General features: G+C 42.1%; 40 protein-coding genes, 1 other RNA gene and 1 pseudogene (1 of these 42 running past the window's edge). 15 read left to right on the top strand and 27 right to left on the bottom strand.

Features of this window, described 5'->3' with window-relative positions; all coding sequences use genetic code 11:
• The first annotated feature begins 336 nt into the window (after positions 1-336).
• Positions 337-3,159, top strand: coding sequence for a heavy metal translocating P-type ATPase (locus Q0895_RS07775; RefSeq protein ID WP_299187705.1), 2,823 nt, complete (start codon positions 337-339; stop codon positions 3,157-3,159).
• A 146-nt stretch (positions 3,160-3,305) separates the two neighbouring features.
• Here Q0895_RS07775 and Q0895_RS07780 read toward each other — a convergent pair whose 3' ends face one another.
• Positions 3,306-4,025, bottom strand: coding sequence for a Bax inhibitor-1/YccA family protein (locus Q0895_RS07780; RefSeq protein WP_299187377.1), 720 nt, complete (start codon positions 4,023-4,025; stop codon positions 3,306-3,308).
• Between the two features lie 321 nt (positions 4,026-4,346).
• On the opposite strand from Q0895_RS07780, the gene Q0895_RS07785 reads away from it, so the two are divergent.
• Positions 4,347-5,351, top strand: coding sequence for an NAD(+) kinase (locus Q0895_RS07785; protein ID WP_299187380.1), 1,005 nt, complete (start codon positions 4,347-4,349; stop codon positions 5,349-5,351).
• Positions 5,352-5,385: 34 nt separating this feature from the next.
• Positions 5,386-5,697, top strand: coding sequence for a DUF1315 family protein (locus Q0895_RS07790; RefSeq protein WP_299187383.1), 312 nt, complete (start codon positions 5,386-5,388; stop codon positions 5,695-5,697).
• A gap of 118 nt (positions 5,698-5,815) precedes the next feature.
• On the opposite strand, the gene Q0895_RS07795 is transcribed toward Q0895_RS07790, so the two are convergent.
• From Q0895_RS07795 to Q0895_RS07815, 5 genes and pseudogenes are all read right to left on the bottom strand, one after another.
• Positions 5,816-6,190 (bottom strand): HopJ type III effector protein, encoded by a 375-nt coding sequence (locus Q0895_RS07795; protein WP_299187386.1) that lies wholly within the window; start codon positions 6,188-6,190, stop codon positions 5,816-5,818.
• A 105-nt stretch (positions 6,191-6,295) separates the two neighbouring features.
• Positions 6,296-6,463 (bottom strand): annotated as a pseudogene (gene csrA, locus Q0895_RS07800) (carbon storage regulator CsrA); the annotation flags it as partial.
• 432 nt (positions 6,464-6,895) lie between these two features.
• Complete coding sequence (locus Q0895_RS07805; protein ID WP_299187389.1) at positions 6,896-8,182, bottom strand: aspartate kinase; 1,287 nt, start codon at positions 8,180-8,182, stop codon at positions 6,896-6,898.
• A 294-nt stretch (positions 8,183-8,476) separates the two neighbouring features.
• Entirely contained in the window at positions 8,477-11,149 is a 2,673-nt protein-coding gene (alaS, locus tag Q0895_RS07810; protein WP_299187392.1) for an alanine--tRNA ligase, read from the bottom strand.
• 178 nt (positions 11,150-11,327) lie between these two features.
• Complete coding sequence (locus tag Q0895_RS07815; protein WP_299187395.1) at positions 11,328-12,950, bottom strand: DUF389 domain-containing protein; 1,623 nt, start codon at positions 12,948-12,950, stop codon at positions 11,328-11,330.
• Positions 12,951-13,298: 348 nt separating this feature from the next.
• Between Q0895_RS07815 and Q0895_RS07820 the strand changes: the two genes are divergently transcribed.
• Positions 13,299-13,511: a hypothetical protein gene (locus Q0895_RS07820; RefSeq protein ID WP_299187397.1), complete on the top strand. Its 213-nt coding sequence runs from the start codon at positions 13,299-13,301 to the stop codon at positions 13,509-13,511.
• A 103-nt stretch (positions 13,512-13,614) separates the two neighbouring features.
• Here the strand turns inward: Q0895_RS07820 and Q0895_RS07825 are convergent, their stop codons facing one another.
• Positions 13,615-15,033: a L,D-transpeptidase family protein gene (locus Q0895_RS07825; RefSeq protein WP_299187399.1), complete on the bottom strand. Its 1,419-nt coding sequence runs from the start codon at positions 15,031-15,033 to the stop codon at positions 13,615-13,617.
• A gap of 429 nt (positions 15,034-15,462) precedes the next feature.
• Here Q0895_RS07825 and prmB point away from each other — a divergent pair, with 429 nt between their 5' ends.
• From prmB to Q0895_RS07845, 4 genes are all read left to right on the top strand, one after another.
• Positions 15,463-16,647, top strand: a complete 1,185-nt coding sequence (gene prmB, locus Q0895_RS07830) for a 50S ribosomal protein L3 N(5)-glutamine methyltransferase (RefSeq protein ID WP_299187402.1) — start codon at positions 15,463-15,465, stop codon at positions 16,645-16,647.
• Between the two features lie 66 nt (positions 16,648-16,713).
• The gene (aroC, locus tag Q0895_RS07835) at positions 16,714-17,817 is read left to right on the top strand and encodes a chorismate synthase (protein ID WP_299187404.1); all 1,104 of its coding nucleotides are present in this window, start codon (positions 16,714-16,716) and stop codon (positions 17,815-17,817) included.
• 179 nt (positions 17,818-17,996) lie between these two features.
• A complete protein-coding gene (locus tag Q0895_RS07840; protein ID WP_299187408.1) occupies positions 17,997-18,668 on the top strand; it encodes a dienelactone hydrolase family protein in 672 nt (223 codons plus the stop codon).
• 271 nt (positions 18,669-18,939) lie between these two features.
• Positions 18,940-19,377, top strand: a complete 438-nt coding sequence (locus Q0895_RS07845) for a hypothetical protein (protein ID WP_299187411.1) — start codon at positions 18,940-18,942, stop codon at positions 19,375-19,377.
• Positions 19,378-19,450: 73 nt separating this feature from the next.
• Here Q0895_RS07845 and ssrA read toward each other — a convergent pair.
• The 7 genes from ssrA to ppsA form a co-directional block, all read right to left on the bottom strand.
• Positions 19,451-19,809: a transfer-messenger RNA gene (ssrA, locus tag Q0895_RS07850) on the bottom strand.
• 179 nt (positions 19,810-19,988) lie between these two features.
• Positions 19,989-21,278, bottom strand: a complete 1,290-nt coding sequence (locus Q0895_RS07855; protein ID WP_299187414.1) for a questin oxidase family protein — start codon at positions 21,276-21,278, stop codon at positions 19,989-19,991.
• A gap of 99 nt (positions 21,279-21,377) precedes the next feature.
• The gene (rplI, locus tag Q0895_RS07860; protein ID WP_058368566.1) at positions 21,378-21,890 is read right to left on the bottom strand and encodes a 50S ribosomal protein L9; all 513 of its coding nucleotides are present in this window, start codon (positions 21,888-21,890) and stop codon (positions 21,378-21,380) included.
• 25 nt (positions 21,891-21,915) lie between these two features.
• Positions 21,916-22,143 carry a 30S ribosomal protein S18 gene (gene rpsR / locus Q0895_RS07865; RefSeq protein ID WP_058368567.1) on the bottom strand — a complete coding sequence of 76 codons (228 nt, stop codon included), beginning with the start codon at positions 22,141-22,143 and terminating at the stop codon, positions 21,916-21,918.
• Positions 22,144-22,159: 16 nt separating this feature from the next.
• On the bottom strand, positions 22,160-22,558 hold the full coding sequence (gene rpsF, locus Q0895_RS07870; protein WP_058368568.1) for a 30S ribosomal protein S6: 399 nt from the start codon (positions 22,556-22,558) through the stop codon (positions 22,160-22,162).
• A gap of 230 nt (positions 22,559-22,788) precedes the next feature.
• The gene (locus Q0895_RS07875) at positions 22,789-23,766 is read right to left on the bottom strand and encodes an RDD family protein (protein WP_299187423.1); all 978 of its coding nucleotides are present in this window, start codon (positions 23,764-23,766) and stop codon (positions 22,789-22,791) included.
• A 126-nt stretch (positions 23,767-23,892) separates the two neighbouring features.
• On the bottom strand, positions 23,893-26,277 hold the full coding sequence (gene ppsA / locus Q0895_RS07880) for a phosphoenolpyruvate synthase (RefSeq protein ID WP_299187426.1): 2,385 nt from the start codon (positions 26,275-26,277) through the stop codon (positions 23,893-23,895).
• Between the two features lie 590 nt (positions 26,278-26,867).
• Between ppsA and Q0895_RS07885 the strand changes: the two genes are divergently transcribed.
• The 3 genes from Q0895_RS07885 to sthA all read left to right on the top strand — a co-directional run bounded on the left by Q0895_RS07885 (position 26,868) and on the right by sthA (position 29,993).
• On the top strand, positions 26,868-27,731 hold the full coding sequence (locus tag Q0895_RS07885) for a pyruvate, water dikinase regulatory protein (protein WP_143505638.1): 864 nt from the start codon (positions 26,868-26,870) through the stop codon (positions 27,729-27,731).
• 94 nt (positions 27,732-27,825) lie between these two features.
• On the top strand, positions 27,826-28,236 hold the full coding sequence (locus Q0895_RS07890) for a DUF4377 domain-containing protein (RefSeq protein WP_058368571.1): 411 nt from the start codon (positions 27,826-27,828) through the stop codon (positions 28,234-28,236).
• Between the two features lie 107 nt (positions 28,237-28,343).
• Positions 28,344-29,993, top strand: coding sequence for a Si-specific NAD(P)(+) transhydrogenase (sthA, locus tag Q0895_RS07895; RefSeq protein WP_058368572.1), 1,650 nt, complete (start codon positions 28,344-28,346; stop codon positions 29,991-29,993).
• A 138-nt stretch (positions 29,994-30,131) separates the two neighbouring features.
• On the opposite strand, the gene Q0895_RS07900 is transcribed toward sthA, so the two are convergent.
• The 5 genes from Q0895_RS07900 to Q0895_RS07920 form a co-directional block, all read right to left on the bottom strand.
• A complete protein-coding gene (locus tag Q0895_RS07900) occupies positions 30,132-31,337 on the bottom strand; it encodes an ABC transporter permease (protein ID WP_299187435.1) in 1,206 nt (401 codons plus the stop codon).
• Entirely contained in the window at positions 31,337-32,605 is a 1,269-nt protein-coding gene (locus tag Q0895_RS07905; protein WP_299187438.1) for an ABC transporter permease, read from the bottom strand. The genes Q0895_RS07900 and Q0895_RS07905 overlap by 1 nt, the downstream gene beginning before the upstream one ends.
• Before the next feature lie 3 nt (positions 32,606-32,608).
• Entirely contained in the window at positions 32,609-33,763 is a 1,155-nt protein-coding gene (locus Q0895_RS07910; protein ID WP_299187440.1) for an efflux RND transporter periplasmic adaptor subunit, read from the bottom strand.
• A gap of 41 nt (positions 33,764-33,804) precedes the next feature.
• Positions 33,805-34,686: a YihY/virulence factor BrkB family protein gene (locus Q0895_RS07915; protein WP_299187442.1), complete on the bottom strand. Its 882-nt coding sequence runs from the start codon at positions 34,684-34,686 to the stop codon at positions 33,805-33,807.
• 206 nt (positions 34,687-34,892) lie between these two features.
• On the bottom strand, positions 34,893-36,512 hold the full coding sequence (locus Q0895_RS07920) for a TolC family protein (protein WP_299187444.1): 1,620 nt from the start codon (positions 36,510-36,512) through the stop codon (positions 34,893-34,895).
• Between the two features lie 394 nt (positions 36,513-36,906).
• On the opposite strand from Q0895_RS07920, the gene glpK reads away from it, so the two are divergent.
• The 4 genes from glpK (at position 36,907) to Q0895_RS07940 (ending at position 41,711) form a co-directional block, all read left to right on the top strand.
• Positions 36,907-38,487: a glycerol kinase GlpK gene (gene glpK / locus Q0895_RS07925; protein ID WP_299187446.1), complete on the top strand. Its 1,581-nt coding sequence runs from the start codon at positions 36,907-36,909 to the stop codon at positions 38,485-38,487.
• 460 nt (positions 38,488-38,947) lie between these two features.
• Complete coding sequence (locus Q0895_RS07930) at positions 38,948-39,418, top strand: hypothetical protein (protein ID WP_299187708.1); 471 nt, start codon at positions 38,948-38,950, stop codon at positions 39,416-39,418.
• Between the two features lie 351 nt (positions 39,419-39,769).
• A complete protein-coding gene (locus Q0895_RS07935) occupies positions 39,770-40,798 on the top strand; it encodes an endonuclease/exonuclease/phosphatase family protein (protein WP_299187447.1) in 1,029 nt (342 codons plus the stop codon).
• 220 nt (positions 40,799-41,018) lie between these two features.
• On the top strand, positions 41,019-41,711 hold the full coding sequence (locus Q0895_RS07940) for a TetR/AcrR family transcriptional regulator (RefSeq protein WP_058368580.1): 693 nt from the start codon (positions 41,019-41,021) through the stop codon (positions 41,709-41,711).
• Between the two features lie 127 nt (positions 41,712-41,838).
• Here the strand turns inward: Q0895_RS07940 and Q0895_RS07945 are convergent, their stop codons facing one another.
• The 8 genes from Q0895_RS07945 to Q0895_RS07980 form a co-directional block, all read right to left on the bottom strand.
• A complete protein-coding gene (locus tag Q0895_RS07945) occupies positions 41,839-42,768 on the bottom strand; it encodes a hypothetical protein (protein ID WP_299187449.1) in 930 nt (309 codons plus the stop codon).
• Positions 42,769-42,882: 114 nt separating this feature from the next.
• Positions 42,883-48,198 carry a hypothetical protein gene (locus Q0895_RS07950; protein WP_299187451.1) on the bottom strand — a complete coding sequence of 1,772 codons (5,316 nt, stop codon included), beginning with the start codon at positions 48,196-48,198 and terminating at the stop codon, positions 42,883-42,885.
• 146 nt (positions 48,199-48,344) lie between these two features.
• Positions 48,345-50,453: a hypothetical protein gene (locus Q0895_RS07955; RefSeq protein WP_299187453.1), complete on the bottom strand. Its 2,109-nt coding sequence runs from the start codon at positions 50,451-50,453 to the stop codon at positions 48,345-48,347.
• 47 nt (positions 50,454-50,500) lie between these two features.
• Positions 50,501-50,965, bottom strand: a complete 465-nt coding sequence (locus Q0895_RS07960; RefSeq protein WP_299187455.1) for a hypothetical protein — start codon at positions 50,963-50,965, stop codon at positions 50,501-50,503.
• A gap of 243 nt (positions 50,966-51,208) precedes the next feature.
• Complete coding sequence (locus tag Q0895_RS07965) at positions 51,209-53,284, bottom strand: hypothetical protein (protein ID WP_299187457.1); 2,076 nt, start codon at positions 53,282-53,284, stop codon at positions 51,209-51,211.
• Between the two features lie 383 nt (positions 53,285-53,667).
• Positions 53,668-55,704, bottom strand: coding sequence for a hypothetical protein (locus Q0895_RS07970; protein WP_299187463.1), 2,037 nt, complete (start codon positions 55,702-55,704; stop codon positions 53,668-53,670).
• A 43-nt stretch (positions 55,705-55,747) separates the two neighbouring features.
• The gene (locus Q0895_RS07975; protein ID WP_299187465.1) at positions 55,748-56,212 is read right to left on the bottom strand and encodes a hypothetical protein; all 465 of its coding nucleotides are present in this window, start codon (positions 56,210-56,212) and stop codon (positions 55,748-55,750) included.
• Between the two features lie 379 nt (positions 56,213-56,591).
• Positions 56,592-57,671, bottom strand: the 3' portion of a protein-coding gene (locus Q0895_RS07980) for a hypothetical protein (RefSeq protein ID WP_299187467.1). It continues 954 nt past the right edge of the window; 1,080 of the gene's 2,034 nt are visible here — the last part of the coding sequence; its start codon lies off the right edge, out of view; its stop codon occupies positions 56,592-56,594.

Consider the following 57,671-nt stretch of genomic DNA (forward strand, 5'->3'; position numbering starts at 1 on the left):
GTACTTTTTTACTTAGTTTACAACGGGTTATCTTCATAAAAGTAGTCTAGCATAGTGCTTATCTACTACAGCCCCAAAAACTTTGTATCTAACGAATGGGTTTTAATACTGCATTAACTTATATATGACTGGTTATAAGGTTTTAATTTGTTTAATGAGTGCCATATAGGATAACAGTCTATACGTCCAAAAATGGTATTTTTTGTATGGATTGTCTGCTGTTATTTTATCAATAGTTGCTGGGTTATTGTTAAGCTTAAATTTAGTCTAAATCAAGCAATATTTATGCAACACAATATCTATGAAGCAGTATGTCTAAAGGAAGTAAGCACGGTTATGTCTAGTGTCTCATCATCAATACCTGCAATCACATCTCATGAAGACAGCTCTATCACTGAAGGCTTGGTATTGCCGCTTGCAGGTCACTGTTTTCATTGCGGTGATCCAGTACCGCAGCCACCGTTTCATGCTGAGATATTAGGTGAGTCACGTGAAATGTGTTGTATGGGCTGTCAACTGGCTTCTCAAAGCATCGTAGAAGCTGGACTTGAACAGTACTACCTTGACCGCTCAGAGATTAACCGGACAGCCAGTCTACCTACTCAATTAACTCGCCTTGAAGCCTATGATAATGATGAAATCAAGTCGCAGTTTGTCTATGCACAAGATGGTATGTCCGTTGCGGAGTTGTCTGTCAACAATCTACGCTGTGCAGCATGTACCTGGTTGATCGAATCGCGTTTAGATGAGTTAGACGGTATTCGTAAATGTCAGGTGAACTTGACCAATCAGCGCATGCGAGTGATTTGGGATGAAAGCAAGCTACCTATTAGTCGCATCTTAGCTGTCATCAATGAGATCGGCTATGAAGCAAAACCTTATCGGCAAGATACCCATGAGGCTATGCTGGCACGTCACAATAATCAGATGCTACTAAGGCTTGGTATTGCGGCATTGGGTTCCATGCAGGCGATGATGTATGCCGTAGCGATTTATTTTGGTGAATATAGCGATATGCTGATATTCCAGCGCGACTTTTTACGCTGGGTGTCTTTATTTGTTAGTACGCCTGTGTTTTTTTATGCAGGTATACCGTTTTTTACCTCGGCTTGGTCAGCGATTCGTGCACGCCAAGTCAATATGGATGTGCCAGTCAGTATTGCCTTGATTGTTACTTTCTTTACTAGTCTCTATGCCACGGTTACCGGTCAAGGAGAGACGTATTATGACTCGGTCAGTATGTTTATTTTCTTCTTATTGGCAGGGCGTTATATAGAGCATAATGCACGTCTAAAAGCGGCGACTATGGCAAATGACCTAGTCGTCGTCGAGCCGGTGTTGGTACAAAAAGTCGCTGAAGACAAGGACGCCGCTGCACAGATATTACAACAATTTGATCAAAACACTCCGATACAAGATGGCGTCAATAATTCTGAGAATGCTGCCCACTTCGGAGACGCGAGCGGTATGAGCAGTGCTAATAGCGCAGCAGATGCTGACGACACATCAAACACCATCGCGGATTTTACCCAAAACATGGATACCAGTCTACAGCAGCTGACAGTGCGCATCGCGCAAGCGTGGCAAACACAGCGCGCAAGCGTGGCATACGACAAAGAAGACAAACAGATGGTCACCGCGCATAGCTTACAAGTGGGCGATATCATCATGGTTGAGGCGGGTTCCGAGATTATCAGTGATGGTATTTTGCTAAGTCCAACTGCTACGGTTTCTCAGAGCCTATTAACGGGTGAGAGCAATTTGATTGCCAAAACTCAAGGTGACTATATTGTTGGCGGCGCTCAAAACGACAGTCAGCCGTTTGAGATGTTGATTACTGCACTGCCAGCAGACAGTCAAATAGGCTTGATTGATAGACTAATGAACCGTGCTATGAGTGAGAAGCCAAAGCTGGCTCAGCAGGCGGATAAGCTGGCACGTTGGTTCGTTGCGCGCATTTTAGTACTGTCGGCGTTGGTGTTTATCGGCTGGTATATCGTTGATCCAAGCCAAGCGATTTGGGCAACGGTCGCTGTGTTAGTGGCGACTTGTCCTTGCGCACTGTCTTTGGCCACGCCCATTGCTTTGACGGTTTCGACCAATCGCTTGGCAAGCTATGGGTTTTTGACGACTCGTGGACATACGCTGCAGACGCTTGCCGAGATTACCCATGTAGCCTTTGATAAAACGGGCACGCTCACTTATGGTAAGCCAAACTTATTGAATATTGAGCTGTTAGATTCTGTAAGCCAAAATAAAACTTATGATTTAAAGCTAACTGAGCAAAAAGATGATGTATTAGCAATCGCTGCAGCTTTAGAAGTAGGCAGCCGTCATCCTATTGCTCATGCATTGCTAACAGCGGCTCATCAGTTACACTTACCGCCTGCGCAAGGTTTGCAGCATTATCCAGCGGGCGGGGTGGAGGCGACTATTGAGGGCGTCTTATACCGTATTGGGCATATAGATTTTGCGTTAGATAGAGCCAACGATGTTTCTGATACGCATATAAGCTCCATGAATGATTCCATCATTGATTTGGACGCTCATCGTGCCAGCTCTGCAGTGGTGCTATCGTATCAAGCAAACGATAGTAGTACGTGGCAGTCGCTGGCATGTTTTTACTTCAATGATAAGATACGTGATAATGCCAGAGTGATGCTCGATACGCTAAAGGATTTGGGTATCGAATCCGTTATGTTGACAGGCGACCCAAGCTCGCAAGCGCTCGTAATGGCTAAAGATTTGGGAATGCAATCTGCTTACAACGGCTTATCGCCAACTGATAAAGTCAACCACTTACAAAAACTGCAAGCTGAAGGTGCCGTCGTTTTAATGGTCGGCGATGGTATCAATGATGCACCTGTATTGGCAGCAGCAGACGTATCTACCTCGATTGCTGGGGCCGCAGATTTGGCTCAAGTATCTAGTGACAGTATTATATTGAATGGTCAAATTGAAGCGATTACTGCTGCTAAGCGTATCGCTGATAAAGCCGAACGTATTATTAAACAAAACTTTCGCTGGGCCCTCACTTATAACGGTATGGTATTAATACCAGCGGCTTTAGGCTATGTTCCGCCTTGGCTTGCTGCTATCGGTATGTCACTAAGCTCATTATTAGTGGTGTTAAATGCGCTGCGTTTAAAACGGGCTTAACCTATATTTGCATATTGCTAATCTGTCTGTTCGTATTTGTCGTTATAATTCAAGTTTTAACAAGCCATCAGCTTTATCCATAAAAAAACCGCCTTTAATAAAAGGCGGTTTTTTTTAGCACAATTTTAATGAAATATCACTTCTGATTAGTCTTGCAGATAACTTAGCAGACGTAGGAACTCGATATACATCCATACTAAAGTAGCTACGATGCCGACACTAAATATCCATTCGTAGTCTTCAGAAACGCCAGCAGCAACACCGCGCTCAATGTTATCGAAATCCAATAATAGACTAAATGAGGCGATAACAACAACAAACAAGCTAAAGCCAATAGCAATCATGCCGCCATCAAATAAAAATGGTAAGCTTGAGCCAAACAACACAAAGCCCCACTGTACAACGTATAAAATCATAATCGCAAAAACTGCTGACATCATGATAGAGCGAAACTTATCCGTGACCTTCACTAGACCCGAGCGATATAAGCCCAACATAACCGCAGCTGTAACAAAGGTTGCACATAATGCAGTTAACGGTACGCTTGGATACATGCTCATAAATATCATTGAGATGCCGCCCAAGAACAAACCTTCTAGTAAGGCATAAGGAATGGCTAGAGTCTTAGCCATATGAGGCTTAAAGATCATAAAAAATGCTAAGCCGACGCCTGCAAACATACTAACGATTGCAGTCATATAAATAAAGCTACTAGATAAACCAGCAGCAATGGCATAGAAGAAAAAGCCTAAACCAGAGAGTGCCGACAAGCCCAATAGCATTGTTGTCTTTTGTACCACACCTTTGACGGTCATCGACTTACCGCCGACCGCAAGTTCTGCGCGACTGACAATAGGATTGGCCATACATGTATCCTTAATAAAAAATATAAATAAAATAATACAGATGTCAGCTACTTTAGCAAAACCGTTATTATTGTCAACTATGTTTGCGTGACACCATTTGCGCATTAGCTATAGAGGTTTTATGTGATTATCAAATCACTTATTGGCTAATATAGACGTACTATTTAGTAGCCAAAAGAAAACACCTAAAGAATGCGTACGATAGTTATTATATGGGGTCGATTATGACAGTTAACAACGATAATTGATAAAACATGCTAGTTTAAACGCTCATTTATCGCTATCATTGCTCTGTACTTTACAGTTATACCGAGTCGTTTTATGGAAAACTCAGCGCAGTCAGAAAGATTGCCGCATTTACATGAATCAGAGCTGTTTCATGCTATAAAAAACCCTGCTTTTAGACGTATTGGTCTGATGGGCCGTGCCGGAAAACGTAGCGTGACCCAAAGTCTTGTTCAAATCGCGCAAACCATCAATGATATGGGTTTGACGTTAATTATGGATGTACAAACTGCCAACTTGCCCACCCTTGATCTGACTGAAGTAGAAAAGGTCAAAATCGTCAAGCGTAGTCTGATAGGCGAGATTTGCGACTTGGTCATCGTCGTCGGCGGTGATGGTTCTATTTTACATGCTGCCGAAGCACTGGCGCGTTATCGCGTACCTGTGTTAGGGGTCAATCGTGGTCGACTTGGGTTTTTGGCTGATGTAAAGCCTGATGAAGCTGCCTTTAAACTACGTCAAGTGTTGATGGGTGACTATCAGCTTGATCATCGGTTTTTATTGACCATGGAGATAAGAGAAGGACGTGACATCCTTCATGAGGACATGGCGCTTAATGATATCGTGTTGCATGCAGGTAAATCGGTACATATGATTGACTTCCAAATGAAAATTGATGGTCAGGATGTTTATCGTCAGCACAGCGATGGTTTGATTGCTGCAACGCCTACAGGATCGACCGCCTATGCATTGTCGGGTGGCGGCCCGATTATTCATCCAAGTATGGATGCAATATGTCTAGTGCCTATGCATCCACATACGCTATCGAGCAGACCGATCGTGGTCAGTGGTAATAGTGAGGTTTGTATACGTATTCATGAAGACAATCGTACGCAGCCAATGGTCAGCGCCGATGGCAAACCCAGCGTGCCACTAGAGCAGGAGCAACGGCTGTATATTCGTAAGCATCCAGATAAGCTGACACTATTGCACCCGCCAGGCTTTGATTTTTATGAAGCCTGCCGTACTAAGCTACACTGGAACGTCCACGCTGAAGAATTTAGCCTTGATAGTGATGATGATATTATAGATGATGAGTAAGCATAACTAAAAATAATAGTAGAGAGTAGATATAATGGATAAACAAACAATCTTAGCAAGTCTAACGCCAGAGTTGGTTGATAAGTTTCGCGTTGCTATCGAGCTGGGTAAATGGGCTGATGGCACTAAGTTAAGCGCTGAACAGCGTGCTACTTGCATGCAGGCCGTAATGATTTGGGAGCATGAACATCTGGCTCCTTCTGAGCGTACTGGATTTATTCATAAACCCATAAAAGACGATGGTTCAACCGTTGGGGCTGAATGTGATGTGGAACATGAGCATCATTATCCTAATATGCCTAATCCTAAAGGTGCAATTCAGCCCGTCAAGTTTCGTGATAAATAACTTAATAATTAAATAGTATTGAGCGAGATAAGTTTGAACAATCTTAATCAACTGAACATAGAAAAGCCACGCTATCATAATAGTGTGGCTTCTTTTTATTGACTAAATACTATATAGCTTATAGTGCAGTAGTATCTACGTTTGGACGCAACGTTAGCGGATTTGTTTCCATTAGAAAACCTTGCCAGCCCCAATGTAAAAAATTACGAATGTTTGCATGGTCTGTACCATTTGGCGTAGCTTTTACCTTTTCGTAATGCTCACCGAAAAGCTTTAGGGTGTCTAATTGATCTAAGCCATGATGTTTAGCAAAGCCAAAAATTTTTGCACTACCTTCGTTTTCACCGGCGGCATTATGCAACAAGCCATTTACAAATGGCACTGGCGCATAGCGATAAAAATCATCAATAAAGCTGATAACATCATTGAAACCAATGGCTTTTTTGTTCAAACCATTAAGCAAAGCCGATACGTCTGATTGGCGGATACTCATAAGTAAATGACCTCAAAGCAGGTTAAATTAGCGATTAAAGTAGTCTTCGTCATCGAATGAAGGCGCAAAATTGCCTTGTTCAAGATGCTGCATCTGTGACTGTACTGTACGCTCTTGTTGGATACGCTGATAAATCTCTTCACGATGTACCGCAATATCTTTAGGCGCATTGACACCTATACGTACCTGATTGCCTTTGACGCCTAGAACAGTAACACTCACTTCATCACCGATCATTAACGTCTCGCCCACGCGGCGTGTCAAAATTAGCATGCGTCACACTCCTTATGTCGCATTAAAAAATTATTACTCATTACATTACATCTCAATTACAGATCATCACTGTATCGTTATAACATAAATCTTACTTACGATAACCATAAGGTAATACATGTACCTTATGCTATAGGTAAAGTGTTACACAATAAGTGATGATGATAGGTAGGTTCATTTAGCCCAAATGAGCCCCCATTATAGGTGGCATAATAGATACTGTCACGGGTTTTCATAAAACTATTGGGTAAATTCTAACGTTGACAACAATAAAATTATAAAAGGGGTGTAAAAAGTCTTTATTGAAGCAAATAATTACCAAAAGTAATCAATGGCTATTTAACTAAAAACCGTTAAAACAGCCTCGCAGTTTTAACGGTCTTAATGATGATCGAAGCTTATATAATCAAAGCTTAGTGTTTTATATTGTTTTTACAACCCAGCAATTTTGCTATCGCCGTCTTCACGGTCCAGACCAAATGCAGTATGTAATGATTTAACTGCTTTTTCCAAATGCTGATCTTGAATCAAAACAGAAACTTTAATTTCGCTAGTCGATATCATTTGGATATTGATGTTGTTTTCAGCAAGAGTTTGGAACATCAAGCTAGCAACACCTGCATGCGAGCGCATACCCACGCCTACTAAAGAAACTTTGACAACTTCGCTATTGCCTAGAATCTCTTTTGCACCAATCTCATCTTTAACCTCGTTGTTTAGCACCTTCATAGTTTTGTCTAAGTCAGTGCGATTGACGGTAAAGGTAAAGTCTGTTGTGCCTTGATCCGAAAGATTTTGTACAATCATATCGATCTCAATGTTAGCGCGACCAATCGGGCTTAAGATAGCAGAGGCAATACCAGGATGATCAGGTACACCGCGCACTACAATTTTTGCTTCGTCTCGGTTGAATGCGATACCTGAGATGATTGCCTGTTCCATGTTGTCTCCTTCATCTATCGTAATTAGGGTGCCGACATTGTCTTGAAATTCTTGATCAAAGCTACCGTCGGTATTTTCATCAAAGCTAGAGAGTACACGTAAAGGCACCCCATACTTACCAGCGAATTCTACTGAACGAATCTGCAAAATCTTGGAGCCAAGACTTGCCATTTCGAGCATTTCCTCAAAAGTGATTTTCTCAAGTTTTTTAGCTTTTGAAGTCACACGTGGGTCAGTGGTATAGACACCATCAACATCCGTATAAATTTGGCATTCATCCGCGCCCAAAGCAGCTGCAATCGCAACACCAGTAGTGTCAGAGCCGCCGCGACCTAGGGTAGTAGCGTTACCATACTCGTCGGTACCTTGAAAGCCTGCCACAATAACGATATTACCAGCGTCTAGTTGTTCACGTATGTTTTTATCATCAATGCTTTCGATACGTGCTTTGTTGTGCGCGTTATCTGTTTTGATCGCTACTTGATGGCCGGTGAACGAGCGAGCTCCAACACCAAGCTCTTTAATAGCCATAGCTAGTAGTGAGATTGACACTTGCTCACCAGTTGAGACCATTTGATCGTATTCACGAGGATCTGGTTGGCTGCTAATTTGACGAGCCAGATCAATCAAACGGTTGGTTTCACCGCTCATGGCTGAAACCACAACGACCACTTGATGACCGTTATCATGCCAACGTTTGACGCGTTTTGCGACATTTTTGATACGGTCGATACTGCCCATCGACGTACCACCATACTTTTGGACTATTAAAGCCATAAAATTTACCTATTATTCGACAATGGCTGTCTATAAGTTGCTAGCGTTAACCTACAATGAGTCTATTTATTCCTATTGCTCGAGGTAGATACTAATAACGATAAAGCCGGATGATAAAAACTGCTGTGCTGTCTATTTTTTTGATGGCAGACTGGTTTAAGAGCTGACCGCCATACTTTATACCACACTAGCACGCTGATTTTAAGTCGTAACAGCCATTAGATACATGGCGATTGGTTATAATGGTTATAACCAATCAGATAATTTACAAAAATCTGAGCATATCGCCTATCTTTAGCTAAGTTGTGACTCAATCCACGCTGGTAGAGCTTTGATGATTAAACCTGTGTTATCAGCTTTGGGTGCGCCGCCTTGTGCATAATCAGGCTTACCACCGCCTTTACCTCCTAACTCACTAGCAAGATGACGAACGATGTCACCAGCTTTAATACGAGCAGTGACTGACTTGGCTACACTGGCCGCCAACGCTAGTTGACCATCTTTATCACCCACTAAGACGATCACGCTGTCTGGTAGTTTGGACTTGATGTCATCCATTAAAGGGCGAATCGACTTGCCGTCAATACCCTCAACAGTACTAATCAATACTGGTGTACCTGCAATCGTCTGCACATCGTCTAATAAGCTCGCTGCTTGAGCACTGGCCATTTTTTGTTGTAGACGCTCTAGTTGTTTTTCTAAGTCGCGCTGTTTGTCTGCCATGGTCTGTACACGCTGAGCTACTTCAGGACGTTTGACCTTGAGCTGAGATGCTAAAGTGCTCAGCTGTTGATCATTTTGCTGGATATATTTTATCGCGCCCATGCCAGTAACAGCTTCAATCCGGCGAATACCTGCAGCAATACCAGACTCACTAATAATTTTGAAGGCACCGATATCACCGGTACGCTGTACATGAATGCCGCCGCACAGCTCAATAGAGAAGGGCTGACGCTGTCCGTCAACGACACTTTCAGTGCCCATTGTTAAGACCCGAACGTCACTGCCATACTTTTCACCAAATAGCGCTACTGCGCCTTTTTGCATGGCTTCATCGATGGACATATTCTCGATACAAGCAGGCACGTTAGCTTGTATTTGTTCATTAACTAAGCGTTCTACGCGCATGATTTCAGCGCTGCTGACGGGCTTGTCATAAGCAAAGTCAAAACGTAGCACATCACTTGATACCAGTGAGCCTTTTTGTATAACTTCATCGCCCAACACTACTTTTAATGCTGCATGCAATAGGTGAGTGGCAGAATGGTTTTTGGCACTAGCGGCACGAACATCAGAAAGTACTTGTGCGTCCGCCGTTTGCTGCACACTGACGCGGCCCATATTTACGACACCGTAGTGAATGATAGCTTGTCCAGACTTTTTAGTATCTTGTACTTCAAACACGCCTGTTGTTGTACGAATCTCACCAAGCTCGCCAACTTGTCCGCCACCTTCAGCATAAAACGGTGTGCGATCAATGATGACGACACCTTCTGCTCCTTCATCTAAATGTTCAGTAGACTTACCGTCTTGGTATAAAGCAATAACATTGACGTTGTTTTCTTCTAGTTGCTCATAACCTATAAATTCAGTAGGGCTTTCAACTTGAATAACACTGCTATAATCAACGTCGAACTTGCCAGCATCGCGTGCACGCGTGCGCTGTGCTTGCATATGCTCATCGAACTCAGCTTCATCGATCACAATACCACGCTCTCGAGTGATGTCAGCAGTCAAATCAAGCGGGAAACCATAAGTGTCATAAAGCTTGAAAGCGGCTTCACCAGAGAGGATATCACCGTCTTGTAAGTCGGTAAGTTCGCTGGCAAGCAAACGTAAACCTTGCGCTAGTGTCTTGGCAAATTGAGTTTCTTCTTTTTTGATGGCATTTTCAATCATGCTCTGCTTGTCTTTTAGTTCAGGGTAGGCCGCTCCCATTTCAGCCACAAGCGGCGCAACCATCTTAAAGAAAAACTCATTCTCTGCACCAAGCTTATTACCATGGCGGACAGCGCGGCGAATGACACGGCGTAACACATAACCGCGCCCTTCATTACTTGGCAGGACACCATCAGCAATCAAAAAAGCAACCGCACGAATGTGATCAGCAATCACTTTAAGCGATGACTGCTGCTCATTTTGGATATCTAAAATATCAGCAGCGGCATCCATCAAGTGAGTGAATAAATCAATCTCGTAGTTGCTATGGACGTTTTGCATAATTGCGCTAATACGCTCAAGCCCCATACCAGTATCGACACTAGGCGCAGGCAATGGCAGCATGGTGCCATCTTTTTGACGATTAAACTGCATAAATACGCAGTTCCAAATCTCAATGTAGCGGTCGCCATCTTCTTCAGGGGTCCCAGGTAAGCCGCCTTCAATCTCAGGACCATGATCGTAAAAGACCTCAGTACAAGGACCACAAGGACCGGTATCACCCATCGTCCAAAAGTTATCAGACGCGTAAGGTGCGCCTTTATTATCACCGATGCGAATGATACGATCGCTAGGAATACCAATATCTTTATTCCAGATATCAAAGGCTTCATCATCGGTTTCATAAATGGTCACGTACAAGCGATCCTTGTCTATCCCAAGCCATTCATCAGATGTCAAAAACTCCCAAATATAAGCAATGCCTGCTTGCTTGAAGTAATCACCAAATGAAAAGTTACCTAGCATCTCAAAAAACGTATGATGGCGTGCCGTATAGCCAACATTGTCCAGATCATTGTGTTTGCCGCCTGCGCGTACACATTTTTGTGAAGATACAGCACGTGTATAGTCACGTGGTTCCATGCCCAAAAACGTCTCCTTAAACTGATTCATACCGGCATTGGTAAATAGCAGTGTGGGATCATTATGCGGGATGAGACTTGATGAAGACACAACGGTATGCTGCTTGCTCACAAAAAAATCTAGAAAAGCTTGACGAATATCGGCTGAGCGAAATGGCTGACTCACAGCGGCTCCTTACTGACGAATAGAGATAAATAAAAAGGACAAAATAAAGAAAATAATTTTGCAAGCGATTTTAGCACAAACACATAAGGTGTGTTGAAGATTCACAAATAGACGCTTAGTAAACACCAGTCAAACCTATATGTAGCTTTTATAAGTATTAAGAGGTTCAGACTTAACACTACTTAGTCAAAATCGCAGCATCCGTTTCGTCAAGTTGATTCTGAATTAGAGGATCAGATTCGATTATTTTTACAGGCAGATAGCGCAATTGTAACTTGATAGGTAGGTAATTAGGAAAGTTATCTGCCATATCTTGAGTGATAACCGCTTCAATCTTTTGTACATCAGAGGAGGTCGGACTGTTTTCGCCACGAATGACAGCACGTACAGTCTGATAGCCATCAACTTTCACAAATTGCGTGTTGGTTAATACGTTACCTTTATCCATAAAATGGCTGTTAATAGCGTCTTTGACGTTATTTTCAAAGGCTTGCTGTTTGGCGCTAACGTTTAAGTTGATGGTCAAATAAATACCCAAGCCGACCAATAGTAATAAAGCGATGGCATTACGGCGAAAAAACGTCAAATAGGTGCTTGATTTGTAGTCATCATCGACCAAACGACGAAAGCCCAAAAACCAAAGCACCATCGCATTCGTAAACTGAATGGCAATAATGTTGGTCAAAGCGAGCAGGGCTGCACCAAAACCTAACGTGGTCTCTCCATTGGCAAATAAGATACCACTTGCTGCAAGGGGTGGTACAAGAGCAGTTGCAACCGCGACACCAACCACTGCGACAGACAGATGCGGTGAGACCATTGCATAAGCACCAGCAGTACCGCCAGCGAGAGCAATCATTAAGTCCATTGAAGTCGGCTGGGTGCGCGAGAGAATTTCAGAGGAAAGTGGTTGACCTTGATGTATATAGCCAACAATAAAGCCTACCAAAATAACTAAAGAGACGCCAGCTATAACGGTAAACAGCGTCCTGCGCAGTAGCGGCATGCGATAGTCAATAATAGCCAATGCAGTACCAGTAATAGGCCCTAACACCATAGCCACCAACATTGCGCCGATAACAACAGCCGCTGAATTGGTTATCAATCCATAACTGGCAATGATAGCGGAGAGAGTATTCATTATAAAATACATTTTGCTAGGTAACGCATTGGCCTCAATAGTGAGACGCACTTTTGGATAGTCTACCTTTTGATTGCTAAATTGCTCCGCTATAAATTGCTTATAAGACTCAAGTTTTTCTTCTTTTTCTTCTTTGACTTCATCGACTTTGTCATCGTCTGTTAGATGGTCTTCTGTGTCAGTATGGCTCTTTTTGTCTTCATCTTCGCCTGTATGTGAGTCAACATCGCTATCAACGCCATCGTTCAACGCTGAATTTAGCGCAGGTGGTGATGAGTTGTTATTGGGTTCTGCTGGTATTGTAGGAGACGTTTGAGACGAAGAAGTCTCTTCTGTTTTATTAGTAAGGTGTCCGTTATTATCTTTATCATCAGCTTGTGCTGTCGCAGTCGCTGTTTCAGGTGAGACGTTTTCGACAGAGGCGATGACGACATCTGGGCTGGGCGACGTCATGGTTATTTCAGGATCGGGATGTTTAGCTTCTGCTTTTATTTTACCTAAAGGTTGCCTATCATCTTTAACCAAATTATCGCTGTCCAATGGATATGGCTGTTTGGTCTTGGTAGCTTCGGTACTGTTTTTTTCGGTACTGTCTTTAAAGTCAGATACGTTCTTTTTTGACGGCGAAGGTTCAGAGGAGTCATTGATTGATGATGTCATGGCATTATGGCTTTGCAAGTCAGATAAGGAAGGACTGCTATTGTAATGATAAAACATGAAGAGCGTAGCAGTTTTTTGACAACAGTTACTATTTTAAAAAACATCAGATGACTAATGTTATAGGTAATTTATAGGCAATGTTGATAAGAATGGTACTGAGAATTGATGCATACAATAAGAAGGGGAGGTATAGATTTTATAGACCGACAAATAATCCCTTATAGTAACATGGTTTTATAGGTAAGTCAGCCGATATGTATGCTCTACGAGTACATGTTAAAAGCTTACTATTAGTGTGGATTTAACGTATAAAGGAGATATACCCACACAAACTATGAGGATTAGGTTATGAACTGGACACTATTTTCTATGATCTACTCAATGACGGCAACAGTTACCATCGGCGTACTTATGATTGCAGCATTGGTGTCAGGATTCAATGAAATACCGCATATCAAAATTGCTGTAGCCATTGGTATCTTAATCTCAGTGCCAGTCGCATTATTCTTCACCAAAAAGATAAGTAGTATCACAGGCAATGAGACAGGTTATAAAGCTTAAAAGGTCGTGACTACCAACTATGTTGCTGGTTTATACAATAAAAAAGACCTTTAAGATAAAGGTCTTTTTAAAATATTAACTAAGCATATTAACTAGTCGGCTCTTATTTAAGCTCAACTGTCGCGCCATTTTCGATATTGGCGTAAACTTCTAATACGTCCCAGTTGGTTAGACGTACACAACCCGCTGATGCTTGGCGACTGATACCTTCAGGTTTGGGTGAACCGTGAATGCCATAAGAAGGCTTTGATAAACCCATCCAGACGACGCCAACAGGGTTATTTGGCCCTGGTGGTAACATATGTACTTTCTTATCGCTGCCTTCACCGACAGTGGCTTTATACCATGGCATCTTAACTCTATTAATGATCTTAAAGGTGCCTTGTGGCGAAGGAGTGGCAGCACTACCAATCGTCGTTGGATAAGTAGCAACCAGCTTATCACCATTATAAGCATATAGTGTTTTGCTCGCTTTATCGGCAACCACGCGATTGATACGCTCGTTGAGCGGCTTGCGTGTATTTAGTACAGTAATAGTTTCGCCCGCTTGATAGTTTTTATTTTTATTCAACTTATCAAGATAGCGTATGTCCATATGGAAGCGCTCGGCAAGCATCTCTTTAATATCTTGATAATATAACCCTTTTACTTTTGACTTTGCTTCTGAGCCTGAAGGCGTGGTCAAAAAGTTGGTTTTGATATCATCATCAGTCAACGTGTAAGTGACTAGAACAGGCTTATTGGCAGGAATATTTTTAGTTAGCGCATCCCACGTTTTTTGATCCATCGTGCCAGTCGCTGGCAAACCTTTCATCGTTTGAAAGTTGATTAACGCCTTTTTACTATTCATGCCCCAACCGCCATCGATTGGACCAGGAGAAGCGTGGTTCCAGTCAAGCAATGCTTGCATCTTAATAGTCATCGCTGAATTGACTTTCATGTTCGGCGACCATGTAGCGTTATTTACTTGCTTAGCATAGTTTGACAAGTTGAGCGTGGTATATCTTTTACCATCTTTGTCTTCGATGTTTTTGATCGCAGGATCATTATTGAAGTCTAGACTCTTTTCGTACTGAGGCATCTCAAAAGTTGAAGGATCTGTTGCATCCATAGATGAGATATCGCTCGGAGCTGCTACCGCCTGACCTTCACTAATATCATCGGTACGATCAGATTGCTCGTCCTTACGTGTCAGCTCGGCTGCGCTCATGTTGTCCGCAGCGACTGGCTCGCTTGTTGATTGTGCTTTATTTTTTTGTTTAGTGTCGATCAGATCACTCATGCTATCAGTAGTCTGAGGCTGGATGTTCGGCGTAGCAACTGAGTTATTTTTATCAATTGAAGTGCTACGACTCTCTTGTACATCAAGACTTGCTAGTACAGCAATGTCAGGTAATTTGTCAGCTGTGCGTACTGGCATCGTGCGCGTATCATTATTGGTAGCAGCAAGAGCATTGAGACTCATACCAGCGCTAATAACAGCGATAGACATAGAGGTAATAAGAGGTTTTATTTTCATCATATTTGACCATAGTAGGTTATTACAATGGAGCTATTATGCGCACAATTAAGATTCTAAGCAAACTTTTGATACATCTTTTTGTGCCTGTAGAGTGCTAAGCGTCAACAGCTGACGTATGACATACAATATAGTTATATTTGGCTGATATTTTAGCTGGCATGTTGCTCAAACTGTTTGACCAGTAAGTTTTAAGTAATATTGTTGTCCCATAAAAAAATCTTAAAAAATGAAAAAATGCTGATTAGTTATTAAATAATCCTTAATTAATGCGTTTACTATAAATAGCTGTAAACTCTTATTTTGAGGTTTTATTAAAGTAAGGTTTATAGTCATTGGCGCTATACGGTGTTTACGTCTATAATGCATGCACAGCGTTTTATTTAATCCACTATCATGTGACTAATGAGCATGTAATCAACAAGGTGCGATATGTCAGAACACCAGACTATGAGTGCAGAAGAATTTCAAAATCAGTATTCTAACGATCAAGAGTCTCAAGATTTTGAGCAAGATCTACAAGATAGATTAGACACAGATGAGACGAGTCTAATCACTGAGGACAATCAGTTTGCAAACTTACATGGCGAGCTTGAAGAGGCGCGTGAACAGCTACTGAGCATACGTGATTTTATTCGTTTTTCAGTCACTCAGTTACGTAATTATGATGTAGTTGTGGCACAAGGTACTACTGACGAGTTTGCTGAAGCATCAGCGATAGTTTTGCATTCTTTGTCCTTGGATTGGGCAGCCAATGAGCAGATACTTGATTGTCGTTTGACAACGTCAGAAAAGCAGCTGGTGCTAAGCTTACTAGAAGAGCGTATTGCCGAACGTAAACCGCTAAGCTACCTCATTAATCTGGCTTATTTTTGTGATCTGCCTTTTTATGTCGATGAACGCGTTCTTATTCCGCGCTCGCCTATAGCGGAGTTGATTCGCCAGCAGTTTCATCCATACTTTGATGTCAATGAGCTTGCCAAGCCACTAGGTGCCACCATCAACGGTCAACCAGCTGTGTTTTATGATCATGGGCTTGATATGAAGCAATTATCACAACCAGAGCGCATTTTAGATCTATGCACTGGTTCTGGTTGTATTGCCATTGCACTTGCGACACGTTTCGTTGATGCCCTAGTCGATGCGGTCGATATTGATAATGGAGCGTTAGAGGTGGCGATGGTCAACGTTGATCATCATGATCTTGGTCATCAAGTCAACGTGATTGAATCAGATCTATTTGCGAAGATTCCAGCTGAAAACCAATATGAGCTTATTGTGACCAATCCTCCTTATGTTGATGCTGCTATCATGGCCGACTTGCCACCTGAGTTTTTGTATGAGCCTGAGCAAGCACTGGCTGCTGGACAAGATGGACTGGATTTGGTGCATCGTATTTTATTTGAAGCGCCAGAATATTTGAGTCCTGAAGGCTTGTTAGTGTGTGAAGTGGGTGATAGTGAGTGGGCGCTTAGACAAGCTTATCCAGACATTCAGTTTGATTGGCTAAAGTTTGCGCTCGGTGGTCATGGTATTTTTGCGATTACTTTTGATGAGCTGATGGCGCATCGTGAATTGTTCGCGCATTACGTACAGTTGTTAGATAACAGTCAGTAATAAGCCAGCGCTTTTGATCCATTAGTAAGTACATATAAACAGATTTTTATTGGTTTAGGGATAGATATGGCAGGTAATAGTATTGGTCAGGTTTTTACCGTCACCACTTGCGGTGAGTCGCATGGCGTAGGTTTGTTGGCTATCGTTGATGGCATACCTCCAGGTTTAGCATTATCTGCAGAAGATTTACAGGTAGATTTAGACCGCCGCAAGCCAGGTACCTCTAAGTATTCAACCCAGCGCCGTGAGTCTGATGAAGTTGAGATTATCTCTGGTGTATTTGAAGGTAGAACCACTGGTACCTCTATCGGTCTGCTGATTCGTAATACCAATCAAAAATCAAAAGACTATAGTGAGATTAAAGATACTTTTCGTCCAGGACATGCCGACTATACTTATAGTATGAAGTATGGCTTTCGCGACTATCGCGGCGGCGGTCGCTCGTCAGCCCGTGAGACGGCGATGCGGGTCGCTGCCGGTGCTATCGCTAAGAAATATTTGCAAGAGCGCTTGGGTGTACAAATTCATGGTCATGTAACTCAAATCGGTAATGAGTATAGTAACGTCACAGACCCTAGCCAAATCGATTGGGAGTTTGTAAATAGCAATCCGTTTTTCTGTGCCGATAAAGAAGCTATTGGTCGCTTTGAGACATTGATAGACAACCTACGCCGAGAAGGTACTAGCTGCGGCGCACGCTTAGAAGTTATTGCCAGTGGCGTACCAGTCGGACTTGGCGAACCCGTATTTGATCGCTTAGACGCTGATATTGCCCATGCAATGATGAGCATCAATGCGGTAAAAGGGGTAGAGATTGGTGATGGTATGGCGGTAGCTGGACAGTTTGGGCATAGCTCTCGTGATGAGCTGACCCCAGATGGCTTCACTGCCAATCATGCTGGCGGTATCTTAGGTGGTATCTCGTCGGGTCAGAATATCAGCGTCAGTATCGCCCTTAAACCGACCTCTAGCATTACTACCCCTGGTAAGAGTATAAATACAGACGGTGAAGCAATCGATATGCTAACCAAAGGCCGTCATGATCCTTGCGTTGGAGTACGTGCCACACCTATCGCTGAGGCTATGCTAGCAATCGTCTTGCTCGATCATTATCTGCGCCATCGTGGTCAAAACGCAGATGTTAAACCGCCGGTAGAGTCGATTACTTAAAACTGCATTCAAAGAGCTATCAGCCTTTTGTTGATTCTAGTCTAATCTAATTAGAAACAACCAAAGGCTTTTTTTGTGGAAAATTAAAAAATAAAGACCAAAACCGACTACAAAAACTAGTTCTATAGAAAGCATAAATTGTTTGTATCCATAATTTTATTCAAAGGAGCCTAAAGAATATGAGTAATTATTTAGATGCTGTCATTGTTGAGCATAACCCATCACAAAAAGAGATAGATAAAGCGGTTATCTGGTTACATGGCTTAGGTGCTAGTGGTCATGATTTTGAGCCAGTGGTACCGCAGCTTGGGCTATCTGATGATATGGCAGTACGTTTTATTTTTCCGCATGCACCCAAGCGTCCAGTGACAGTAAACGGTGGCATGGTGATGCCAGCATGGTATGATATTTTGGAGATGAGTCTTGAGCGTAAAGTCGATTTGGCTCAGATAGAGACCTCTTCTCAGCAAATCCATGATTTGATTCGTCGTGAGATTGAACGTGGCATTAAACCTGAGCATATCGTTATCGCAGGATTTTCGCAGGGCGGGGCAGTGGCTTATCATGTCGCTCTTGGCTATCCAGAACGTTTGGCGGGACTAATGACCTTATCTACGTATCTAGCAACCAATGATAATATTGATTATAGTGCTGCTAATAAAGAGATACCGATATTAATCGAACATGGCACTCATGACCCAGTTGTTCCTGTAATTTTGGGTCAGCAAGCACAGCAGTTGTTATCAGATAAAGGGTATGATGTTGAATATAATACCTATCCAATGGCGCATCAGGTCTGTATGCCGCAAATTCAAAATATTGGTAAATGGCTAAACAAAGTGTTGGTATAAAAAGCTATATTTAAATAAAGTAATAATAATAAAGTAACAATGCTAATTCCATAATCAACCTTATATTAACTCCATCCATAGTGATGGAGTTTTTTATATGTTCGTTAAAGTGCATCAAACTTATAACTTAGTAATTAACAGAATTTAACCTCATTTATGACTATTCTTTTGTCCAGTCACGTAAGATATATACTATAGTATATTTTTTGAACAACATTATCTGTGTTTTTAATCTAAGACTAAATCTAGAAAGTGTTTCTGGAGGCTTAAGATGAGAACTACTTATTTGGCATTTTATATCGCAGAGCAAGGAAAGTTATTAGACCGTATTATTAGTGCAATCGATGGTTCGCCCTATAGTCATTGTGAGCTTGTGATTAATGAGTTAGGCGAGCAACGTTACGACTGTATTAGCTCAAGTCATCGCGATGGTGGCCTACGACGTAAAACTATTCATATGGAGCCTAGTCACTGGGTGCTGACACCAGTTGTGTGTGATATTGACTACGCCATACGTTGGTTTAACAAGCGTAAGAACTTTAAATATGACTATTTGGCTTTAATCAGGACTGTCATTCCAGGGTTTTATAATCCTGAATATCGCCTATTCTGTTCTGAAGCATGTGCTGATATGTTAGAGCTGGTAGATCCAGCAAGTTATGGACTTGAGAAGCTATATCAATGGAGTTTGGATAATCCTGCTATCTAAAAGATGAGAAGCGAAAACTAGAAAATTTGCACATAAAAAAACCGACCATATAAAGTGGTCGGTTTTTAGTATTTGGTGGAGATGGCGGGAGTTGAACCCGCGTCCGCCAGCATTACGCTCATGAATCTACATGTTTAGTTTCTGTCTTTAGTTTTAATCCGCACCGATCCGACAGTCAGGATGGATTGGACGATTCTCTACTTTTGAACCCAAGCGATTGAGACAATCCCTTGTGGCGAACCTATATACGGACGCTTCAACTGGGCTAACCAACTATAGGTAATCGGCAGCGCAGTAAGCAGGGTTTAAGCTGCTAGAGCGTAAGTTTCGTCGTTTGCGACTATAACAATATATGTTTGATTAACGAGAGGACATACACTCTCGACATGCATCATTGAGTTTCATCACCAGCGTCGAAGCCAGAACATCCCCAATAGAACGACGTATTATAATATATAATGGTGGTTTTGGCAATGGCCTTATATGCGGACATTACACTTAATAACATACTATATTATACTAGCCTGATGAACACTATTGTTCGTTCATAGACCTATTATATGGGGCGTTTTTACGATAAATAAAGAGAGGTTGTCTACTTTCCTATTAATTCAAGAAGATGAATTACTAAACCATAAATTCTCATGCAACTTGCCTTCTTTATGAGGCATGGCAATATTAAGCGCGGTTTTAGCGAATATATCATGCGATGCCTTTGAAAAAGCCTGCCATTCAGCCCAGCGCTTTAGCACATAAACGGTCTTAGGTACATGCTCATCGAGACTATCGGTAGTCGATTGCAAGGTCTGTAGCCACCATGCTTTGTCATTATCACTTAGCTGATGATTGTTGGGTATATTTTTTTCTGCTTGCCAAGTTTTAAGAGCGGTAAGTGTATTTTTGCTATCAGGGTTACCTTGAATGATCATTGTAGCGATTAGTGCGCGAAACCAATAGGCCAGTGCCTGACGCTGTGCCATCTCATCAAGATGGGGTAGGACACATAATACGGCATGCAGACTGGTTAAGCCATGAACGATAAAAAACTCATTATCACTACCATATACAGCGCTCGCTGCAATCACAGTCAACTCTTCAATAGATGCGGTAAGATCACTCCCAATATTGGGCAGTCTTAATATCACGTTATCATTAAGAAACTGCGCCATTGGCTCATTAAAATTATCAAAGGTAATTAGGCGCTGCTGAAAGCTGCCTCTATTTAGCCGCTCGTAATCGTCGGTTCGACTGAGCTCATCTGCTCGTTTAGTCAACTGCGACACGCTATCATTAATTAAAATCTGTTTAAGCGCATCGATGGCGTTTGGCGCATCAGGCGACCATAATTGATGTTGACTATGGTGAGTGCCTGTCGCTAATGGTTGAAAGGCAGTTGCCATATAGGCCAACCCCTCGCTTGCCATGTTGTCGGACTCGACATCGACCGCCCAGCCAGTATGGATGACAGCATGCATTGCCGCTCCTGCCATGCCCTCTGATAACGCAGGGTAGTAGCGTTTTAAGCAAGCACTTAACCCAATCTTTGCTATCTTGTTATCAAAAAAGTCACGATAGGCTTCAAACGCAATGCGAGTAGACTGTATGTTATGCATCCAATTAACATCTGTTATTGCAGTATAATCAAGCGCATTATGACGTGGCGGCGCCAGCATTTCAGGCCCTTTTGCTGCGCTTGCAGTCCCTTTATTTATAGCATCATTAACATACACGTTTTGCCACCATTGCATCTTATCTTGACTGACGCCTGCAGCATCAAGCGCTATCCAATTATGAGTAATATGATTGGACAGATAGTCATCATACTCAATATGCCAATTGCGACCACGTTTAAGCCAGTCGTGTAAGTGCTTAGAATAATTTGGCTTTGAATAAAAAGTCATCTCCATGCTCTATGGCGTAATAACACATAAAATATAACATAAAAAAGCCAGTCACATAACATGACTGGCTTTTTAGACTAAGAACTAATCTTTCAGATATTACTCTTCAGAGTAATCTTCGTTCTCGTCTGCAACGTCTTCTTCAGCTGCGTCTTCGTTGTCGCCATCTTCAGACAAGATAGTGACCAAGATGCTAGCAGTAACGTCATGGTGTAGCTGAATATCAACATTGTATTCGCCCACTTGACGTAGAGTGCCTTCAGGTAGCTTGATTTCAGCACGGTCAACTTCTAGACCTGAGTTAGTCAATGCTTCAGCGATATCGCGAGTACCGATAGAGCCAAATAGCTTGCCTTCGTCACCTGATTTAGCACGCATGATGACATTAACGTCAGTTAATGCGTCAGCACGCTCTTGAGCAGTAGCGATTTCTTTTGCTTCTTCAGCTTCAAGCTCAGCACGGCGTGCTTCGAACTTTTCAATGTTAGCTTTGGTCGCAGGTAGCGCTTTGCCCTGAGGGATAAGAAAGTTACGACCGTAACCTGGTTTTACATCGACAGTTTCACCGAGTTTACCAAGGTTGACGATACGCTGTAACAAAATAATTTGCATGAGTCATTCCTAGTTAACGGTTAAATTACTGATGGTTGTCAGTATACGGAAGTAGTGAGAGGTAACGAGCTTGCTTGATAGCAGTGGCTAGTTGACGCTGATACTTAGTAGATGTACCGGTAATACGGCTTGGTACGATTTTACCATTATCACTGATGTACTGTTTTAGCAATTCAACATCTTTATAATCGATGTGAGTGATGCCTTCAGCAGTGAAACGGCAGAATTTGCGACGGCGATAGAAACGTGCCATGAGTATTCTCCTTTAATTAGTCTTCACTGTTGTCGTTGTCGTCGTTTTCACGATTGTCTGGACGACGAGTAGTTGCTTTGCGTGCGCGTTTTTCATCGGCATTCTTGGCTAACTGCGACTCTTCAGTGACAGCTTCGTCACGGCGCATAACTAGACTACGAATGATCGCATCGTTATAGCGGAATAATTCTTCAAGTTCAGCTAAAGTATCACCGTCAGTTTCGATATTGAAAAGGACGTAGTGAGCTTTGTGAATCTTGTTGATTGGATAAGCCAATTGACGGCGACCCCAATCTTCAAGACGATGGATAACACCACCGTTGTCTTGAACCAATTTGATATAGCGTTCAACCATGCCAACCACTTGGTCGCTTTGGTCTGGGTGTACGATTAACACCAGCTCGTAATGTCTCATTTGGACTCCTTACGGATTAGTAGCTATTAACCCTATGTTAATAGCAAGGAGATTTATAAGGTAAACTTGTTCTCATGTAGAGAAGTAAAGCTTAGGTTATAAAGCGCCGTATTATAGCAGTAGTCGAGTCCTAACACAAAGGTTAATACTGTTGTCTACTAATAAATAAAAAAGCAACGACTAAGCGCTGCTTTTTATGGGTCTATATGGTTTTGAGTGGGCAAATATAGTTATTTTACTACTGGTTGCTTTGCCAATTGGCTACTATCAGCTTTGACTACCAAGGTTTTAGCAACCTTATCATGCCATCCTACATTTTCAGGGCTCTTAGACGCCATAAAGTAATGAATGGCAATGACAACAAATCCTAAGAAGCTTGTAAATGAAAACAATAGGTTATAGATGATAAAGAGTAGTAAGGTACGCATACCGATAAGTTTAAGAAAAGATGGTATACGATGTGTGGTTTGATCGACGACACGAATGCCAGTGATAAGCTTACCAAGCGACTGTCCACGTAATGTGATAAATACCAATTGCAGCGCAAATAATCCAAAAACCATTACCTGTGACATCATTAATGTAGAGCTAGGTAAGCTCTCCATCAATGTCATTGAGTACTGATACGCGGCATCCATGTTCTGAATGTCTTGAAACTTTGAGTAGTCTATGTCCATTTTGGTCAATGCCAGCACTAGCGGAAAAATCGCTAATACATACAATAGACCATTAAGCGCAGTAGCTAATACTCGTGACATAATAGGCGCAAGGACGACATTACCAACCATCTTGTCTTTGTGCGATGCTGTCTTATTGCCAGTCGACTTATTTAAGGACAGGTTATTATGCGGCGTTTGATGACGATTGGTTGTCATGTCCGCTTTTGTATTTTTGGCTGTGTCTTTTGGACGTTCAGGCTTGCCATACAGTCTATCTAGTGATACTGATTTGCTGTCTTGAGTGGTGCTAGACTTGTCTTCTGGAAAGACCGTCACGTTATTGATAATAGAGTCATTAGAGGTAGAAACATCAGTAGGATGGTAAGAATACTGATTGCCCGTTAGATCCCCAATACGCTGCCATTTATCTAAGCCTTCATGCCATATCAAATCATCCAGTACTACTTCACCAGATGTCAGCATGATATTTAACTGATCCAAAGTATATGGACCAGCTTGTACGTTATTTCGAGCAAGGAAAATCTGCATAATTGCCTACATGATTAGTCATATCTTAAGTCATTATATTAGGGTCTATTCGAAAAAATCAAATAGACCCTAATCGTTACAGCTTTAATGACTGTGTAAATTGTTGCTGTGACTTAACGTGATGGCTTATTGTGCTTCTTCACCTGCTAAAAAGAACCAAGTGTCTAGTACTGAGTCGGGGTTAAGTGACACTGAGCTGATCCCTTGCTCCATGAGCCAAAAAGCAAGATCTGGGTGATCTGACGGCCCTTGACCACAAATACCAATGTACTTATCAGCTTTGCGGCAAGCATTGATCGCCATAGACAAAAGCTTTTTAACTGCAGGATCACGCTCATCAAATAAATGTGAGACGATACCTGAGTCACGATCAAGACCAAGCGTTAACTGGGTCAAATCGTTTGAGCCGATTGAGAAACCATCGAAGTGTTCTAGGAATTCTTCTGCTAGTAAGGCGTTGGTTGGTAGCTCACACATCATAATGACGCGTAGACCATTTTCACCGCGTTTTAGGCCATTTTTCTCAAGTAATTCGATGACTTCTGCTGCTTCACCAACGGTACGTACGAAAGGAATCATAATCTCGACGTTAGTCAAACCCATCTCATCACGTACGCGTTTTAGTGCTTTACACTCAAGCTCGAAGCAGTCACGGAAGTTGTCAGACACGTAACGGCTGGCACCGCGGAAGCCTAGCATTGGGTTTTCTTCTGATGGCTCGTATAATTTACCACCAAGCAAGTTGGCATATTCGTTTGATTTAAAATCTGACATACGAACGATAACTGGCTGATCCATAAAGGCAACGGCTAGTGTTGAGATACCTTCGACCAATTTATCAACATAGAAATCAACAGGTGAAGCATAGCCTGCGATACGCTCGTTGATCGCTTGTGATATCTCACGTGGTAAGCTGTTCATATTAAGCAGTGCTTTTGGATGCACGCCAATCATACGGTTGATGATAAATTCAAGACGTGCAAGGCCGATACCTTCGTTTGGCATTTGTGTAAACGAGAAGGCGCGGTCTGGGTTACCCACGTTCATCATGACTTTAAATGCCAGCTCTGGCATAGACTCAATAGAGTTGGTCTGAACTTCAAAATCGATCTGACTCTCATAGATAAAGCCTGTGTCACCTTCGGCACAAGAGACAGTAACGTCTTGACCGTCGACCAGTAATTCAGTGGCATTACCACAACCAACGATAGCTGGAACACCTAGCTCACGGGCAATAATGGCAGCGTGACAAGTACGGCCACCGCGGTTAGTAATGATGGCTGAAGCACGCTTCATGACAGGTTCCCAATCTGGATCTGTCATGTCTGATACTAAAACGTCACCGTCTTGTACTTTATCCATCTCGTTTAGGTTGCTAACGATACGTACTTTACCTGCGCCAATGCGTTGACCGATTGAGCGACCTTCGCACAATACTTTAGCACCAGTCGTATCAATGACATAGCGCTCCATAACGGTGCTGTCTTGACGACTTTTTACCGTTTCAGGACGGGCTTGCACGATAAAGAGTTCGTTAGTATCGCCATCTTTTGCCCACTCAATATCCATGGCTTGACCATAATGCTTTTCAATAGTCATTGCTTGTTTGGCAAGATCAGTCAGCTCTTCAGTGGATAACGAGAACTGCATACGATCTTGTTTTTCGACATCGACCGTTTTGACTGATTTAGTCGTGCTGCCTTCATCACCGTAGATCATCTTCTTATGTTTGCTACCAAGGTTACGGCGAATAATTGCAGGTTTACCATCAGCAAGTAGGCGTTTTGACAAGTAAAACTCATCAGGGTTCACAGCACCTTGAACGACCATCTCACCCAAGCCATAACTTGATGTGATAAAGACCACTTGATCAAAGCCACTTTCGGTATCTAAGGTGAACATAACGCCAGCTGCGCCTGTTTCTGAGCGTACCATACGTTGTACAGCGGCAGAGAGGGCCACACCTTCATGCTCAAAACCTTTATGTACACGGTAAGAAATAGCACGGTCATTATATAAAGAAGCAAACACCTCTTTAATAGCGAGTAGTACATTATCAATACCGCGAATGTTCAAAAAAGTCTCTTGTTGACCAGCAAATGACGCATCTGGCAAGTCTTCGGCAGTGGCAGAAGAACGCACCGCGACAGCGATGTCTTTGCCGCCGCTCATCTCTTCAAATGACTGGCGAACTTCTTTCTCCAAATCTTCTGGTAGCTCTTGTTCAATAATCCAATTACGGATTTTTTTACCTGTTGCCGTAAGCTTATTTACATCGTCAACATCTAGCGCTTTAAGTTCACCATTGATTTTATCAAGCAAACCTGTTTCAGTCAGAAAACGATTGAAAGCATTTGATGTTGTCGCAAAACCGCCTGGAACGCTAACGCCCAAATCAGACAGATGACTGATCATCTCGCCAAGCGAGGCATTCTTACCACCGACCATATCAATGTCGTTTTTTCCTAACTGATCAAGATTGATCACAAGTGCTGTAGATTGCGCTGCCATGATAACTCCAGAAAATAAGGTTATTTAGTAAAGATTATAACGGTAAATTATACCGCTATATTTGGATAATTTCGAGGGGTTAAACCAAAAAACTTATGAAAAAGATACAAATTATAGAGTTTAGCAATAATTTATAAGTCAACAATCGAACTATTGTCTCACTTATCCGAATATAAAGCAGCCAACTCAAGATAAATATTTTTGTAAATGATAAGCATATGTGACATATACAACCTCTACTATGTCTGAATTCATACAGAAAATTGTAGTAAAACCCATCGTCTAGGTTTTATCGCTGTGCTAACTTTGATTCCTATTAAGTGTCTATTATGAGTATAATGTATGGCATAAAGTAACAAGCACGTTTAACACTTATGACGTCTGCTACAGTAGCTAGAAGTAGAGCTATTAGCATAACGAGTCAGTAGTCCAAATATGCATGTTATAACCCCTAATCAGATGTATGCTGTCTAGCGATTCAATTATAAAATTATCACATTAAATATAATGAGTCGACTAAAGCTTACCATTGAGGTTTACACTAAGGTTTTCAAGTTATGTATTCAAACAGTCTGTCTGAGCAAGATAAAATGACTATTCAAAATCGCCATGCTTTAGGTTTGGACAACTCCCAGGCGATAAGAAGTGCGTTTTTTATCTCCGATGGTACCGCCATTACAGCTGAAACGTTGGGTCGTTCTATATTGAGTCAATTTGCTTCAGTACCATTCGAAACACGAGTGTTGCCCTATGTCGATAGTATTGAGCGTGCTGAGGATGCGGTTGCGCAGATCAACATCGCTTATCAACGCGATGGATTATTGCCATTAGTGTTTGATACGATTGTCAGTCCTGAGATTCGCGAAAAGATTAACTCGGCTCATAGCTGTAATTTAGATATGTATGAAGGTCTAATCGGACGTATCGCGGAAGAAACGGGTATAGAGCCAGATGCCCATTCTGGTCACGCTCACGATAATGTTGACTCTGAGACTTATAAAGAGCGTATCGATGCGGTACATTTTGCTTTAGATAATGATGATGGCGCTCGTACACGTCATTACAATATGGCAGATATTATATTAATTGGCGTATCACGTTCAGGTAAGACGCCAACCTCACTTTATTTGGCTTTACAGTTCGGTATTCGCGCTGCCAACTACCCACTGACCGAAGATGATCTATACGACAATCAGCTACCAAAAGCATTGCGAGAGCATAAAGATAAGTTGTTTGGCTTATTAATTGATACGGATCGTCTAGTAAAAATCCGTCAAGAGCGCCGCGCAGGTAGTCGCTACTCTAGCTATCAGCAGTGTCAGCAAGAGCAGCGCGCTATACAAGGTATCTATACTTCACAAGGTATTCAAAGTCTTGATGTCTCAGAGATGTCTGTTGAAGAGATTGCTACCCGTATTTTGCAAATGACTGGCCTAAAACGCCGCATCGGTTAATCTGATATATGTGTTTATCATCGACTATTATTATCATCATATAATGTACTTTATATAAGTATTGCTATACATTTATCATCACATAGAGAGTGTTATGAGTCTATCCCATCAACATCAACCTAAAAAATCTTCTTTATTTTTGCTGGGTCTATTAAGCAGTGTCACGTTACTTAGTGCTTGTCAAACGTCACCTTTTGCACGCGAACCGGTGCCAGAGCCTCGCTATATACCTACTATTGTCTTAGGTGACGCGCAAACGTTAACCATTATGCCAAACCGTGTGGCCTGCGCCTCAGCATTACCGATGCAATGTCTACTAGCCAAGTCCAATAAAGATGGCTCAGTATTTCAAATCCCTTACGATTGGATCGATGGCTTTACGCCAAGCCTTGGTACAGAATATGTGATCAGCGTGCGTCCGCAGGTTGATGAAGGGCGTCAGAGCCTAAATGGACATTGGACATTGCAAAATATTTTGTCACAACGTATGGTGGGCACGCCGTAGTACTGGCTACTGACGCGTGAATGTATTGATTCACGTATAGATGGCTTCATAACTGGTATGAGTAAACTGACAGACAAATAAGTAAATAAATAATTAAAGAGGTTATCATGGGAAGCAAACGCAAAGATGATGCAACTAACGATACTGGTCGTGACACACAGACCGAAGTATCAAACAAAGACAGCGGCGCTGCACCTGCTACATCTCCTGAGCAGACCAAAGAAAAAAACAAACAAGAACAAATCGAGCAAACCCACGAACAAGTCACAGAAGATGTCATGCATCATCCCGATTTGGTCAATCCGCTAGATGACACGCGTATCGATATCAAATCAGGCTTTACTAAAGATTCGCAGCGTATAAAAAGCGATCAGCATAACTTTGAATACGATGCTGTCGTACTAGGTGCAGGCCCAGCTGGCGAAGCTGCAGCAATGAAGCTTGCTAAGTCTGGTAAAAGAGTAGCTGTCGTTGACCCCCGTAATCAGGTTGGTGGTAACTCTACGCATGTTGGTACGATTCCTAGTAAAGCGCTGCGTCAATCCGTATTTAACTTGATCAATTTTCGCCGTGACCCTATGTTTACCAAGGCGCTTGAATATGAACAAGTACCACTGAATAAGGTGCTTGCCAATGCTCGTCGCGTGATACGTAGCCAAGTTAATACCCATACGCGCTTTTATGAGCGTAACCGTATTGAGGTTATCCATGGTTGGGCAAGTTTTGCAGATGCCAATACCTTGCGTATTGAAACTGATGAAAACATCTTTGAAACGGTTACCTTTAATAAGGCGATTATCACAGTTGGTAGCCGTCCTTATCGTCCTGAAATTTTAGATTTTGATCATCCGCGTGTCTTTGACTCTGATAAAATTTTGCAAATGGATTATGTCGTCAAAAAAATCATCATTTATGGCGCAGGTGTAATCGGTTGTGAATATGCTTCAATTTTTACCGGTCTTGGTTATAAAGTTGATTTGATTAATAACCAAAACCAGCTACTAAGCTATCTCGATAGCGAGATTAGTGATGCTATCGCGCATGACTTTAGACAGTTTGGTGTCCTTATCCGCAGCAATGAAGAAATTGACCATCTTGAGACTCACGACGATTATGTAATTTTGCATCTCAAAAGTGGTAAAAAAATCAAGTCTGATGCCATTCTTTGGTCAAATGGTCGCTCAGGTAACACTGAGGGATTAAATTTAGAAGCTATAGGTTTAAAGGCCAATGGCCGTGGTCAGCTCAAAGTAGATGACACTTACTGTACAGACGTTAAGAATATTTATGCCGCTGGAGATGTGATTGGCTGGCCGTCTCTGGCTTCTGCCGCCTACGACCAAGGGCGCTGTGCGGCAGCCTTTATGGTTGGTGATAGCGATGCAGAGCCGGTATCGAGTGTGCCAACTGGTATCTATACCATTCCTGAAATCTCAAGTATTGGTAAGACTGAGCAAGAGCTGACTGATGAAAAAGTGCCTTACGAAGTGGGGCAGGCGTTCTTTAAGCACTTGGCACGTGCGCAGATTATTGGTGAGCGCTCTGGTGTATTAAAGATATTGTTCCATCGTGAGACGCTTGAAATCTTGGGCATCCATTGCTACGGCAATCATGCTTCAGAGATTATCCATATTGGACAGGCTGTGATGAAGTGTAACAATACCCTTGAATATTTTGTCAATACGACGTTTAACTACCCAACGATGGCAGAAGCTTATCGGGTAGCGGCGTTAAATGGACTCAACCGAGTGTTTTAGATTTTTTAGTGCACTTAATTGCTATTATAAAAGCGTCTGTTAAACATCTAACAGGCGCTTTTTTTGTCTAGTCATTTCTTGAGCCAGTGTTTTATAAGGCGTTTTTACAAGTCAGCTTTCTAACTAAATATTTTTCAACTAAGTGTTTTTCAAAGTAGGCGGTTTTGTATCCGTACGCTTGCGCATAAACAATAATAAAATAAAGTAAAATAGCCATAAGCCAATTAAGGCATAAAAACCTGTAGCGACTTGCGAGAGACTGGCGCCCATTTGATTAAGCTGTACTGAAGTATTGATCGCAGGGGTGGTGGGTATCAACCAGCGCAAAATTTGTAGTACTTCTGGCAACTGGTTGGCAGGCCAAGGATAACCACTCATAAAAAACATCGGTAGTGAGCTAAAAATCAATATTTGCATACTACGTTCACGCAAGCGAAACCATAAGCCAAACACGCAACCAAGCGTCGCTACTGTCGGACAAAAAATCATCAAAAATAATAAACTCCCAAGCATGTTTTGTCCACGTAGATAATGGTGCAGCTCAAAAGTCCAGCCATAATAAAAGCAGCCAACTGTGAAGCTAAGTACGCTCACAGCTACAATTCTTCCAAGCCAGCCGCGAATACTGGTGCTATGACGCCGCTGTTCATACCAAGTACTGATCAGCATTGCAGACGCTATTAACAGAGTCTGTTGCAAAATAATAATAGATACTGCTGGTACTACATATGCACCATAGCCCTCAGTTTGATTATACAAAGGCATAATCTGTAATGGGACAGCCTGAGTGTTTTGCGCAGCAGTAGGTGCATAAGCCCCTTGAGCCACGTTTTTTTTGACTTCAACTCCCGCTGATACCGTACTAACCGCTTGTAAGAACCCCATCTGCACGTTTTTATTTAATAAAAAATAACCACCATTACCGAGCACACTGACGCTGGCTTCCTTCCCAGATAGCACTTGCTGCTCAAGTCCGCTTGGAATAATCATGTAGCCTGCAATTTGATCTGACCAAATGGCTTCTTTGGCTGCTTGTTCGTTAAGAAAGCGTTTGGTGTTTAGCTGTGGACTGGCGCTGCTATAACGCACAATCGTACGCGATAAGTCACTGTTATCGTAATCGACGATACCGACCGGTACATGATTGACCACCTCAGATGAATAAGGCCACGGATAAAAAAAGCCATAAATAATAGGCGCTATAATCAACATCAAGAGCACGCCTTTATCAGTAAACACATCCTTAAATGTTTGGATAAAGTTTGCCCAAAACGACTGTGGTACTGGCAATGTCGTAAGGAAGGTAGATGTTTCTGCAGCGTTGGTTTTAGTTGATTTTGACATTAGCGTGCTCCCCAGCGCTCAGGACGCGATAAGGCACGTTTGGTCAAAAAGACCATTAAAATTATCGCAATAACAGTTACTAAGAGTAGGCCATAAACAATGGGCAGTGATACGGTAAGGGGAGCTTGCATTTGTAGCTGCGCAATGTGCAGCTGTAGATAATGCGTCAATGGTAGTGCATCAGCCCAATATTTGGCGCTGTCGGTAATGGCAATATAAGGGTAAGTCACGCCTGCGAATGCGTAGGAGGGTACGGAGATGAATCCAGTAGCCGATAATCCCATACGTAATGAAAATGAGCCGAGTGTAAAGACAGCACCAAGCCAAAATGAGAGAATTATTAATAACACCAGACTCATATAAGTGATTAACAACGATACTGTGTCCACGCTTTGTTGCGGTGTGGCTAGCCATAATGCCAACGCTGACCAGATACTATAAGCCAGTATGGGCCAAAAATACTTACCTAATAAGCCTGCGAATAATACGGATAAGCTCGCTTTTTTTATGTTGTTCGAGCTTTCCGTATTATTGTTTTTATATTGACCACTATAATTAGCCAATATTAAGTCAGGCGTGCCTATATCGATAAAACGAGACCAACGTCCAAGCTGCTTATCGCGTAGCTCTCGGCCAATTGTCGTTGCCCCAATCACCATTGCTAAAATATGCAGTAGCGCAGGGATTACTGTCGATGCCAAAAACTGCTGATAGTTATTAATGGTATTAAATAGGCTGGTACGTTGAATAGCGATAGGAGAGTAGTTGATCGCTGCTTGTGAAGGCGCCATGCCTTGCTTGATCATACGTTGTATTTCAACGCCTGCTGACAAAGTACCGGTGACTGCTTGTACGCTGGTCTGAATGATGCCTGAATGCGTGCCATACTGAGCATTTACTTGCAAGACAACAGGTGCTGGTTTGCTGGATGAAATATTACGTGAAAAGTCCTCAGGTATGATGACGACTGCATAAACATCCCGTTGCAATATAGCCGCTTCGACTTCTGCTGGCGAGTGGTACTGCTCATGAACAGTTAGCTCAGGACTGGCTTCTAGATAGCGAACCAATGTATTGGCCACCGGACCATTGTCTTGATCAACGACCCCGATAGGCAGATCTGTGATTTGAGTTTGCGAAAATATCCACCAAACGAGCAAGACAGTTGCTAGGGGTATCCATAGCACCATTGCCAAATCCCACTGATTTTTGGCTAAGAACCGCCGCTCATAAGCAGCACTGCGTACAAATGCTTTTAGCAGACCCATGGTTTACTCTTGAGCCTGAATAGCATCAGTCGGGTCAATCTGTACAATGACACTCATACCGGAGCGAATACGACTGTCTGGGTTTGAAGGTCTTGCTTTGATTTCAAAAGTGCGTACATCAAAGCCATCATCGTTATTGGTCGGTCGCCAAGTTGCGAAATCAGACAGTGTTGAAGTCGCATAAACTGTAAACTCTTTATTATAGGGTTTATCTGTAGATGACAGCGCTGGAATCGTACCCGTAAACTGTTGACCAATAGCAAATTGATTTAAGTGGTTTTCGGTAACATTTAACACGACCCACTGCTCGTCTGTATTGACCAAAGTCAGTATTGGTACACCTTGTCCAATGACTTCACCTGCGCTGACGATGACATCATCCACAATACCAGCAATCGGGCTTTTGAGGTTGGCTTCTTCTTTTGCGACCAGCGCTTCATCTAGCTGAGCGTCGACTTGCGCGACTTGTGCGGTGGCAGCAGACTTATCTTCGCTGCGCGCGCCTTCTAATGCCAAGTCATACTGCAAACGCGCCGCTTCAGTTTGGTCTTGCGTAGCCAAAAACTGCGCATAGGCTTCATCACGCTTCTGCCTTGCCATAAGTCCTTCTTCATAAAGACGATTGACACGTTGGTAGGTGTTTTGTGCCAAATCAGAAGCGGCTTTATTGGCTTGCCAAGCGGCTTTTGCTTGCGCGATCTCTTGCGGGCGCGCACCGTTTTCTGCTTTATCCAATTGACTTTGTGCCATTTGCTTACCAGCACGAGCTTGAGCAATCTTTGCGTTGATTTCAGGTGAGTCCATCTCAATCAGTTGCTGACCGACTTCAACTTTATCGCCTTCTGTGACCAAAATCTGTGCGATACGTCCCGGCACCTTTGTTGCGATGGACGTTTGCTGCATCTGCATTTGCCCCTGAAAAGTCACCGTATTGGGCGCGCTATGCTCATTACTTATTATCAGACCATAGCCGATGAAGCCCAGCACAATAATAACAATAAACGCGATGATGATTTTTTTTAAGGTTTTATTGGCGTTACTTTGTTTATGATACTCAGGAACAGTAGTGGTATCCTGCGAGGTTTGCACATCGGTTTTGGCATTATTTACATCATTAGCGTTATTTAAATTATCAGGGGCATTATAAGGGTCGGGCATGACAATAAGCGTCCTAAAATATTACGATTAAAAAAAGCGCGTTATGAGTACACACGAATTGCGTCGGAGGCACGGCGTGTGGTCATCTCATAGTTAAACATCGCCCCAAGCGCGATAATAAAGGCGGAATAATACAGCCACAGCATAATCACTACGGCGGCTGAGAGTGCCCCAAACGTAGCGCTATAGTTGTTAAAGTTTTGTACGTAAATGGAAAAAATACCGGACAACAAAATCCATAATACGGTGGCTAACGCCGCTCCGGGAATCAATCTTTTGATAGGAACAGCGCCGCGATTGGGCGCAAAACGATACAATCCCAAAAAGCTTAAAAAGATAATAATGGCAAGTATCGGCCAGCGGCTCCAAAGCACAATGGTCTCAAACGGTTGCCCGAAAGAAAAAAACTGTGCCAATAAAGGAATGGCGGCGATCGTTGATAGTGCTACGATAAACAAGATAAGCGCGGCAACGGTTAATAAAATGGCTCTGATAATACTGACGATAAAACTGCGCCGCTCGGTGATATGAAACGCCAAATTAATCAAAATCACCAAGTTTTTGATACCGCGTGAGCCTGAATATAAAGCTAAAACTGTCGAAAACAATAGCCCGAAAGACAAGCGGGTAGTGGTGTTCTGCGTCAAGCTGTCTAAACGCTCATAAATGATGTCATAAACAGAGGGCGGTATAAACGGCTCTAACATGGCAATTTGCGCTTGCATCTCAGCGGGTGAAAAAACCAGGTTATAGATGAGTACAAACACCGCCATAATCGGAAAAATGGACAAAAACCCAAAAAATCCCACACTGGCGCAGTGTGCCCAAACGTTTGGCGTGTTGGCAGCACTCCATGTCTGCATTAGCAATTGCCGCCATTTTTGAGTGGGAGATATTGTTGTAGGTGTCGTCGCGTCTTTCATAATGTGTCCGTATCTTTGTTATTGTTTATCAAATTTAAAGCGAAGATATTCAAGTATTTACTATTAATAAGGTATTACTATCAAGGTTTTGTCATCTAAACCCTCTAAAGTCCAAGCATTTTAAACAGACCTTTTAAATAGGACATCCTTAACAATAGGGTAAGGTAAAACGAGCCGATTACGCACGCTTTTTTGTGTTTTTATGGTTATTGTTGATATAGCGTAGGCAAGCGAATGTCAGCAGCGTTTAGATAAGCATTAAAGGCGAGTGGCGTACCGCAGCTTTGCATAAGAGCTGCTAGCCCCTGTACGTAGTCGTTTGCAGCCTGCGCTTGTTCGGTGCGGGCTTTGAGAGCTTGCGTTTGTGCTTGTACGACTTCGATAGTAGTATTCACACCTTCTTGCAGTCCAAGGCGACGCAAGCGTAATACCTCTGCGGCTAAGTCGACATTGCTTTGGAGGGCTTGATAGCGCGACTGAGCATTGTTCACATCGTTCCAGTTTTTTTCGACTAGCAATAATAGGTTGTCACTGACTTCGATTTCGGACAAATCCGCTTGGCGTATCTTAGCATCATTTGATGCTAGAGATGCTGCTTTATCGAGCCCGCCCCACAGCTTCCAACTGGCCGACACACCTGCAATCCAGCTGGGATCTTTTTCAACTTGTCCATAACCGTATAGCATAACAGTTGGCTTATAACCAGTATCGGATAGCTTACGTAGCTGCTCAGCTTGCACGCGTTTAGCGGCGACTTTTTGTAGTCCAGGATGATGTTTTAGTGCCAAGTTTTGAAAGTAACTGACATCTGGTAGAGGACGACTGGACACAAACAGTGGAGTGGTTGGCTTAATACGGTAGTCTGTCCGCAACAGACGTTGTAATGATATCATTGCAAGGCGAGCATCATTATGGGCATTATCTGATTCACTCTTAGCATCTGCCAGAGCAGATTGCGCCTCCAATCTATCAACACGCGAGATAAAACCTTCTTCATATAAGCGTTTGGCCATATGGTCGGTCTGCTGCAGCGTATCGTAAGCGTCTTCACGCAAGTAAGCGGCAATAATCGCTAGTTGCGCCTTGAAGTAACGTTCAATCAACGTGTTATAAAGCGCATTTTTATCGAGTATGCTGTCCGCCACTGCTTCTTGAGTACGGGCATCTGATGCTCCAGTGAGTGCTGAGGTGCGCCCAGCAGTATAAACAGGCCAAGCAAAACCGAGACCTGCCCCTGCTGTAGAGCCTGAGCGCTTAAAGTCATAGGAGTCTGGAATGCGATCGCCGACCATCTCACCAAAGTTTGGTAAATCTGGTATAGGAGGAATAACGTCGCCAGTATTAGCGCCAGCGTTATTCACACCGTTGATCACCTCGTTTTTGAGCGTTGATAAGTCAATATCTTCTTGTACATTATAGGTATTGGCTGATAGCTGCGCGAATACAAAAGGATTATCTATTGTCTTGAGAGCATCGGTTTGATATTCGCTGGCTACAATGGCAGCTTGATTGGCAGCAAGTTTAGGTGAAACTTGTAATAATATTTCTTGTGCTTGCTCAAGACTCAAAAAGCTAGCCACGTCTAACGGGTAGCTATTAGCGACTTTTTTATGGGTAATAGGGTCAACAAGAGTGTTTAGAGTAGGATCGCTTGATGGCGGTGATAAGTCCGCGTGGACTGGATCGGCATGAATCGTATCCATTGAGATAAGGTTTTGGTCAATATCCGTGTTTATAGTATGGTCGTTCGCTGCGGTATGAGTTGAGATTCCTATTAGCATAACAGTTGCAACTGCACTAGGCAGAGATAAGATAGCAAATTTCATGGAGTATAAACCGTTAATTAGGAAGCAAATTGTCGTCGTATATTAAGATATTGCCATACAAAATACTTAAGTAAAAAACAATTAAATCAATTGTCATCTATAGTATAAGTCTTAATAGGGATAGCAAAGCGTACACTGTAGAGCCACAACTGTGATAGGTCAATGCTTATTACTTACTTGTCATTCATTCAGTGTTAAGGTTTTATATAATCTGTACCAAGAAGCAGGCACAATATAATATTATATCGCTATAAATTTTGTAAATTGTAGGTGTATGTTCTATTTTAGAACCTATTATAAAAAGAGACAACTATATAGCTAGTTTTAGTATAGAAGGTCTTAATATCAAATAGGTAGAGCCAACAGTATTGTTTGATAAGGTTGAGGGGGAAATATGGCAGGATATATATTGGCATTGGATCAAGGAACAACATCAAGCCGTGCGATTTTATATGATGATCATGCGCGTCCTATCGAGATTGCCCAGCAGCCCACCACATTACAAACGCCAAAAGCTGGCTATGTAGAGCAAGATGCGCGGCAAATCTGGCAAACTCAAATTAGCTGTGCGCACGATGTCATTAATCAAGCAGGGTTGTTGGCAACTGATGTGACTAGTATTGCTATTACCAACCAGCGCGAATCTATCGTCGTTTGGGATAGACAGACAGGTACACCGCTTGCTCCAGCGATTATTTGGCAAGATAGGCGCACAGCAAGCTATTGTGAAAACTTGGCCCGTGATAGTACTGATAATGTGACAACGCAAATTCAACAGATTACTGGTTTACGACTAGACGCTTATTTTAGTGCCAGTAAGATTGCTTGGCTGCTTGAACACAACCCTAAGATTAAAGTGCGTGCTGCAAGTGGTCAGTTGGCAGTAGGTACTATTGATAGCTGGTTGATTTATCAGCTGACTGGTGGCGAGCACGTCATCGATATCACCAATGCTTGTCGTACCCTGTTGTATGATATTCATAAGCTGGCATGGTCAGAAGATCTGTGCGCGCGCTTTAATATTCCAATGAATATATTGCCAAGAGTACTGCCGTCAGACGGAGAGTTTGGCAAGACTAAAAAAGGCTTGTTTGCCAAGCAAATTCCTATTCATGCGGTACTAGGAGATCAGCAGGCAGCGTTGTTTGGGCAAGGTTGTCTTAAGCCTGGTATGGCCAAAAACACTTATGGCACTGGTTGTTTTATGCTGATGAATATTGGTCAAACCCCCAAACTTAGTGAGCATCAACTCCTAACTACGATAGCTTGGCAACGTAAAGCACCCATAAATCGTGTCGATAACTTAACTATCAGTGAAATAGTGCAATCTGGTAAACGCATGATACAAGCTCCCACCTCCTTTTTTGGACGTGAAGTTACTTATGCGTTAGAAGGTAGTGTTTTTATGGCAGGGGCTATCGTACAGTGGCTGCGTGATAATTTAGGTATGATTAAACAAAGCTGCGATGTTGAAGATTTAGCGCGGCAAGTAGACAGTAGCGAAGCTGTCGTATTACTTCCAGCCTTTACTGGGCTTGGCACACCTTACTGGCGCTCTGATATACATGCTAGCATCAGTGGTATGAGCCGCGGTACTACCAAAGCCCATATCGCTCGTGCTGCTCTCGAAGCGATTGCCTTTCAAACTTATGATGTGCTTATCGCTATGCAAAAAGACAGTCCGCATCCATTAACAGAACTACGAGTCGATGGCGGTGCGGCAAACAATGATTTGCTCATGCAGTTTCAAGCCGATTTACTCAATGTTCCTGTCTTACGTCCCAAAGATACTGAAATCACTGCTAAAGGAGCAGCTCTATTAGCTGGTCTAAAAAATGGTCTGTATGACGAGCAAACTATAAAAGAGTCATGGCAAGTCGACCGTGTCTTTGAACCCAATATGCTATCTGAGAGACGGGCACAGCACATTGATAAATGGCAGCGAGTTATTACTAAGGCATTAATGGAAGTTTGAGAGATACATAGACATATGACGATGTTCTTAATTACTATTTTTAGCACGTGTTTATATAGTCAAGTTATAACTATACATCTTGTAACGTAAGGTCATCATGACCTCGACATACTTTACATAAACGTTCTATCGATAAGTGTCGATAGTTTTTTATACTTTAACAGTGATTAATTAAGCACTTAACTTAATCCAAATTTATAATTAATAAGTAAATAATAATCAATTTAAGGATGAAATTATGAGTAACCGTGACAATGATCTTATCAATGATCGAGTAATAGACCCGAATGATCGTGTTATAACCAATGATAATCTCGTTGGTGGCGACAAAGAGCGTATCATAGATGACAATGCTCGCAGAATGGCAGGTTCTGATCGTGTGGTAGATAACTCTGATCGTGTCGTAGATGATAGAGTCATCGAAGATCATGACAATATTGATCGTGATGAAGTTAAACATATGTCTAAAGAGTCAAAAGAAGATCTTAATGCCGATCCTATTACTGGCGAGCCAGGTTCTCATCCAGTTGGTACAGGTGTTGGCGGTGTTGGCGGAGCAGCAGCAGGCGCAGCAATTGGTACGATGGCAGGACCGCTCGGTACTTTAATTGGTGGTGCGATTGGTGCTGTTGTTGGCGGCGGAGCAGGACATGCAGCAGCAGAAGCTATTGACCCAACACGTGAAGAGGCTTACTGGCGCGCAGAACACGCCAATACTAGCTATTATCAGCAAGGTCATGATTTTGACCGTGATTTACATCCAGCCTATGCGGTAGGTTATGCCAACAGAGCGCGTTATCCTGCTGATGCACGTTTTGAAGATCATGAAAATGACCTAAAGCGTTCATGGGAAGAGGTAAAAGGTGATTCACGCTTAGCATGGGATGAGGCGCGTCATGCATCACGCGATGCATGGAACCGAGTCAGCTAATTTTTGTGGTCTATAAAATAGATTGTGTTTAGCAGTTTTTATGTAGATGCGGCTTACTTCGTTTGTAAATCGCATCATTAGATACAGTACTATTACTAATTAGTAAATTGTGTTGACTATCATGTATAGAAACTTGCTGGTTTGTGAATTACAAGGTAACAAATGTATATGCAGTATAACGGATATACCCAACTAATGTAATTTGTGCTATGTTGAAGCTTCCAAAGGCAACTTTGGAGGCTTTTTTGTTTGTATTCAAAACCGGTAAATTTGAAGAATAATATATTAAAATAAAATATAATATTTCAAATAATCATTTTAAAACCATATAAAAATAATAATAGGTAATTTATGGATCGTCATACAAGCAACGATGAGCGAAAACAATTCTATATAGCTACTGCCAACTTACTCAATTTTGCCAATCCAAATCGGATCTATTATGATAATGCACCCGCTTACAATCAAAAGAGCTACCTAGATAAGTTACAAGGAATAACTGGATTGCTTACTAAAGCTCATGCAGACATTATTGCAGTACAAGAAGTATGGGATAGTGAGGCATTAGAAGCGTTGGCAGTCTCATTAGGTTTTAAAGCTGAGCATGTAATTATTCCGCTTGCTAGCAATGATAGTACTAGCAAGTATACGCAAGGCCACGGCGCACAAAAGACGCCAGCTGTTGGTTTTATTAGCCGTTTTGCTCCATTAGAAAGCACGTTATTAAAAGACATAGTGCCTGAAGCTATCATCAATGTTCCTGATGTTGGACCTTATCTTCAATTCAATCGTCCACCATTATTATTACGGGCTGATGTGCATGGTCAACCAATAACGATAATCACGGCTCATCTTAAAAGTAAACGGGCTTACTTTTTAAGAGATGAGTCTGGTAATTTGTTAGAAGATATGGATGATCCTAATATCCGTGTGCGCGCTAAGTTACGCAGTTTATGTATGCGAGCGGCAGAAGCTGCATCGATACGTATGTCTATTATTCAGCGGCTCCAACACACTCGCGAGCCATTGATATTATTAGGGGATATGAATGATGTCACTGGAAGTGTAACTACGCAATTAATGGCTGAGACAGGAGAAGTGAACTATGATAAAAGTATGCGTGACATAGCGTTATTCGATGCAGCTCGTATTCAAGCTCGTTATGGCTGGATGAAAGATGTTGCTTATACACATATCCATCAGGGCATGCCAGAGGTTATTGATCAATTATTCGTTTCAGAAGAATTTTTGCCTGATAGTAAATTTTCGTTAGGTCATGTGGAACGCGTGGATTATTTTAATGATCATTTGAAGTGGGATTATGCTGACAGAGTTATCGATCATGGCATTGTCCGAGCAAAAATAAGACTTTACGATTAACCGTACAATATAACGAGTCAAATTATCAATGGGTACATTATCATCTAATCCATTCACGCCCCTTGTTTGATAATGTGCAAGTGTTTATGATGCTCCCTCATTGAGTTTAGTAGCAATAATACTTACTACTAAATTGACATTAGTATGCTGGTTTAATGTTAATGTCATTCGATGAAGATCATATTTATACATAATAGGGCGTAATAACAAGAGGTTCATAATGAGTGATCATAAAGACGACAAAATAGAAGACATTTTGGTCGATTCAGAATTGGCTAAGAAGTTGGTACCAAACAAGTTTAAGTTCACAAGTCAGCAAGGACGAGTACGCCGTCAAAAACTGTTAATGGGTGCAAAAAAACTGAGTGAAACTCGCTCTATTAACGATATTAGCTTAGCTGATGTGTGTGAAGAAGCCGGTATTCCGCGAGCTTCTGCTTATCATTTTTTCCCAAACATTGAAGCGATATTTTTGGCATTGCGTTTTTTAAATGCAATCGAGATTTTAGAAATATTAACGACCGTCGAGACAGTGGATTACGATAGGTGGCAGGGTTACTTGACGGCTCTTATCCAGCGCTGCGTAAGTATCTTTCATGAAGATCAGACCAAAGCCAAACTGATTTATGATACCAATACGCCAGATTTTGAAGGCGATGGTTTTGGTGAAGATATAGATCATCAAATTGTCGAGCTCGTCTATAAGCGTTTATCAGAGCGCTATGAGATGCCAAAATTTGAAGACATACAAGACACATTGTTAGTAACTTATAGTATCATCAATGGTATATTTACTTTATCGTATCGTCGTCATGAGCGTATTACAGATAACTATCTGCAAGAAGCGACCACCGCATCTATTGCTTATCTGCGTTGCTACTTGCCAGAGAAGCTACCGCGCAAAAACCGTTAAGTCTCGGTTGTGCTAATTTGAGCTTCAGATAATCATAGAGGTTACCGTCTACTATGAATAGATAATGAAGTAATCACTACCAATAAGCTGACGTCATGTCGGCTTTTTTGTTTTATAGAGCTATGATTTAGTTAATGAGATGTTTTATGGTCTCGTGACCAATATTATATTTTGCAGTTGGCATAGTCATGTTTAATGTTATAGATGGAGCCAACGGCGACTTTTTGACGTCATTACTGTTTGTAGTATTGGATATCAGAGGTAGGGAGTGACCACGACAACTATCATCTTGCGGATCTAATGGTACATATCGCTTATAGTAATCAACGATCGAGTTTTCGAGTGCTACGTTGGTCTTTGAATCATGAGCATTAACATAGGCTTCACGTGCCTGCTCTAACCAACGTTCAGCCATTCGAAAATGCGTACCGGACTGATGTCTGTCATGAGCACACTGATCAGCTGCTGCCCAAATGAGAGCAACCTCACTAAATGCCAACTCACGTGGGGCAATGATCTCACTATTACTGTTGTTTAAAGTGCTACCTTTTAGAGCGCTTATTGTTGCCCATAGGTCAGGTCTCATCAATGCAGACGTCGATGGAATATCAGTTGTTAAACTCAAATCTTTATCAGCATTACTTTGTAGCTTTTGTAAAATAGTAGCGGCAGCTTTTAATGCGTGACTGCCAGCAGATGAGTGGCTTTTAATACTGTTCTCATAAGAGGCGTAGTTGAGCCAAGCTTGGGCTTTATAAGCAAAATATTGCTGACGTGTGGTTAGGGAGTTTTGTTGGTAAGCAGCAAGCTCGGTTAGCATACAGTCGATAGTTTGCTGCTCAGACTGCTGAGAGTTTGCGTGAGCATTTTGTGCGACTTTATCATCATAACAATAGCTGACTGTACTAGTAGTATCATGAGCTAGGTTTTTGTTACGGTTATTATCTGCAGCCTGTGCTAAAGGTAAGGATGCTACTAGCATTACTGCAGACAGTGCAGTACGTGTGCAAAGCTTATAGACAGATACTATCGTCAAAACGTTTGAAGTATTTAGCATAATGCAACCCTTGTTGTATGGTCACTCATCTATGAGCTAGCATGTAAATTGTACAAGATATCGTTATATATGAGACGGTTTTATTAAACAAATATACCCTCAATAATAGGTGCTTTAGGTCTCAGGTTCAGCACTTATGCGTTTGTTTTTACGAGGGTCGTTGCGTTTAAATAAGTCTTCATCAAACTTAAAGCGTAGTCTAAAATATGCGCCCTCTTGAGTGCTGTCATCATAAGCGATATCTTCATCTTCAAAACCCATGAAATTATAACCAAGCGACAACCATAGGTTGGTCATTGGACTATAACCAACTTCTGCCCCTAACATATAAGCCATATCATTGGCTTGATCGTTCCAATAAGTACCCGCTTGTACGCCAATGTCCCAGCGCTCACTGATATCATATAGACTACGTACATAAGCTGCATGTGCGGTGTTGTCGCTCTCAAGGTTATCTGCTTCGTATTGATTATACTTACCAGCATAATGTCCAGATAGCGTTAATGGACGTGTTGGATGGTAGTTACCACTCCATGACCATATTAGCGAATCTTTTTGATAGGGGTCCGTGCCTGTATTGTTATCGTCTAAACGATACTCAAGCTTTGCGAGCATATCTAACTGATTGCTATCATAGTCACGATATGCTGCACCAAGCTGGAAGCGGTTAATGGTACGATGACCATCATTATAATCGACACGTGAATAAATGTCTTTTGCCAGTAAAGTGACCTCATCGTTATAGCGATAGGCAATACCTGCGCTACCAAGCAATGTGTCACTAGTTTCGCCCCAGCGCTTTTCTAGACGGCCTGATGCCTTGTAATCTTCTTGAGCCAAGTATTCAACACCGAAACCAACAGCAGTTGCATTACTGTCTGCTTCCCCTTCAAGTGACTCGACACGCTCTAATAAGGTATTTAATGTTAGACCTTCTTGAACATACCATTTGTTTTTTAGGCCAATAGCAGCTTCGGCTTCACGTGCGCTAATGGCATCACGGGCACGGTATTCACTATAGACTTTACCATCTTTCATATAAGTAGCATCAAAACCAACGACAGTACGCTGACGCTCATCAGTATCATCAAGACCATAACTACCTGACAAGCTATTGATTAGATCATGACGTGCGTATAGTCGACCCAAATTACCCAATGGAGTTTCACCGCCAATAGACGTTGCGTTGCGTGCACTGTGCTCAACATCTTGCTCATATTCAGCAAATACCAAGGCTTTATTAAGCTTAGGCAGACGCGCAGTAACGCGAGCGCGAGCAGTCATGCCTTCGATATCTTTTTCTAGAGTATTGACACCGTTGAGTGCTGACTGATTAATCAGACTGTCATTAAATATTGGATTCTCATCTTCATCTACGATATCAGTGTCTATGACATCAGTTGCAGCCTGCGTATTACGCGAAGCAGCAGTCGCTTCTTGTTTATAATAACGTAGTCCAATCTCACCAACGATGTTTTGGCTTAAGCGCTGCTCAACACTAGCCTGTATGCCTTCGCGACTGGCATTGGTGGTATGGTCTTTAGTACGTATGCCTTCAAACTTTAGCGCAGTTTTCTTATTTTTAAACTTGTGACTAGCTTCTATCCCAGTTTCAGTACGTCCAGCAGTTAGGGGAGAGGCACCAGTCACAAAGCCTTCGTCGGCTTTATTGTAGTAAGCTTTAGCGCGAGTGCGGTTTTTATCATCGTAGTTTAGCTCGATACGTAGAGCGTCACCATCAGTGTCATCGCCTTCTTCAAGCTCTGTTGCATTGATCTGATTACTAGGCTCGTAGTTAGGATTACTCGCTTTGCTTTTGGCATACTCTGCCACCAGCTTTAGCTTATCGTTGAACTTAACAACACTATTAATGCTGGCAAGCTCTTCTTTGTTTAGTGGATCATCGCTATTGATATAGCTACCACCAACAGAGATTTTGTTGGTTAATTGCTGTTTGCCCGCCACACCGCCAACCCAATAGTTTTCGCCGCCTTCATCTACTTCAACAGTGACACGTAGGTAAATAGGATTGCCGTCGATATCTTGACTGGCAATAGGGGCTTTGAGATATAAGCTGCGACTAATAGGGTCAATCTCATAGTCAGCAAAGCGAGTTAAGGTTTCACGGCTTACGATAAGACCAGGATTGTTGGCATCGCGAGTAATGACTTCGATGGTTTCAGAGTTTTCAAGTACCGCGTCAAAGTCGCCCGCGAGTGGATAAGGGCCTGAAATACCGAGACCACGCGTTTCGTTGACACGTTGTGATGAACTGGTTTCAGCGACGAAAGTAGTAAGGCGACTATCTTCATCCTCAAATTGGGCTTTGATACCTGTTAAGGTGCGACTGTATTTACCCAGTTTGATGCCCTCATCATTGTCGATCTGAGTCTTTAGATCACCGTACATAGCAAATGAACGGCCTTTATCTAGGCGAATATATAGCTTACTAGTAGACTGAGCATCAAAACCCTTGGCTGATGAATCGCCGTAGACTGGATAGTATTCACCAGGCTCGATATCACGAAACAGACGTTCGCCTTTTTTGTCGCTATCATAGGCTAGGGTTAACAGATAATCACCGCGTACTTTACCCTTCAAAAACATCGCTGCACGACCAGACGCTGAATAGTCATCACTACCTGCAAACTCATGCAACTCTTGCTCAAATGCGCCTTGAGCATCTGTGATGTTGCCGCTATCGAAATCTTTTAATGATATAGCGCCTTCTACAATCCCCACCGCGATAAGTGGGCGTAGCTTGGCTGTAAACTGTAGCGGAATCACCTGCTTACTGCTACCAGTATCAATAATTAGCTCACCTTTACCAGGAGCGTTTGGTGCAATCACTGGAATCAACAGCTCGCCTCCTGAGACGCTAAACTGTGTACCGGCTTGATCTTTATTACTGTCTTTAAGATTGATACGGCCAATATTGGTATCGATGGTAATAGGGGTCGATGGAGTATAAGGACGGTTGTCACGATCTTTTAGACTAATGACGACTTGGTATTCGCTCACACCATCAGCTTCAATCAAACGCTCTTGAGTGCGATAATTAATCGCTTGCAAGCTATCGGGTGCAATAACCTCGATAGTTTGCTCTGAAATAACTTTACCTGTGACGTCAGTTGCGACACCGCGTAAAGTATTGCTACCGCGCTTAAAATCGACAGCATAATAATCAAAGGCGGTAACGCTTTGATTCGCTTGTTCTGCTGTTTTACCGATCTTCTCTTCTGATACCGCTTTGCCATTAGCATACAAAGTAAAGCTCGAACCTAGCGGTGCTTGAACTTGAACCAACTGCTTGTACGAATTTAGCTGTTGTCCTGCGCTCAAATTAATAAAAGCAACCTCGTTATCAGCCACCTTTTTTAAGTATTCTTCAAGCTCTTTTTGTTTGGGTGGTGCGATGGTATTGACCGTTAGCGTAGTACGCTCATCAATAGGATTGACCATATCCGCAACGATTGCTGAGTCACATTGAATACCACGGTCTAGCTCGTCGTTGGACTTACAGCCACTAGCATCGACATTATCATCGTTGTCAAGGTCGTAGTCAGGCTCCAAAGTTAGCTCGCTCTTGACCGCTTGCTCTAGCGCATCATTCTTGGCACTGATACTTTTGCTACGTGTGACAAGCTCTTGGTTTAGGCGCTCAGTACTATCGCCCATGCCGCCTACTAGCGCAAAATCCGCACGATGCATCTCGCCATATTTTAGGTCGACAAAACGGCTGCCCGCATCGCCTGCGTTACGGTTGCTTTGAGCAATGAGCTCGGTACCCACAGGTAGAGTCGTGCGATCGACTTTTAGTACATGAGTCTTGGCACTGACACCATAGAAGTTATATTTACCTTCAGGATCTGTGACGATGTAGTTACCGTTCTCCATATAAATGCGGACACCAGCGATACCTAACTCGCCATCTTCTTTTTGCTGAATACCGTCGCGGTTGATGTCATGATATATTTTACCAATGATGATACCATCGGTATTCATGACACCGCGGCTGACATCGATAGGCCACTGCGCCTCCAACGACGCCAATGTGTTGTTATTTTCATCACGGCCATGAGCAGTCGCGCGGTTGATACCGTCACCGCCTAACGCTGATGAGCCAATCAACACGCGATAATTAATATTTTTGCTCTCACCAATCGCCATGTCGCCGAGACCCAAAACTTGGTATTTACCAGCGGTTTTAAACTCAGTGGTTTGAGCCTTGTCAACACGTAGGCTACCAGTTACATAATCAAAGCCACGCGGTAAAGCATCTTTTAATTGGACATCGTAAGCAGTTGCCGCCCCATCATTCTTGACAGTGATACTATAATTGACATAGTCACCAATCTCAGCAGTTTTGACATCAGCTTCTTTGGTCACTTGCAAGTTAGGAGATTCATTGGTGATAGCAATCTCGCTACTGATTTGCTCATCAATATACCTAAAATTAGCCCCATTAGGCTGCTCGTCTAATCCAACTTCTTTATCAATACAGGCAACCATTTTGGCTTGTAGCGTATCGCCCTTTAATGTTTGGATGATATTGTCATTGATTGCATTGGCATTATTTTGCGTTGGTGCTGACAAACGGTACTTACCCGTGTTGTCACCGGTTTCGATAGCTTTAAGAGAGTAGGTGTCACCAGTTGCAGGAGAAGTGATGGTGACCCAAATTTGATCTGGTTTGTCGGATTGTACGTTACACTGTGCATAGCTGGCTTCGACATAAACGTCATTGCCAATTTGCAATGAGGGTTGATCACTGTCAAAGGATTTGTTTTTAAAACCAATATCTGACTTAACGATGACTAGGCTGTCAGTCTCTGTTACGGCTTTTATTGACGGATCTTCGACGACAGTTGCACCAAGCTTGATATCAATGGTTTCACCGTCTGTTGCATTGGCATCTGTTAATGCTTGGACGATTAGCTGAATACTTTCACCTTGTCCTAGTTTAATTTGAGCTGTTAGATTATCTAGTAAAAGTTGCTGATCCTCACCATCAACGATGCCGTTATTATTTAAGTCCTGATAGATTTTTATATTAGATAAAGTATCAGGTACTTTCAGCGTTAGATCGACAGTTTGAGTATTGTAACTGTTGCTTGTAAGTACGTTTACCCAACTGGCAGTATCGCCTGGTGCTACAGTTTTTAGAAGTGACTTACTTAAGTTGATACCATATTCAGGTAAGTCTGAAGCTTTAACTCGAACTTTATTTGATTCAGAGCTCAACGTCACACCAGTTTGGTTGTTAACGTTATAGCTTGCCTTAGCGATATTATCAATGATGCTAAGTAAATCAGACGTAGCTGCTGTAGCGGAATTTGATTGCATAAACAGTATAGCCGCAGTTAATGCAGATAACTTGGCTGCTTTAGCTGATAGACGAGTAGACTGAGATTTACAATGAAATGTCATATTACGTGGTTATCCAATCAAATCCAAAAAAGGGACTGTCTTTGCTTACTTTTATAACTATAACGATCTAAGCAAAGACAGCTTTTGTGTTATCTATAACCTTAGTCACAGATAACGGTAGAGAAAAACAAGTAATTTACACAATCCTAAATTGAGCCAGGAGCAGCACCATCAGGATTGATTTTTACTGAAAATATGAGTGCTGCATACTTTTGTGGGTCTAAACTTGGCACCGTACCACTGATAGCAGTAGAGCCTGCCGCTGCGCCATAAGTATTGTTTGCAGGTGAGTCGTTTGCATTGTCTACTTCAGCAAGCTTGACTGCAAAAGCAGGAGTAGTACTAGAGGTCAGTACCTGAGCTTTGTCATTAAAGCGAGCAGTAGTATCCGTTATGACCAAATCAGTGAAATTAAAACGAGCGTCTGAAGCTTCAAAGTTATTAAACGCTGTAATTTTATAGACGATACAGTCGCCAGGCTTAGCACCGACATCAGCCTGCGTAAAGACTAGCGACGCATTAGCATCACAAGTTTCGTTTAATGCTTGTTGCTTAACCAGTTTGAGACCTTTGACGACAGTCGTGTTTTCAACAGCACGCGCACCTGTAGAAGGAGCATCCTGCCCACCAACGACCAATGTAACTGTGGTTTTTTCGGTTGCATCAATAACAGCTTGTGTAGACTCTACTTTATAGTTGATGGTGACACTTGAGTTCGGTGCCATGCCAGTCCATGCTGCTCCGCCATTTTTAGGCACGGCTGTACTTAGATCATAATCGCCGTTACCGTCTTTTGTGACAGTATAGGTAGTATTAGCTGTGGCTGGGTTATCGTCAGCGTCGTATACCACTTCTACCGTGTTCGGTACTTGAGTGATTTGGTCATTGGCACCTTCAGTGATGGTAAACTTAATTTCACCGAGTTGATCGCCTTCGGTCTCTCTACCTGTATTTCTGATGACAGCTGAATGTGTGATTTGTGTGGTGTCGTCAGTAGTAGTTGGAATACCTTTGGTAGTAGGTGCTGTGATGCTGACAGCACGTTGGTTTGCGACTAAGGGAGCCGCTGAGTCACTACCAGTAGTTGTGCTAACAGTACCGTCTGTGACTTCACTATCATCAGCAGCTGGATAGAAGTTGGCAGTGTTTTGCTTAGGATCAGTGCTATCTGTCGTGTCGTAGATGGTCTGATTTTCACCAAGATTGAGGGTGACAGAAGCATGATTGATGATGTTTTTTGGGTCAGCAAGTGGTTCGGCTTGATCTTTTTGCACATCGAACGTGATTGTGGCTGTTTCACCTGGTAATAAATTTAAGAGAGTAACTCTGACACTATCGTTTGAATTACTGGTACCTTTACCTTCATTACCCGGTACGATAGTGGCATTATTACTGACACTTAAATTTGGCTGATCTGCTAAACGTAAGCCTTCTGGTAAGCCATCAAAGACAACGATGTTGTTGGCAGCAGCGGCATAAGGAGCCGTATCATCATTACGCACCGTGACGGTATAAGTCACCTTAGAGCTTGGATCATTCAAGTTTAAGGTGCTGTTTACCTTACTGGTGATTTTAAATACCGCTACTTTAGTAATACTGTTGTCAATGTTCGTCAGTGTTGCTTTGGTGGTATCAGCATTTGTAAAGAACTCACTGGTTGCTGATAACGTTAGATTCTGTGAGTCACCGCCGACGTTTCCAGCTGTTTTTGCAGCGATCGAAATGTCAGCGCGCTCATTAGGTTTAAGAGTAATATTGGTATTTTGGAACACAGTGCCAGTAACAGTGGTCGTGCTCTTTACAGAGTCATCTGCATTATAGATAGTGTAGGTGACATTGGTCGTGTCCAAATCGTATGAGCTGGCGTCTTGCGGGCTACCTGGAATAGTGCCACCTTGCGCCAAGTTAAGCGTATAGGTATCCTCTACGTTACCTGAGTTGGTTAAGGTATGGCTAAAAGTCACTCGACCTTTAGGTGTCACAGTCAAGCCACGGTTATAGTCATCAGCAGCGTTATCATCATCGTTTTTAGCTGTTAAGCTAAAAGCTGCACTTTGCGTGATGTTGACAGTTACTGGATTGGACTGAACAGCCGTTTGTGCAACTGTACCTATCTTATACGTCGCACTTGCTACGTTTTCAATAGTAGGAGTCGATGCAGCTGTTGATTCAGCGGCATTTGTAATATTATTTAAGCCAAAGGCTGCTACGATACCGGCTGTTAATACTGAGTATTTAAAGGTGCTGGATTTCATCCAGTGATGCTCCTGTGTAAGTAAATGAATAGCTAAGGTCAAAAGGTTTAGTTAACAGTCGTGTTAAGTGATACATCCGCCGATTTGTTCGCAGGAAGTAGTTTAATATTCCAGCGCAAGGCTTTGTATTCAGATAGTGGAACTTTAACGATTTTGCCGTCTACTTTGCGCATGAGCGGCATATCAGCATAGTTTTTGCCATCGATAGTCGCTTGTGCACTGTTTGGTTTTGCCTCACCAGTAAATACCATGTTGGTAGGGATGGGGAGAGTCACAGCGACATCATTGATAGACTGATCAATAACGTTAGTGTAAGTGGCGCGATACTGTATCGTTTCACCTTTTTGAGCATTCGATGCTGCGATGTAACTGACTTTACCATCAGCGGTTTTTACGATTTTATTGGCCTGTAGCTGCATTTTTAGAGCATCTGCTGCATACGATATATTGATTAAGCATGCAGACACTGTAGTGGCAATAAGCGCATGACGTAAAAATTGAAATGATTTCATATCATATTCCTCATTTGGATAATCTTTACATGCAATATCCTTGCCAACTTTAAAAACACGAATAAAAACAAATGTTTGCTCTAAAAATTCTCGACTTTCTTTGTATTTTCATTCTCACAAAAAACACGCAAATAATCACCAAAGAACCGATAAACGACGTTTATCGGTTCTTTAATGGATATAAGAGAATATTTAAAGAGTTGAGACTTTAGACTTCTAAGAAACAAGTCGATATAAGTTCATTTAGGGGGCTGTGTTTCTGGTGCCATATTTAGTGTTGAAATACAAAGTAGCTTTGGTCGGCTTTGTTGAAGATGCAGACGTTTTTAACAAATTAAAACTATCAGATATGATGGTCCCATTTTGGCCGATAGGCGCTGATGTATTGGTGCTTTTAAATACTGATGAAGGGTTTCCTAAAGGTTTGGGTAGATTAAAGACCGACTCAACAGGGGAGCGTTGTATAGAGTCGCTAATGCTAACTTCACTCAAGTCCACATGACCGCGATTATAGGCTTCTAACTTATAAGCAATACAGTTACCTGGCTTGACATCATTTGCAGGATTGGTGCTAAAGCCCGTCGTTGGTTGATTGGTAGTGGCAACATTGGGATAGCTGAGCGTGCTATCACAAGTATGCACATATTGAAACTTTCTAAGTACCAGGGCGGTGTTGTCTGCTTTTACTTCACCAAAATCAAGGTTACGGGTGACAGTACCAGAGCTGTTTTTTTCAGTTTTATAATTATAGACATTAGCGACAAGCGTAACTTCTTGAGTATTAACAGTCGTATCTTCGCTATATTCCCAAGGGTTTGGTTCAGTTTGGATCAGACAGACCTTTGATCTACCTACAAGCGCATTTTGACTGACATTGAAACTGTATCTACCTATGCTGGCAGCTGCACTTGAAACAGTTTGAGGGTTAGGTGAAGTCGATACGATATTGTTACCACTGCAATCAGTAAGTCTAATCTGTAAACCACTAGCAAAAATCCCTGATTCATTGCTATCAAATATACCATTGTAGTAGTTGTTGTTACTTGTAAAAGTAGACGAGATATCTTGCTTAGTACTGGCGTTAGCAGTGATACCACCGTTGTCATTAAAGACGATACCTGCAAAGGTATAATTAAATGGCGCAGTAGCAGATTGGCTATTGGTAATAGTACAGGTAATCTCATCCCCATAAGTGGCGTTGGCAATAGTAAATGAGCGGGTTTTAGCACTGGCGTTATAAGTCATCGCAGTCGTAGGCATTATGGTCGTACTGCCATTTGTCGCGTTGTTACAAGTGTAAGCGGCATCATAATTAATGATATCGCCGTTGTTTTGATTGTTCGTCACGCGCTCAGTAACCGTATAGGTCGTATTGGTCGCAAGCTCTACTACGCCGCTATTGTCATTAGTCACGACTTGTCCTGTACCAGTCGTTTCAAACGTTTTTAATGACGTCGTACTATTACTGATATTGATTGCAAACTGATCGCGATTAACATTAGAGTCATTAACCCGATTATCATTGAGTTGCTTTTTTACGATTATCTTAGGAGGAGCAAGACAGAAATAAAAGTCCGAATAACCAATAGCATGAGGGCTATTTCTTTGCGTGAACGTATTGCTATGCTTTAGATTGAGAAGAGCATCAGCAATGTTATAATTCCAAGCCGCATCAATAGTACATTCTCCACTACCACAGTTCAGTCCTTCACGAGCTCTTACGATATCATTAGCAGTATTGATAGTGTGGAAGTTAGCATTAGCAGTTAGTTGTCCTTTATTAGCAGAGACATCGACTTGTTCAATATAGGGCACTTGACCAGAGCTGCCAGTTGAATCCAAATCCTGTATTTTGTAGCCCATTTTACTTACTGGACGATTGATACTGATATCCAAATTATGATTGGTTCTGGTAGTAGGGGAGTTGTGAATTAAATTGATCGCTGATGTAGTAGCACCATTGATAGATCCATAAAAAGGAGGCGTACCGCCATAGTTACTATTTAAATCCAAAAGCAGCGGAAAATTAATCAAAAAAGTCTTATTACCAGATGGCTCTACAAAGGTAAAAGTATTAGAGGGATTGCCTGTTGACCAATTAAGGGTTTGCGAATTAATCGGGCTATATGCTGGTGGATTTGCGCCAATGTAATACATTTTATGGGTGGCGGGGCAACTGCCTACTGCCGAGCTTGGAGTGGCTGCTGGCAAAAATGGGTTGGCAAGTACGTTTTGACTATGTGTGCTTAATCCTATAAACAACATAGTAGATGTCGTCAAACCAAGCGCTATCCGAGCGTTTATATATGCTTTATACATAGGGTGGCTGCTTTTTTGCATCTTATTCTCTCGAGGCTAAATTTACTTTGGACATCGCAATGTTGAATGGACAAAGTATTTGTGTCGTAAACGGTAGATTGTCAAAGGCAAAAAGTCGCCAAATTCAAATAGACCATGCAAAATATATGCCACTAAATAAATATCGATCTAGCTCGTTACTATTAGAATAAAACGCTCGAATAAATCTGAAGCTTTTATCCTAAAAAGATGAGGGTTGATTAGGTATAAAGGTATGAATGTGAGTGCTGAACAGAGCTAGTAAGATGTTAAGCTTGAAAACAGAAATTAAAAAAGTCTTCCTTAACCAGAGATTAGGGAAGACTTCGTAAACTTTAAATATCGTACAGAAAACCGGGCTAAGATTAATTAGTACCTGTTTGAGAGATCTTCGCAGAGAAGTAGATAGTACCTGTCTCACTTGCTGCTAGGCTACCGAACGTGCCTACCAAGTTTGGCGCATTATAAGTTGCTGTAGCTGCAGGTGAGCTGCCTGAAGTTTCAGACGTAAAGTCGCCTTCGTAGATAATCTTAGGTGTCTCTAACGTATCTGTTACGGTAAGACCGTTAATCACTTTTGTCGTATCGGAAAAAGTATTCTCGGCAGTAATTTTATAATAAACGCAGTTGCCTGGTTTGGCTTCACCACCACTAATAGAGTCAGTTGTCCAGCTAAGTGTGCTCAAATCTGCTTTACAAGCGGCTACTGCTTGATACTTGAGTAGATTGACTCCTTTCATAGTAGTAGTCGAGCTTACACTGGTGTTAGCAGGTGCAGGAGTACCGGCGACTGGACCTTGTGGTAGTACAGTAATAGCCATCGTTTCAGAGTCATCGATATTGTTGGTGCCACCTGTAAGATTGCTGCCTGAACCATTTGTATTTACTTTTACACCGATTTTCACAAAATCATCGGGTGCTAGACCAGACTTGGCTGCTTCATTAAGATCATACCCATTAGCCGTTTTGGTCAAAATAGTTTCGCCACTATCATAGCTACCATTATCATTAGCATCAACGAACACTTCTGCTTCATTAATAGTGATGCTGTCATCATTAGCAGTCGGGACAATTGTAAAATAGACTTTGTCTGTATCAGCAGCTTCGACTATATCTGTACCTTTATTGGTAATAGTATAGATATAAGTATTGTTTTGGCTGATGAGGGCAACTTCTTTGTCTAGAGTGTTGCTTTCAATCGCGAGGTTACGGGTCTGGCTACTGGTGGTAATAGTAGCGTTAGAGTTGTTATCTTTACCTTTGTAATTAGTAGCAGTGGTATCTTCATAGGTTGTTTCAGTAACACCACCTGCCGAATCACCTGAGCTATCAACAAGATCATAAGAACCATTACCATCAACATCATCTTCAACGAGTGCATAGTTGGTGATATTGGTGCCAGTAGCCGGCGTAGTCGTATCTTTCTTTGCACGGAAAGTAACGGTGATGGTTTCATTCATTTTGATATCTTGACCAATAACAGTTATCTCTTTGCCATTGGTTGAAATATTTGCATCCTTAGCTGTACTTGTACCAGACGCGACTACGGTAGGCGCTATATAATTGTCTTCTCCAGACTTTATAGCCACCAAACCATTAGGTAAGGCGTCAGTAATTCTTACTGCTGTACCATTGATATTACCTTCGTTTTTTACAGTAATTTTATAGTCAACATAGGCGCCGGCATTATTGGTATCGAATGTTTTATTGCCAAGGTTGGTGGTCGCAGATTTGGTAATGGCGTAGACAGGAGTGGTTGTAATAGCGTTATTGGTGTTGGTCGCTTTTTTATCTGCTGCCGTCTGACCTTTATCTGTAAGATATTTACTAGTCGCTGTAACGGTAAAGGATGTGTCATTACCGATAACGCGATCAGAGCTCGTGGTCGCAATAATAGTAATGTCAGCAGTTTGGCTTGGCTTAAGCGTTATCGTCCCACCAATTGCAATGGTCTCAGAGTTACCGACATTGGTATTGCCTTCTTTTATTTGATATTTGATGGCAGCGCTAGCAGGCAAGCTGTTTGACGGATTCGCCAAACTAATAGTATAGGTATCAGAGATGTTACCATCGTTACTGAGCGTATGATTGAAGTCTACAGAAGAACCAGCGGCAGGATTGATAGCCACGTCTTCGTTTAGGTCATCACCAATGTTACCATCATCATTTTTAGCAACTAAGCTAAATGCACCCGTTTCAGTCACGTTGACGATGACTTCATTCGACTCCGCTGTTTGTTGATTGGAATTGTCTGCGACTGTATAAGTAGCTGTTGCCTTGTTCGCCACCGAAAAAGCATCCTTCTCGTCATATACTACCTCAGCCGCATTTGCAGCAGTCATACTCATGGCGGCTACGATGCCAGCTGTTAATACTGAATGTTTGAATATATTAGTTCTCATATGATAACTCTCCTAAAAGTACTGCAAAAAGTGGTTAAAATTATTAATTGATAACAGTATTAAGGGACACGTCTGCTAGTTTGTTTGCTGGGAGCCATTTAATGTTCCAGCGCAGCGCTTTATATTCGGTCAATGGAACCTTGACGACTTTGCCATTTACTTTGCGCATCAGAGGCATATCTGCATAGTTTTTACCATCAATAGTTGCTTGAGCACTTTTTGGCTTTGCTTCACCAGTAAAGGTCATGTTGGCAGGTATAGGCAGAGTCACAGCGACATCACTAATCGGTTGATTAATCGTATTGGTATAGGTTGCCCGGTACTGTACTGTCTCACCTGACTGAGCGTTTGATGCAACGACATAACGAGCTTTACCGTCGGCGTTTTTTATAATTTTATTGGCTTGTAGTTCCATCTTTAAAGCGTCTGTCGCTTGAGCGCTATGAAAACAAGCTATAGATGCTATCGTGGTTGTCATTATTATTTTTAGGTAATGTTTAGCTGTCATGATCATAATTAACTCCTCTCTCAATTTATTAATTGGGCGGTGTAAAAGTCTAAATATAGAATGGATCTAACTTCTTTAAAGAAAGCTAACTAGCCTTGTACGTTTCTAAAGACAAAAGATATACGTACATCTTATGTTGTAAAATGTATATTTATATTAATAAGACTCGTTAAGTATTGTTATATAGCTGATGGAGAATATAAACGGAAATTACCCATAATGCGTCCGAAATCAGATGGATGGAGTTTTGGACTTGTTAAGCGGTAATGGCTAAAATCCAGCCTTGTTTAAGTATTTATTATCAGTTCTACATTTATAGTCTTTTAACTAAAATGATAAAAATGATAAATCTGACTGAGTTAAATATAGATGTTGCAAACTACTTAGACTGCGTTGAACCATACTGAGTATTAAAATAAAAGACACGTTTCTCTCTTTTAGGTAGAGTTGCAGATACAGTCTTGATCGTGCCATTTTGTCCATTGCTTAGACCATCACTAAAAACCCCAGCTGCTCGGGCTGGAGCAGCTAGTACAGAAGTCACAGTAGAATCTGCAGGGTTGTTAGGGTCTTCTCGCTGTAGGATGTCTTGCATGACAAAGTTATGAATAGCAATATTTGCTCGATTGGTTGCAGTGATTTTGTAGGCAATGCACTGACCGGGTCTAATGTCTGTACCTGCTCCAGTTGTGGAACTAGAAAGCGGGTTTTTGCTATAGGTTAGGTTGGCAAAATTAGTAAACTTACAGTCGTTTGCAGCTTGCTCTTTTTCTAGTACTAGGGCGGCATTGTTGGCAACGACTCTTCCAAAGTTATTGTCCGAATAAACATAATTACCTTCACCTAAAGAGAGATTATGTTTTTGAGTAGTTGTGCGAATAGAATAGGCTGGGTTTGTACTATTGTTAGTTTCAATAATGCAGACAGTCTTGTTACCAGTCAATTCAAAACCAGTTAATGTGATTTGATATCTGCCTATATTGCTCCCCGAGTTTTCTACAGTTTTTGTGGCATAGACTGTAGTAGTGTCGGCACAGTTCACCAAACTAACGGTACTACCAGCTATTCCAGTTTCTGTAGTATCAAACAGTCCATTAAAATAAAGTGTATTGTTATATGCACCACTATCTATAGTAGCGTTTCTAATGTCTGCCTGAGCTTCAGTGATACCACCGTTATCATTAAAGACAGTACCTGAGAATGTATAGCTCGCTGGACCGTTGGTAATGGTACAAGTGATCTCATCACCATAAGTAGTATTGGCAATAGTGAATGATCGAGTTTTGGCAGCTGCATCATATTGCATCGCAGCAGTGGGCATGACGGTTGTGCTACCAGTTGTGGCATTAGTACAGGTGTAAGTCGCATTATAATTGGCTATATCACCAAGCATAGATCCGTTTATGACTCTTTCAGTAATCGTATACGTTGTGCTTTCGGCTAAATTTATGACGTTGCT

The organism is uncultured Psychrobacter sp. (genome assembly GCF_947495825.1).
GTDB lineage: Bacteria > Pseudomonadota > Gammaproteobacteria > Pseudomonadales > Moraxellaceae > Psychrobacter.

Bases quoted from the DNA above. Each gene is read 5' to 3' on its own strand.
- Q0895_RS07775 (WP_299187705.1), top strand. From the start codon at position 337: ATGTCTAGTGTCTCATCATCAATACCTGCAATCACATCTCATGAAGAC.
- Q0895_RS07780 (WP_299187377.1), bottom strand. From the start codon at position 4,025: ATGGCCAATCCTATTGTCAGTCGCGCAGAACTTGCGGTCGGCGGTAAG.
- Q0895_RS07785 (WP_299187380.1), top strand. From the start codon at position 4,347: ATGGAAAACTCAGCGCAGTCAGAAAGATTGCCGCATTTACATGAATCA.
- Q0895_RS07790 (WP_299187383.1), top strand. From the start codon at position 5,386: ATGGATAAACAAACAATCTTAGCAAGTCTAACGCCAGAGTTGGTTGAT.
- Q0895_RS07795 (WP_299187386.1), bottom strand. From the start codon at position 6,190: ATGAGTATCCGCCAATCAGACGTATCGGCTTTGCTTAATGGTTTGAAC.
- Q0895_RS07805 (WP_299187389.1), bottom strand. From the start codon at position 8,182: ATGGCTTTAATAGTCCAAAAGTATGGTGGTACGTCGATGGGCAGTATC.
- Q0895_RS07815 (WP_299187395.1), bottom strand. From the start codon at position 12,950: ATGACATCATCAATCAATGACTCCTCTGAACCTTCGCCGTCAAAAAAG.
- Q0895_RS07820 (WP_299187397.1), top strand. From the start codon at position 13,299: ATGAACTGGACACTATTTTCTATGATCTACTCAATGACGGCAACAGTT.
- Q0895_RS07825 (WP_299187399.1), bottom strand. From the start codon at position 15,033: ATGATGAAAATAAAACCTCTTATTACCTCTATGTCTATCGCTGTTATT.
- prmB (WP_299187402.1), top strand. From the start codon at position 15,463: ATGTCAGAACACCAGACTATGAGTGCAGAAGAATTTCAAAATCAGTAT.
- aroC (WP_299187404.1), top strand. From the start codon at position 16,714: ATGGCAGGTAATAGTATTGGTCAGGTTTTTACCGTCACCACTTGCGGT.
- Q0895_RS07840 (WP_299187408.1), top strand. From the start codon at position 17,997: ATGAGTAATTATTTAGATGCTGTCATTGTTGAGCATAACCCATCACAA.
- Q0895_RS07845 (WP_299187411.1), top strand. From the start codon at position 18,940: ATGAGAACTACTTATTTGGCATTTTATATCGCAGAGCAAGGAAAGTTA.
- Q0895_RS07855 (WP_299187414.1), bottom strand. From the start codon at position 21,278: ATGACTTTTTATTCAAAGCCAAATTATTCTAAGCACTTACACGACTGG.
- rplI (WP_058368566.1), bottom strand. From the start codon at position 21,890: ATGCAAATTATTTTGTTACAGCGTATCGTCAACCTTGGTAAACTCGGT.
- rpsR (WP_058368567.1), bottom strand. From the start codon at position 22,143: ATGGCACGTTTCTATCGCCGTCGCAAATTCTGCCGTTTCACTGCTGAA.
- rpsF (WP_058368568.1), bottom strand. From the start codon at position 22,558: ATGAGACATTACGAGCTGGTGTTAATCGTACACCCAGACCAAAGCGAC.
- Q0895_RS07875 (WP_299187423.1), bottom strand. From the start codon at position 23,766: ATGCAGATTTTCCTTGCTCGAAATAACGTACAAGCTGGTCCATATACT.
- ppsA (WP_299187426.1), bottom strand. From the start codon at position 26,277: ATGGCAGCGCAATCTACAGCACTTGTGATCAATCTTGATCAGTTAGGA.
- Q0895_RS07885 (WP_143505638.1), top strand. From the start codon at position 26,868: ATGACTATTCAAAATCGCCATGCTTTAGGTTTGGACAACTCCCAGGCG.
- Q0895_RS07890 (WP_058368571.1), top strand. From the start codon at position 27,826: ATGAGTCTATCCCATCAACATCAACCTAAAAAATCTTCTTTATTTTTG.
- sthA (WP_058368572.1), top strand. From the start codon at position 28,344: ATGGGAAGCAAACGCAAAGATGATGCAACTAACGATACTGGTCGTGAC.
- Q0895_RS07900 (WP_299187435.1), bottom strand. From the start codon at position 31,337: ATGTCAAAATCAACTAAAACCAACGCTGCAGAAACATCTACCTTCCTT.
- Q0895_RS07905 (WP_299187438.1), bottom strand. From the start codon at position 32,605: ATGGGTCTGCTAAAAGCATTTGTACGCAGTGCTGCTTATGAGCGGCGG.
- Q0895_RS07910 (WP_299187440.1), bottom strand. From the start codon at position 33,763: ATGCCCGACCCTTATAATGCCCCTGATAATTTAAATAACGCTAATGAT.
- Q0895_RS07915 (WP_299187442.1), bottom strand. From the start codon at position 34,686: ATGAAAGACGCGACGACACCTACAACAATATCTCCCACTCAAAAATGG.
- Q0895_RS07920 (WP_299187444.1), bottom strand. From the start codon at position 36,512: ATGAAATTTGCTATCTTATCTCTGCCTAGTGCAGTTGCAACTGTTATG.
- glpK (WP_299187446.1), top strand. From the start codon at position 36,907: ATGGCAGGATATATATTGGCATTGGATCAAGGAACAACATCAAGCCGT.
- Q0895_RS07930 (WP_299187708.1), top strand. From the start codon at position 38,948: ATGTCTAAAGAGTCAAAAGAAGATCTTAATGCCGATCCTATTACTGGC.
- Q0895_RS07935 (WP_299187447.1), top strand. From the start codon at position 39,770: ATGGATCGTCATACAAGCAACGATGAGCGAAAACAATTCTATATAGCT.
- Q0895_RS07940 (WP_058368580.1), top strand. From the start codon at position 41,019: ATGAGTGATCATAAAGACGACAAAATAGAAGACATTTTGGTCGATTCA.
- Q0895_RS07945 (WP_299187449.1), bottom strand. From the start codon at position 42,768: ATGCTAAATACTTCAAACGTTTTGACGATAGTATCTGTCTATAAGCTT.
- Q0895_RS07950 (WP_299187451.1), bottom strand. From the start codon at position 48,198: ATGACATTTCATTGTAAATCTCAGTCTACTCGTCTATCAGCTAAAGCA.
- Q0895_RS07955 (WP_299187453.1), bottom strand. From the start codon at position 50,453: ATGAAATCCAGCACCTTTAAATACTCAGTATTAACAGCCGGTATCGTA.
- Q0895_RS07960 (WP_299187455.1), bottom strand. From the start codon at position 50,965: ATGAAATCATTTCAATTTTTACGTCATGCGCTTATTGCCACTACAGTG.
- Q0895_RS07965 (WP_299187457.1), bottom strand. From the start codon at position 53,284: ATGTATAAAGCATATATAAACGCTCGGATAGCGCTTGGTTTGACGACA.
- Q0895_RS07970 (WP_299187463.1), bottom strand. From the start codon at position 55,704: ATGAGAACTAATATATTCAAACATTCAGTATTAACAGCTGGCATCGTA.
- Q0895_RS07975 (WP_299187465.1), bottom strand. From the start codon at position 56,212: ATGACAGCTAAACATTACCTAAAAATAATAATGACAACCACGATAGCA.